The 57,671-nt window shown below is 74.1% G+C and carries 45 protein-coding genes and 3 tRNA genes; 15 read left to right on the top strand and 33 right to left on the bottom strand.

Going from position 1 to position 57,671, the window contains the following annotated elements; translation table 11 throughout:
* Nucleotides 1-7 precede the first annotated feature (7 nt).
* From LPA42_RS27980 to LPA42_RS27965, 4 genes are all read right to left on the bottom strand, one after another.
* A tRNA-Glu gene (locus LPA42_RS27980) sits at nt 8-80 on the bottom strand.
* Between the two features lie 324 nt (nt 81-404).
* A tRNA-Glu gene (locus LPA42_RS27975) sits at nt 405-477 on the bottom strand.
* Between the two features lie 133 nt (nt 478-610).
* A tRNA-Gln gene (locus LPA42_RS27970) sits at nt 611-682 on the bottom strand.
* A gap of 126 nt (nt 683-808) precedes the next feature.
* Nucleotides 809-1,612, bottom strand: a complete 804-nt coding sequence (locus LPA42_RS27965) for a fumarylacetoacetate hydrolase family protein (RefSeq protein WP_077936592.1) — start codon at nt 1,610-1,612, stop codon at nt 809-811.
* A gap of 165 nt (nt 1,613-1,777) precedes the next feature.
* On the opposite strand from LPA42_RS27965, the gene LPA42_RS27960 reads away from it, so the two are divergent.
* The 3 genes from LPA42_RS27960 (at nt 1,778) to LPA42_RS27950 (ending at nt 4,943) form a co-directional block, all read left to right on the top strand.
* The gene (locus tag LPA42_RS27960; RefSeq protein WP_077936591.1) at nt 1,778-3,235 is read left to right on the top strand and encodes a hypothetical protein; all 1,458 of its coding nucleotides are present in this window, start codon (nt 1,778-1,780) and stop codon (nt 3,233-3,235) included.
* 38 nt (nt 3,236-3,273) lie between these two features.
* Nucleotides 3,274-4,140 carry a 3-methyladenine DNA glycosylase gene (locus LPA42_RS27955; protein ID WP_077936590.1) on the top strand — a complete coding sequence of 289 codons (867 nt, stop codon included), beginning with the start codon at nt 3,274-3,276 and terminating at the stop codon, nt 4,138-4,140.
* A gap of 86 nt (nt 4,141-4,226) precedes the next feature.
* The gene (locus tag LPA42_RS27950) at nt 4,227-4,943 is read left to right on the top strand and encodes a hypothetical protein (protein ID WP_091274494.1); all 717 of its coding nucleotides are present in this window, start codon (nt 4,227-4,229) and stop codon (nt 4,941-4,943) included.
* A 210-nt stretch (nt 4,944-5,153) separates the two neighbouring features.
* On the opposite strand, the gene LPA42_RS27945 is transcribed toward LPA42_RS27950, so the two are convergent.
* From LPA42_RS27945 to LPA42_RS27910, 8 genes are all read right to left on the bottom strand, one after another.
* Nucleotides 5,154-6,287, bottom strand: coding sequence for a cellulose binding domain-containing protein (locus LPA42_RS27945; RefSeq protein WP_228986971.1), 1,134 nt, complete (start codon nt 6,285-6,287; stop codon nt 5,154-5,156).
* A 194-nt stretch (nt 6,288-6,481) separates the two neighbouring features.
* Nucleotides 6,482-6,907 (bottom strand): alternative ribosome rescue aminoacyl-tRNA hydrolase ArfB, encoded by a 426-nt coding sequence (gene arfB / locus LPA42_RS27940; RefSeq protein WP_043962281.1) that lies wholly within the window; start codon nt 6,905-6,907, stop codon nt 6,482-6,484.
* A 9-nt stretch (nt 6,908-6,916) separates the two neighbouring features.
* On the bottom strand, nt 6,917-7,222 hold the full coding sequence (locus LPA42_RS27935; protein ID WP_043962280.1) for a hypothetical protein: 306 nt from the start codon (nt 7,220-7,222) through the stop codon (nt 6,917-6,919).
* A gap of 120 nt (nt 7,223-7,342) precedes the next feature.
* Nucleotides 7,343-8,206: a S1C family serine protease gene (locus LPA42_RS27930; RefSeq protein WP_043962279.1), complete on the bottom strand. Its 864-nt coding sequence runs from the start codon at nt 8,204-8,206 to the stop codon at nt 7,343-7,345.
* A 71-nt stretch (nt 8,207-8,277) separates the two neighbouring features.
* The gene (locus LPA42_RS27925) at nt 8,278-9,237 is read right to left on the bottom strand and encodes a VWA domain-containing protein (protein ID WP_077936585.1); all 960 of its coding nucleotides are present in this window, start codon (nt 9,235-9,237) and stop codon (nt 8,278-8,280) included.
* Nucleotides 9,234-10,250 carry a DUF58 domain-containing protein gene (locus LPA42_RS27920; RefSeq protein WP_077936584.1) on the bottom strand — a complete coding sequence of 339 codons (1,017 nt, stop codon included), beginning with the start codon at nt 10,248-10,250 and terminating at the stop codon, nt 9,234-9,236. The genes LPA42_RS27925 and LPA42_RS27920 overlap by 4 nt, the downstream gene beginning before the upstream one ends.
* A gap of 65 nt (nt 10,251-10,315) precedes the next feature.
* A complete protein-coding gene (locus tag LPA42_RS27915) occupies nt 10,316-11,365 on the bottom strand; it encodes a MoxR family ATPase (protein WP_077936583.1) in 1,050 nt (349 codons plus the stop codon).
* Nucleotides 11,366-11,532: 167 nt separating this feature from the next.
* Nucleotides 11,533-12,063, bottom strand: a complete 531-nt coding sequence (locus LPA42_RS27910; protein ID WP_043962274.1) for a hypothetical protein — start codon at nt 12,061-12,063, stop codon at nt 11,533-11,535.
* 441 nt (nt 12,064-12,504) lie between these two features.
* On the opposite strand from LPA42_RS27910, the gene LPA42_RS27905 reads away from it, so the two are divergent.
* The gene (locus LPA42_RS27905; protein ID WP_228986974.1) at nt 12,505-13,410 is read left to right on the top strand and encodes an endonuclease/exonuclease/phosphatase family protein; all 906 of its coding nucleotides are present in this window, start codon (nt 12,505-12,507) and stop codon (nt 13,408-13,410) included.
* Nucleotides 13,411-13,416: 6 nt separating this feature from the next.
* Here the strand turns inward: LPA42_RS27905 and cimA are convergent, their stop codons facing one another.
* Nucleotides 13,417-15,000, bottom strand: a complete 1,584-nt coding sequence (cimA, locus tag LPA42_RS27900; protein WP_077936582.1) for a citramalate synthase — start codon at nt 14,998-15,000, stop codon at nt 13,417-13,419.
* A gap of 372 nt (nt 15,001-15,372) precedes the next feature.
* Here cimA and LPA42_RS27895 point away from each other — a divergent pair, with 372 nt between their 5' ends.
* From LPA42_RS27895 to LPA42_RS27880, 4 genes are all read left to right on the top strand, one after another.
* On the top strand, nt 15,373-15,933 hold the full coding sequence (locus tag LPA42_RS27895) for a peroxiredoxin (RefSeq protein ID WP_077936579.1): 561 nt from the start codon (nt 15,373-15,375) through the stop codon (nt 15,931-15,933).
* Nucleotides 15,934-15,935: 2 nt separating this feature from the next.
* On the top strand, nt 15,936-16,466 hold the full coding sequence (locus LPA42_RS27890) for a carboxymuconolactone decarboxylase family protein (protein WP_077936578.1): 531 nt from the start codon (nt 15,936-15,938) through the stop codon (nt 16,464-16,466).
* Between the two features lie 181 nt (nt 16,467-16,647).
* The gene (locus LPA42_RS27885; RefSeq protein ID WP_077936577.1) at nt 16,648-17,106 is read left to right on the top strand and encodes a hypothetical protein; all 459 of its coding nucleotides are present in this window, start codon (nt 16,648-16,650) and stop codon (nt 17,104-17,106) included.
* Nucleotides 17,107-17,203: 97 nt separating this feature from the next.
* Nucleotides 17,204-17,944, top strand: coding sequence for a tyrosine-protein phosphatase (locus LPA42_RS27880; protein WP_077936581.1), 741 nt, complete (start codon nt 17,204-17,206; stop codon nt 17,942-17,944).
* Nucleotides 17,945-18,087: 143 nt separating this feature from the next.
* Here LPA42_RS27880 and LPA42_RS27875 read toward each other — a convergent pair whose 3' ends face one another.
* Both LPA42_RS27875 and LPA42_RS27870 read right to left on the bottom strand, forming a co-directional pair.
* A complete protein-coding gene (locus tag LPA42_RS27875) occupies nt 18,088-19,182 on the bottom strand; it encodes a branched-chain amino acid aminotransferase (RefSeq protein WP_077936576.1) in 1,095 nt (364 codons plus the stop codon).
* Nucleotides 19,183-19,355: 173 nt separating this feature from the next.
* Nucleotides 19,356-20,387, bottom strand: a complete 1,032-nt coding sequence (locus tag LPA42_RS27870; RefSeq protein ID WP_077936575.1) for a 3-isopropylmalate dehydrogenase — start codon at nt 20,385-20,387, stop codon at nt 19,356-19,358.
* A gap of 226 nt (nt 20,388-20,613) precedes the next feature.
* On the opposite strand from LPA42_RS27870, the gene LPA42_RS27865 reads away from it, so the two are divergent.
* Together LPA42_RS27865 and LPA42_RS27860 are read left to right on the top strand one after the other, a co-directional pair.
* Nucleotides 20,614-21,489, top strand: coding sequence for an FAD:protein FMN transferase (locus LPA42_RS27865; RefSeq protein WP_077936574.1), 876 nt, complete (start codon nt 20,614-20,616; stop codon nt 21,487-21,489).
* 348 nt (nt 21,490-21,837) lie between these two features.
* Nucleotides 21,838-22,194 carry a hypothetical protein gene (locus LPA42_RS27860; protein WP_176734050.1) on the top strand — a complete coding sequence of 119 codons (357 nt, stop codon included), beginning with the start codon at nt 21,838-21,840 and terminating at the stop codon, nt 22,192-22,194.
* 135 nt (nt 22,195-22,329) lie between these two features.
* Here LPA42_RS27860 and serA read toward each other — a convergent pair whose 3' ends face one another.
* From serA to LPA42_RS27835, 5 genes are all read right to left on the bottom strand, one after another.
* Complete coding sequence (gene serA, locus LPA42_RS27855; protein ID WP_043962265.1) at nt 22,330-23,928, bottom strand: phosphoglycerate dehydrogenase; 1,599 nt, start codon at nt 23,926-23,928, stop codon at nt 22,330-22,332.
* Nucleotides 23,929-24,194: 266 nt separating this feature from the next.
* A complete protein-coding gene (ilvC, locus tag LPA42_RS27850; RefSeq protein WP_043962264.1) occupies nt 24,195-25,208 on the bottom strand; it encodes a ketol-acid reductoisomerase in 1,014 nt (337 codons plus the stop codon).
* Between the two features lie 68 nt (nt 25,209-25,276).
* The gene (gene ilvN, locus LPA42_RS27845; RefSeq protein ID WP_043962263.1) at nt 25,277-25,792 is read right to left on the bottom strand and encodes an acetolactate synthase small subunit; all 516 of its coding nucleotides are present in this window, start codon (nt 25,790-25,792) and stop codon (nt 25,277-25,279) included.
* 2 nt (nt 25,793-25,794) lie between these two features.
* Nucleotides 25,795-27,675 (bottom strand): acetolactate synthase large subunit, encoded by a 1,881-nt coding sequence (locus tag LPA42_RS27840; protein ID WP_077936572.1) that lies wholly within the window; start codon nt 27,673-27,675, stop codon nt 25,795-25,797.
* A gap of 193 nt (nt 27,676-27,868) precedes the next feature.
* Nucleotides 27,869-30,316, bottom strand: a complete 2,448-nt coding sequence (locus tag LPA42_RS27835) for a bifunctional diguanylate cyclase/phosphodiesterase (RefSeq protein ID WP_096761594.1) — start codon at nt 30,314-30,316, stop codon at nt 27,869-27,871.
* Nucleotides 30,317-30,427: 111 nt separating this feature from the next.
* Between LPA42_RS27835 and ilvD the strand changes: the two genes are divergently transcribed.
* The gene (ilvD, locus tag LPA42_RS27830; RefSeq protein WP_077936570.1) at nt 30,428-32,275 is read left to right on the top strand and encodes a dihydroxy-acid dehydratase; all 1,848 of its coding nucleotides are present in this window, start codon (nt 30,428-30,430) and stop codon (nt 32,273-32,275) included.
* A 563-nt stretch (nt 32,276-32,838) separates the two neighbouring features.
* Here ilvD and LPA42_RS27825 read toward each other — a convergent pair.
* The 7 genes from LPA42_RS27825 to LPA42_RS27795 all read right to left on the bottom strand — a co-directional run bounded on the left by LPA42_RS27825 (nt 32,839) and on the right by LPA42_RS27795 (nt 42,964).
* Nucleotides 32,839-34,536 (bottom strand): SulP family inorganic anion transporter, encoded by a 1,698-nt coding sequence (locus tag LPA42_RS27825; RefSeq protein WP_077936569.1) that lies wholly within the window; start codon nt 34,534-34,536, stop codon nt 32,839-32,841.
* Nucleotides 34,533-34,928: a helix-turn-helix transcriptional regulator gene (locus tag LPA42_RS27820; RefSeq protein ID WP_077936568.1), complete on the bottom strand. Its 396-nt coding sequence runs from the start codon at nt 34,926-34,928 to the stop codon at nt 34,533-34,535. The genes LPA42_RS27825 and LPA42_RS27820 overlap by 4 nt, the downstream gene beginning before the upstream one ends.
* 90 nt (nt 34,929-35,018) lie before the next feature.
* A complete protein-coding gene (locus tag LPA42_RS27815; RefSeq protein WP_077936567.1) occupies nt 35,019-37,064 on the bottom strand; it encodes an FAD-dependent oxidoreductase in 2,046 nt (681 codons plus the stop codon).
* A gap of 154 nt (nt 37,065-37,218) precedes the next feature.
* Nucleotides 37,219-39,675 carry a glycoside hydrolase family 2 protein gene (locus LPA42_RS27810; RefSeq protein WP_077936566.1) on the bottom strand — a complete coding sequence of 819 codons (2,457 nt, stop codon included), beginning with the start codon at nt 39,673-39,675 and terminating at the stop codon, nt 37,219-37,221.
* Nucleotides 39,672-40,514, bottom strand: coding sequence for a carbohydrate ABC transporter permease (locus LPA42_RS27805; protein ID WP_228986973.1), 843 nt, complete (start codon nt 40,512-40,514; stop codon nt 39,672-39,674). Before LPA42_RS27805 ends, LPA42_RS27810 begins: the two co-directional genes overlap by 4 nt.
* A 65-nt stretch (nt 40,515-40,579) precedes the next feature.
* Nucleotides 40,580-41,587 (bottom strand): carbohydrate ABC transporter permease, encoded by a 1,008-nt coding sequence (locus LPA42_RS27800; RefSeq protein ID WP_043962254.1) that lies wholly within the window; start codon nt 41,585-41,587, stop codon nt 40,580-40,582.
* Between the two features lie 93 nt (nt 41,588-41,680).
* The gene (locus LPA42_RS27795; RefSeq protein WP_077936564.1) at nt 41,681-42,964 is read right to left on the bottom strand and encodes an extracellular solute-binding protein; all 1,284 of its coding nucleotides are present in this window, start codon (nt 42,962-42,964) and stop codon (nt 41,681-41,683) included.
* 304 nt (nt 42,965-43,268) lie between these two features.
* Here LPA42_RS27795 and LPA42_RS27790 point away from each other — a divergent pair, with 304 nt between their 5' ends.
* Complete coding sequence (locus LPA42_RS27790) at nt 43,269-44,288, top strand: LacI family DNA-binding transcriptional regulator (RefSeq protein ID WP_043962251.1); 1,020 nt, start codon at nt 43,269-43,271, stop codon at nt 44,286-44,288.
* Between the two features lie 33 nt (nt 44,289-44,321).
* Here the strand turns inward: LPA42_RS27790 and LPA42_RS27785 are convergent, their stop codons facing one another.
* The gene (locus tag LPA42_RS27785) at nt 44,322-46,433 is read right to left on the bottom strand and encodes a bifunctional diguanylate cyclase/phosphodiesterase (RefSeq protein WP_077936580.1); all 2,112 of its coding nucleotides are present in this window, start codon (nt 46,431-46,433) and stop codon (nt 44,322-44,324) included.
* Nucleotides 46,434-47,262: 829 nt separating this feature from the next.
* Here LPA42_RS27785 and LPA42_RS27780 point away from each other — a divergent pair.
* Nucleotides 47,263-47,637 (top strand): PH domain-containing protein, encoded by a 375-nt coding sequence (locus LPA42_RS27780; RefSeq protein ID WP_077936563.1) that lies wholly within the window; start codon nt 47,263-47,265, stop codon nt 47,635-47,637.
* A gap of 23 nt (nt 47,638-47,660) precedes the next feature.
* Here the strand turns inward: LPA42_RS27780 and LPA42_RS27775 are convergent, their stop codons facing one another.
* A complete protein-coding gene (locus LPA42_RS27775; RefSeq protein ID WP_077936562.1) occupies nt 47,661-48,587 on the bottom strand; it encodes a 2-hydroxyacid dehydrogenase in 927 nt (308 codons plus the stop codon).
* A gap of 54 nt (nt 48,588-48,641) precedes the next feature.
* Between LPA42_RS27775 and LPA42_RS27770 the strand changes: the two genes are divergently transcribed.
* The gene (locus LPA42_RS27770) at nt 48,642-49,823 is read left to right on the top strand and encodes a sorbosone dehydrogenase family protein (protein ID WP_228986972.1); all 1,182 of its coding nucleotides are present in this window, start codon (nt 48,642-48,644) and stop codon (nt 49,821-49,823) included.
* Nucleotides 49,824-49,894: 71 nt separating this feature from the next.
* Complete coding sequence (locus LPA42_RS27765) at nt 49,895-51,421, top strand: metallophosphoesterase (RefSeq protein WP_077936560.1); 1,527 nt, start codon at nt 49,895-49,897, stop codon at nt 51,419-51,421.
* A 556-nt stretch (nt 51,422-51,977) separates the two neighbouring features.
* On the opposite strand, the gene LPA42_RS27760 is transcribed toward LPA42_RS27765, so the two are convergent.
* The 4 genes from LPA42_RS27760 to gatC all read right to left on the bottom strand — a co-directional run.
* Nucleotides 51,978-54,335 (bottom strand): pyruvate dehydrogenase, encoded by a 2,358-nt coding sequence (locus LPA42_RS27760; protein ID WP_077936559.1) that lies wholly within the window; start codon nt 54,333-54,335, stop codon nt 51,978-51,980.
* Nucleotides 54,336-54,455: 120 nt separating this feature from the next.
* Nucleotides 54,456-55,952: an Asp-tRNA(Asn)/Glu-tRNA(Gln) amidotransferase subunit GatB gene (gene gatB / locus LPA42_RS27755; RefSeq protein ID WP_077936557.1), complete on the bottom strand. Its 1,497-nt coding sequence runs from the start codon at nt 55,950-55,952 to the stop codon at nt 54,456-54,458.
* A gap of 13 nt (nt 55,953-55,965) precedes the next feature.
* Entirely contained in the window at nt 55,966-57,441 is a 1,476-nt protein-coding gene (gatA, locus tag LPA42_RS27750; RefSeq protein WP_077936556.1) for an Asp-tRNA(Asn)/Glu-tRNA(Gln) amidotransferase subunit GatA, read from the bottom strand.
* The coding region (gene gatC / locus LPA42_RS27745) for an Asp-tRNA(Asn)/Glu-tRNA(Gln) amidotransferase subunit GatC (RefSeq protein ID WP_228986970.1) at nt 57,438-57,671 on the bottom strand (234 nt) is incomplete at its 5' end. The genes gatA and gatC, both read right to left, overlap by 4 nt.

Raw genomic sequence — 57,671 nt, 5'->3', positions numbered from 1 at the left:
CTGGGTGTAGCCCCGACGGGATTCGAACCCGCGCTACCGCCTTGAGAGGGCGGCGTCCTGGGCCGCTAGACGACGGGGCCAGAACTTTCCTGCTTCACCGCCCTGCCGGACGGTGCCGCTGTATTCTAGCGACGGACCCCAGGGGTGAGCGCACAGGGGTGCGCGTCGCGCCACGGCATCCCGGGCCGGCACGCGACAGGCCGCCCGCACGAGAACGGGCCGCACGAGAACGGGCGGCCGGCGCGAGACAGGCGGGCCCGCACGAGGCAGAACGCCGGAACCAAACCGGCCCGGCACCGAAGCAGGCTCGGCACGAAGCAGGCCGGCACCGGGCCGACCGCCGGCACGAGGCCTGGGACGCAAATCAGCCCGCCTCACCACAGTGAGACGGGCTGGATAACCTGTAGCCCCGACGGGATTCGAACCCGCGCTACCGCCTTGAGAGGGCGGCGTCCTGGGCCGCTAGACGACGGGGCCAGAACCTGTCTTGCTCCACCACCCTGCCGGGCGGTGCCGCTGAAAACTACCAGAGATCATTCTGGCCCGCTTGCGCGGGCCGGAGCGCTCTCCGACTTGATCCAGCGACCGACACTCTCACGAACGCCGGTTGCTGGGGTACCAGGACTCGAACCTAGACTAACTGAACCAGAATCAGTCGGGCTGCCAATTACCCCATACCCCATTGGCACCTCGCGGTGCCGTTCGGCGCCTTGCGGCACCGGAGAGAAACTTTACCCTCCCGCCCCCCACAGGCCAAATCGGGGGCCCGAAACCGCATCTGGCCTGCGGCTTCGGGCTTCCCGACGACTCAGGTCACCGGGACGACCGGGTTGCTCAGCTCCCCGATCCCCTCGATACGCACGGTGACCGTATCCCCCTCCGTGAGCGGGCTAACCCCGGCCGGCGTGCCGGTGAGGACCACGTCCCCGGGGAGCAGCGTCATCACGTGCGAGACGTACGACACCAGGGCCGGCACGTCGAAGACCATGTCCCGGGTGCGGCCGAGCTGGCGTACCTCCATCTCGTCCGGGTTGCGGCCGACCTCGCAGCGGACCTCCAGGTCGGTCACGTCGAGCCCCGTGGTGATCCACGGGCCGATGGGGCAGAACGAGTCGAAGCCCTTGGCCCGGGTCCACTGCCCGTCGGAGCGCTGGAGGTCCCGCGCGGTGACGTCGTTGGCGCAGGTGTAGCCGAAGATGGCCCGCTCGGCGGCGGCCCGGTCGGCCCGGCGGGCCCCCGGCGCGCCGATCACCACGGCCAGCTCGGCCTCGTGCTCGACCTGCTTGGAGAAGATCGGCAGCCGGATGGCGTCCCGTGGCCCGATCACGGAGGTGGACGGCTTGAGAAACAGCAGCGGCTCCTTGGGCACGTCGTTGCCCAGCTCGGCGGCGTGCTCGGCGTAGTTACGGCCGACGCAGACCACCTTGCTGGGCAGGATCGGGGAGAGCAGCCGGACGTCGGAGAGCGCCCACCGGGCGCCGCTGAACTGGATCTGGCCGAACGGGTGACCCTCGATCTCGGCGACGGTCAGGCCCTCCGGGCCCGCCCCCGGTTCGCCCTCGACGACCCCGAACGACATTCCCTTGGCATGAGCGAAACGAGCGATACGCACCAGGCCAATCTAGCCCGCCCGCCCCGGGCGGCACCGGCACCGGGCGCTCGGCGGCGCGCGGCGGGCCAGCGTACGCCGGATGCCGCCGCCGCGGGCCGGGTTCGCCGCTTCGTACCCGCACGGCGGGGAGCCGCACCTAGCGTCGGCTACCGGAGGTTCGTTCGTATGCCTGCATCGAGACGACACCACAGGGCCCTCGCAGTGTTCGTGCACTGCCTGGGCATTCTCGCCGCCGTGCCGGCGCTGCCCACGGTGGCCCCGAAGCCCGTCACGCCCGCGGCCACCGCACCCGGAGCCGCACCGCCACAGGGGGCGCTGCGGGCGGCGGCGGCCACGATGGCGCCGACGCCGACGGACACCGCGACCCCGACGGGCACCGCGACGCCCGCGGCCCCCGCGCCGCCGCCACTGGTCTCCCCGTCCGTGGTCGTGCCGACGCGGGGCGGACCGTCCGCCGTGACGGTGGCGGTCACGCCGGCCGGCACGCCGGCCCCGGGCTACCAGGTCCAGGTGCGCAACGCCAGCAGCATGCCCGTGGCCACCACCGTGCGCCAGGAGCTGCCGCCCGGCACGTCGGCGACCTGGGTCACGCCCGGGGGGCGGACCAGCCGCTCGGCCACCACCACGGAGGTGACCTGGCAGCTGCGGCTCCCGCCGCGCAGCACCACGACCCTGCACACGGCGCTCACCACCGCCGCGCCGGGCCGCGCCCTGTCCGCACCGGCCTGCGCCTTCGCCGCCGGCGGCGACCGGCCGTACGACTGCGCGACCGCGACCTGGGACCGCTCACCGGTCCCGGTGGCCCAGGCCACGGACGCGCCGGCCTGGCGGCGGCCCGCGGCGCTGCTCGCCGCGCTGGCCGGGGTGTTCCTGCTCACGGCCGGCGGGCTCTGGTGGTGGCAGCGGCACCGCCGCGCCCGGGCCACGGCCGCGTCGACCGGCGGGCGCACCGGATCCGGCGGTGCGGGGAACCGGCCCGCCGGTGCGGGGACCGTCTACGCCGGCACCGGCGCGGGGTCCTCCGGCACGGCCCCGGCGGCGGCACCCGGCCAGGGCGGACAGCCCCGTCCGGTCGCGCCGGTCGCCGTGGCCCGCCGCCGCAGGCCCCCGGTGTGGCTGCTGGTGGGGGCGGCCGCCGCGGTCCTGGCCGGCGTGGTGCTCGCCGCGACGCTGACGGCCACCCGACGGGTCGCCGCGATCGACACCACCAAGCAGCCGAGCACCGGCGCGTGGGTGGGCACCAGCACCACCGGCGTGATCGGCATGCCGCTGCGGGAGCAGGCGCTGGAGTTCACCGTCTACCGGATCGCCTGCCCGTCGGCGTCGTCGGCCGCCGGGCGGCAGTGCCAGGCCACGGTCGGGGTGCGCAACCTCACCCCCGAGCAGCAGACCTGGCACGGCGAGATGCAGCGGGCGTACCTGCCGGGGGGCACCTGGGTCAGCACCGACGAGGCCGCCACCCGACTGGCCAACCAGGGGCGGGACGTCTTCGGCCAGCCCCTGGCCGCGGGCAGCCGGCTGGTGCTGCCGCTGGTGTTCACGGTCGACGGCACGGACCGGCCCAGGCAGCTGGAGCTGCGCAGCGGGGTGTTCTCCGCCGGGGTCCGGGTCGACGTGCCCTGACGCGGGGTCGGCGGGGGCGGCGGCCGTACGCTGGTCGGGTGACCGCCGCCCTCGCTCCCGCCGCGCCGCTCGACCTGGCCGACTGGCAGGCGCGGCGGCGGGCCCACGAGGAGCGGGTCGACGCGTGGCTGGCCCCGCACCTGGCCCGCCGCCGCGCCGGGCACAAGCACCCCGTGGAGGACTTCCTCTTCACCTACTACTCGCACCGTCCGGCACAGCTGCGCCGTTGGCACCCGGGCGCGGGGGTCGTGCTGCGCGGCGCGGACCCGGCCGAGTTCGGCCGGGACTACCGCGCCACGTCCGCCGGGCTCGCCCTCGACACCGATGCGGTACGCGCCCGGCGGGCCGAATCGCTCGGCTGGATCCGTGCCCTGCTCGCGGCGACGGCGGGCCGGCCGGCGCACCTGGGCTGCTTCGGGATGCACGAGTGGGCGATGGTCTACCGGCAGACCCAGGAGGAGATACGCCACAACGCGTGGCCGCTGCGGCTCAGCCCGGCCCGCACCGCCGAGGTCGTGCAGGAGCGGGGCGTGCGGTGCAGCCACTTCGACGCGTACCGGTTCTTCACCGCGCCGGCCCGGCCGCTGAACGTGCTCACCCCGACGCGGGAGCGGCAGCACGAGCTGGAGCAGCCGGGCTGCCTGCACGCCAACATGGACCTGTACAAGTGGGCGTACAAGCTGTCGCCGCTGGTGCCGAGCGAGCTGGTGGCGGACGCGTTCGCGCTGGCCCGCGAGATCCGCACCCTGGACATGCGGGCCAGCCCCTACGATCTCGCCGCGCTCGGCTACCCGCCGGTGCGGGTGGAGACGCCGGAGGGACGGGCCGAGTACGCCGCCGCCCAGCGGGGCTTCGCCGAGCGGGCCGCCGGCCTGCGGGCCCGCCTGCTCGCCGCGCTGGCCTGACACCCCCGTTTCGCACCTTTCATCACCTTTTGCACTCGTCGTTCGTTGGCTCCCTGTACGCGCGAGGCCGAGGAAACGGGAGCACCATGACCAGACGATCACTCGCCGGGCGGGCGCGGGGCCTGATCCTGCGCACCGCGCCCGGCATTCCGCGCTCCCGCCGCGAGGCGCGGACGTCGCTGGAGGCCCTGGCCACCCTGCGCGGGCAGGGCTGGCACCGGTCCGTGGGCGCGGCACCCGTCGACGGCGAAGGCCGGCCGCTGCCCTGGCTCAGCTACTCCGCCGTGCGGTGGCTGGACGAGGTGCTGCACCCCGGCGTGCGGGTGTTCGAGTACGGCTCGGGGTCGTCGACGTCCTGGTTCGCCTGGCCCGGCCGGGTCGGCGAGATCGTCTCCGTCGAGCACGACGCGGCCTGGTTCGCCCAGCTCCCCCAGCCGGCCAACGGGGAGATCCGGCACGTGCCCTGCGCCGACGGCTGGTGGGACGGTTCGGCGGACTCCCCGTACGTGACGGCGATCGCCGACGGGGCCCCCTGGGACGTGGTGGTGATCGACGGCGCCTCCCGCACCGTCTGCGCCCGGGTCGCGCCGAAGTACCTGGCCCCGTCCGGCCTGGTGGTCCTCGACGACACGGACCTCGCGACGACCGATCCGGCGGCGGCGGAGCTGGCCGCCCACGGCCTCGGCCGGCTCGACCTGTGGGGCTTCAAGCCCGGCGTCCAGCGGATGACCTGCACCTCGGTCTTCAGCTGGGACTTCAACCACTGGCTGCTGCCGGGGCCGGCGCACCACCACACCCGCTGACGGCGGGCCGGCGGCGCCGCGCGCCGACCTCCACCGACCGCCCCATCCACACCCCACCCCCACCCACCACTTCTCCGCCCTTTGCTCTGCACCCACGGGCGCAGCGGTCACCGACGGTGACTGTTGCGGATCAGGGTGCAGAGCAAAGGGACGGGAACGAAGGGTGGCGGCGGCGGGGCGGTCAGCCCGAGCGCGCGGCCCGGCCGGGGATCAGGACGTGGCGCAGCTCGTCTGCGGCACCGGGTTGCTGGAGCCGGCGCTGGCGAGGAACCCGAAGGTCGCCTCGGCACCGGGGGCGAGGCCGCCGTTCCAGCCCACGTTCCGCGCGGTGACCGCGGTTCCGCTCTGCGTCACGTCGGCGTTCCACGCCTGGTTGATCCGCTGGCCGTCGGCGTAGCCGAACCGGACCGTCCAGCCGCCCAGCGCGGCGGTGCCCGTGTTGCGCACGGTCACCTCGCCCTGGAAGCCGCCCTGCCACTGCCCGACGATCCGGTAGACGGCCGTGCACCCGCCGCCGGGGTTCGAGGTCGGGGTGACCGTCGGCGTGACGGGCGGGGTGGGCGTCGGCGTGGCCGTGGGGGTCGCGCTGGGGGTGGCCGTGGGAGTCGCCGTGGGGGTGGTGCCGGTCAGCGCGGCGACCACCGCCGGGTACCAGCGGTCCGACATCTTCTGGTCACCGGCGGCGTTCGGGTGCACCCCGTCGTAGGTGTCGGCGGCGGTGCTGAAGCCCGTCCACTGGTCGACGACCACGATCGGCGACTGCGCGGTGGTCTTGCCCGCCGCCCAGCCGTCGATCGCGCTGTTGAGCGCCACCACCCGCTGCCCGCACTCGGCGCAGCTCGCGGGGGCCATCGGGATGATCTTCGCGACGATCACGCGCATCGCCGGGTTGCTGGCCCGCATCTGGTCGACCAGCTTGGAGTACGCGGCCAGGATGGTCGCCGGGGCGATGTTGCTCCACACGTCGTTGGTGCCGAAGTGCATGAGCACGACGTCCGGGTCGGTGGCGGAGAGCCAGCCGGGCAGCAGGTTCTGGTTGGCGACGTTCGTCACCAGGTATCCGCCGTGGCCCTCGTTGTCGCCGTCGTACGGCTGGCCGCAGCCCTGCGGGCCGAGGGTGCCGACGAAGTCGACGTTCGTGTGGCCGGTGGACTGGAGGCGGTTCCAGAGGATGGAGCGCCAGCAGCCGGGCGAGCCGGTGATGGAGTCGCCGAGGGGCATGACGCGCACCGGGTCGGCGGCGGCCGGCAGGGCGGGCGGCGCGGCGACGAGCCCGAGCAGCAGCGTCAGCGGCACGGCCGCCAGGGCGGCGAGGAAGGCGGAGTGGAAGGGCTTTCGGGGCATGGCGGAGGAACTCCTGTCACGTGGCGTCGTACGCGGTCGGTGACGGCCCTGTTGCTCCCGGATCCATTCCAGCAGACCCCGGCGTCGCGCTCAACCGCCTCCCACGTTCCGCCCCGAGCCGGCGCGGCACGGACGGCGCCAGCGCGGCACGGACGGCGCAGCGCGCGGCACGGACGGCGCAGCGCGCGGCGCGGTCAGTCGCCGTCGACCCGGCGGTCGCGCTTGCGCTGCGCCTGGCGCTTCTTGTCGGCGAGGCGGCGTTCCTTCGCGCCCCGCGACGGGCGGGTCGGGCGGCGCGGCGGGGGCGGCGGGGCGACCGCCTCGCGCAGCAGGGCCGCCATTCGCTCCCGGGCCGCCTCCCGGTTGGCGAGTTGGGCCCGGTGCTCGCTGGCGGCGATGGTGAGCACCCCGTCGACGAGCCGGCCGGCCAGGCGGTCGAGGGCCCGGGCGCGCAACGGCTCGGGCAGGCTCGGCGAGCCGGCGACGTCGAAGCTCAACTCCACCCGCGAGTCGGTGGTGTTGACGCCCTGCCCGCCCGGCCCCGACGAGCGGGAGAAGCGTTCCCGAAGCTCGGCGGCCGGCACGACCAGCCGGTCGGTCACCCGCAGTCCGTCGTCCACGTGAGCAGGCTAGCGCCCCGCCCGGGCACCGTGCGTGGCCGTGGGGGTCGCCGAGGGGCCCGGCGCCGGTCCCGCGCGGTCGTCGCCGGAGCCGGCGGCGTACGCGACCGCCCCGACGAGCAGCAGCGCGATCACGCCGACCTTCGTGGTGACGGCCCGGATCAGCCCGAAGGCGGCGCGGCGCGCGCCCGGGACGGTGTTGCGCGCGGTGCGGTAGTCGGCCCATCCGCGGCGGGCCCGCGCGTACGCCGACCCGACGCCGCATCCGACGAGGAGGCCCACCACCAGCAGGGCCGCGATGACTTCTCGCTCCATCCTCGCGAGTATCCATACTCAGCGTGATATTTCCATGGGCCGATGATCCCACGCCCAATATCTGCCAATTCTCCCCTCCGCGCCGCCCGGGAGCGGCCCGGGAGCGCGGACCGGCCCAGGTCAGCCGCCCTTTCCGATGATCGCGTCAGCGCTCTGCTGCACCTGCTCGATCGGGATGGCGAAGCCGATGCCGATCGAGCCGCTGCCGTCGATGGTGGCGATGGCGGTGTTCACCCCGACCACCTCACCTCGGGCGTTGACCAGCGGGCCGCCGGAGTTGCCCGGATTGATGGACGCGTCGGTCTGCACGGCGCGGTGCCGGTTCGTGCCGAGGCGCACCTGACGGTCGAGCGCGCTGACGATACCCGCGGTGACGGTCCCGGCCAGCCCGAGCGGGGACCCGACCGCGAGCACCGGCTCGCCGACCCGGGTGGCGCCCGGCTTGGCCAGCGGCAGCGGGGCCAGGCCGGCGTCCGGCGGCACCCGCAGCACGGCCAGGTCGCTGCCGGGCTCCCGGCCGACGACCTCGGCGGCGAACCGCCGGCCGTCCGGCAGTTCCACCGTCACCGCCCCGCCGCCCCCCTTGGCGAGGATGTGGTCGTTGGTGATCAGGTGCTGCTGGTCGTCGATGGCGAACCCGGACCCGGTCGCCGAGCTTCCGGCGGCCCCGCCCACCAGCACCGACACCACCCCCGGCACGGTGCGCTCGGCCGCGGTCACCAGCTCCGCCGGCACCGGCGCGGCCGACGCCGCCTCCGGGCCCGGCACGTCGGGTGAGTCGGCGACCCAGGCGCCGGCCGCCGCACCGGACAGGGTGGACAGCGCCACCACCCCGGCGGCGGCCAGCAGCCGGCCCTGCCAGCTGCGCCGCCGGTCGGCCCCGCCCCCACCGGGTACGTCCCGACGGCCACGCCCGTCGGGGTCGAGCTCGGGCGAGACGAACCACGGCCCGCGCGGCTCGCCCAGTCCGGTCTGTACTGCCATCCGCTGCTCCTCACGTCCACGTCTGTCGGGGAGGTCCGGCCGGCTCGGGCCGGCCGGTGGGGCCGCCGCGTTCAGGGCAGCCGGGAGAACCACCGCATCGATCCCGCCGCAGCGCCCATGGCCAGCACCAGGCCCAGCCCGATGAACCGGGCGGAGACGTCCTGCCGCTGGGTGCGGTAGCCGACGGAGGTGCCGATGTCGTCGTACACGGCCCGCAGCTCCTCGCGGCTGGTCGCCTCGTGGAAGCCGCCGCCGGTGGAGTCGGCGACCGCCTTGAGGGTCTGCCCGTCCACCGGCACCTGGATGGGCCGCCCGCCCCGGTCGACGAACCCGGACGGGGTGCCGAACGAGATGGTGTGCACCGGCACCTTCGCGTCGACGGCCTCGGCGGCGGCCTCCATCGGGTCCATGCCGGAGGTGTTCGCGCCGTCGGAGAGCAGGATGATCCGGGCCGGCGGCAGGTCCTTCGCGGCCTGGCTGTCCAGTGCCCGCACCGCGCCGAGGGAGGTGTTGATCGCCTCCCCGATGGCGGTGCCCTGCACGCCGGTGCTGCCCTCGGCGAGGCGTTCGATGCCGTCGTGCAGGGCCTCCCGGTCCGTGCCGGGCGGCACCAGCACGGCGGCGCTGCCGGCGAACGCGACCAGCCCGACGTTGAACTCTTCGGGCAGGCCGTCGACGAAGCGCCGGGCCGCTTCCTTGGCGGCGCTGAGCCGGTCCGGTTCCACGTCGGAGGCGAGCATCGAGGTCGACACGTCGACCGCCACCATGACGGTGGCCCGTTCCCGGGGCACCCGCACCTCGGCGCTGGGCCGGGCGAAGCCCACCACCAGCAACGCCAGCATGGCCAGGAACAGGCCGGCCGGCACGTGCCGCCGCCACGCGGGGCGGTGCGGGGCCACCCGGTCGAGCAGCCGCAGGTTGGTGAAGCGGACCGCGTACCGGCTGTGGCGGCGCTGGGCGAGCAGGTAGCCGACGGCGAGCGCGGCGACCCCGAGCAGCAGCCAGAGCCGCAGGGGCGACTGCCAGGTCACGCGGCACCTCCCGACAGCGCGCCGGGGCGGGCCGTCCGGCCGGTGCCGCTGGCCGCCGGGGCCAGGGCGAGCCGGCGCTGGGCGTGCACGTGCCGGACGATGTCGGCGCACCAGTCGCGGTCGGTGCGCAGCGGCAGGTGGGCCGCCCCGCACCGGCGCAGCACCTGGCGGATCTGGTCGCGCTGGGCGAGGGCCGCCTCGGCGTACCGCTCGCGCAGCCGGCGGTCGCCGGTGCAGACCTCCCGCCGGCGGCCGGTCTCCGGGTCGACCAGGGTGATCAGGCCGACGTCCGGCAGTTCCAGCTCGCGCGGGTCGGTCACCTCCACGGCGAGCACCTGGTGCCGGACGGCGAGCCGGCGCAGCGCCGCCTCCCAGGGCGGCGGGTCGGCCGGGTCGTCCGGTAGCCCGTCGAGGAGGTCGGAGACCACCACGACGAGGCCGCGCCGGGTGGCGGCCCGGCCCACGGCGACGAGCCCGTCGGCGAGGCCGGGCGCGGCGGGCGGGCCGGCGGCCGGGTCGGTCCCGGCGGCGCGCGGCGCGGCCAGCAGGGCCCGCAGCAGACCGAGCAGGTGGGTACGCCCGCCCCGGGCGGGGAACCGGCGCAGCCCGTGCGCGCCGAGCAGTTGCGCGCCGAGCCGGTTGCCGGAGCCCGCCGTGAGGAAGCCGACCGCCGCCACGGCGGCCACCGCCAGCTCGCGCTTGTCCAGCTCGGCGGTGCCGAACTCCATGCTGGGGCTGGCGTCGACCAGCAGCCAGGTGGTCAGCTCCCGGTCGGCGTCCACCTCGCGGACGTGCGGGACGGTGGTGCGGGCGGTGACCGCCCAGTCCATCCGGCGCACCTCGTCCTCGCCGGGCCGGTACTCGCGGCTGCCGGCGACCTCGCTGCCGGGCCCGGGCAGCAGGCCCCGGTGCTCGCCGTGCAGCAGCCCGTCGAGGCGGCGGGTGACGGTCAGCTCCAGCCGGCGCAGCCGCCGGTCCGGCGCGAGGTCGGCCAGGGTCGGGTCCGGCGGCACCGTTCCCGCTCCCCCGGCGGCCCGTGTTCCCCGGGCGGAGCCGGCGGGCGGGGCGGCCGGGCCCTTCACGCCGCCGCCAGGTCGGTGGCGTATCCGGTGTGGTGGGCGGCGATCCGGGGCGGGGGCACGGCGGCGACCAGCCGGTGGACCACCGCCTCGGCGGCGACCCCGTCGGCGACCGCGTCGAAGGAGAGCACCAGCCGGTGGGCCAGGACGTCGACCGCCAGTTCCCGGACGTCCTCGGGCAGCACGTGGTCGCGGCCCCGCAGCAGCGCCTGGGCGCGGGCGGCGGCGACCAGGCCGAGGGTGGCCCGGGGGCTCGCCCCGTACGCCAGCAGCGGCGCGATCTCGGGCAGCCCGAACCGGCCCGGGTCCCGGGTGGCCAGGATCAGCCGGACGACGTACTCGGCGATGGCGTGGTGGACGAACACGTCGCCGGCCCGCCGCTGGAGCGCGCGCAGCCGCTCGGGGTCGAGGACCCTGCGCGGGGTGGGCCGGTCGGTGCTCATCCGGTAGAGGATGGCCAGTTCGTCGGCGTCCCCGGGGTAGTCGACGACGATCTTCATGAGGAACCGGTCCCGCTGCGCCTCGGGGAGCTGGTAGACCCCCTCCGACTCGATCGGGTTCTGGGTGGCCAGCACCAGGAACGGCGTGGGGACCGGAAAGGCGCGCCCACCGATGGAGACCTGCCGCTCGGCCATCGCCTCCAGCAGCGCGGACTGCACCTTCGCCGGGGCCCGGTTGATCTCGTCGGCGAGCACGAGGTTGGCCATGATCGGGCCGAGTTCGACGTCGAAGCTCTCCTTCGACGCCCGGTAGATGCGGGTGCCGACGATGTCGGAGGGGACCAGGTCCGGGGTGAACTGGATCCGGGAGAAGGTCCCGCCGACCACGGTCGCGAGGGTCTGCGCGGCGAGGGTCTTCGCCACGCCGGGGACCCCCTCCAGGAGGCAGTGGCCGCCGGCGACCAGGGCGGTGAGCAGGCGCTCGACGAGCCGATCCTGCCCGACGATCACGCGTTTGACCTCGAAGAGGGTCTGTTCCAGCTCGACGCCGCTCGGATCGGGATCGACCGCGGTGGGCAGGCTGGCCAGGGTGTCCGAGATGTCCGTCACGGTGCTTGCTTCCCGGGCCGGCACCCGGGCAAACGTCGGAATTCGAGCACCTTACCGGGCCGAACCGGGACGAGGACCGTCATCCGCCACCGAAGGCCGCAGGGGGCGCGGACGGCGCGAGGGTGCCGGCCCCGTCGCCGGGACCGGCACCCTCGCCTGCGTACGGGTCAGGGAGTGAACACGGCCAGGTGGAACGGCCGGTCGGCCGGAGCGCCGGTGGAGTCGTACGTCTGCACGAAGACCCCGTTCGGCGTGGCCAGCCGCGGCGCGACCGAGATCTCACCGGCCGGCGGGATGCAGCACGAGTCCGTGGTGCCGATCGTGGCCACGAAGGCAGCGCTGGTCAGGCTGCGGTTGAAGATGACCTGGTACTGGCCGGGGCCGTACTTGGTCGCGGAGACGGCGTCCCGCGAGCGGAGCAGGGTGCCGGCGCTGCTGACGACGGCGAAGGACGTGGAGCCGTTGACGTAGGACGGGCTCACCCCCTTCTTCATCGCCGCCTTGGCCGCCGCCGCCTCGGCCACCGTCGGCTGCGGCTGTCCGGACGGCGCGGCGGCGCGTTCGCCCGGCTGCCCGGACTGGGCCGCGGGCCTGGCCGCCGTGGTGGTCTGGGCGGCGGCGATCCCGCCGCCGGCCAGCGTCAGCACCAGCGCGCCGAACGTGACCGCGACCGCCCTACGGGAAATGATTCTTGCCATGACAGGTCCCCCTTGTTGACCGTGTCGACACGACCGACTCGCGAAACAACGAGCCGGTTTTATCCGAGCCTGCCAACACCGCAAAATTGTCGCCTGAGCGACCGCCGCCAAGCCGGCTGGAGAAGCACCCACACCCGCCTTGAGCAGCCAATATTGCCGTGCACATCGAGGCTGGAACCAGGTGGAAAGTAGCACCGCCAAAAGCGCGTGGTCAATGGCAGAGGGCGGCGTTTCAGACTGTTTCAGCCCGCCCTTCGAATTGCGAAACATGAACGCTCGACAATTCATGATGGGGGCTGCCCGGCGCGGGTGGCGTCGCCGGTCGGGCACTGCCGCTACGGTGTCGACGTGCTCACCTACGCCGACACCCGCGCCCGCCCGGCCGGTCGCGCCGCCCGGATCAGGACCTGGCTGTGCTGGCTCGCGGTGGCCCCCGGGCTGATGTGGGCGGCGGTACGCCTGCCCGGCCTCGAACGGGGGCCGGCGGTGCAGGCGGTCGCCTTCACCCCGTACGTCGCAGCCTGGACGCCCGTGCCGCTGCTGCTCGCGCTCGCCCTGCGGCGCCGCTGGCCGGCGGCGGTCGCGGCCCTGGTCGCGGTGGCGCTGATCGCCGTGGTCGCGCCCCGGGCCGTGCCGTCGGCGCAGCCGCGGGCCGGCGGGCCGACGCTGCGGGTGCTCACCGCCAACCTGTTGGCCGGTGCCGCCGACGCCGGCACCGTGGTCGGCCTGGTGCGCGACCTGCGGGTCGACGTGCTGGCCGTGCAGGAGTTCACCCCGGGCGCGGCGGCCGAGCTGGACCGGCTCGGCCTGGCCGGGCTGCTGCCGCACCGGCAGCTCAACCCGCAGGTCGGCACCGTCGGCTCGGGGCTCTACGCCCGCTTCCCCATCGCCGGGGGCGGCATCCGGCAGCACCGCGGCGGCTGGGGCTTCACCCAGGCGTACGGGACGCTCACCCCGCCGGGCGGGCCGCCGGTGCGGGTCGAGTCGGCCCACCCGGCGGCCCCGTACGCGCTGGACCAGGTCGGGTTCTGGCGCACCGACCTGGCGGCACAGCCGCCGGCCACCCCCGACGCGGGGCTGTCGATCCTCGCCGGGGACTTCAACGCCACCCTCGACCACGCCCCGCTGCGCGACCTGCTCGCCACCGGGTACGTCGACGCGGCCGACGCCACCGGCGCCGGGCTCGTCGGCACCTGGGGCCCGTACGACGGCGACCCGATCCCCCCGGTGACGATCGACCACGTGCTGGTGGACCGGCGGATAGCCGTCCGGTCCGTGTCGGTGCGCGCGGTGCCGGGCAGCGACCACCGCGCGGTCCTCGCCGAGCTGCGCCTGCCCGCCGCCTGAGCCGCCCTACACGTGGGCGCGGTCCAGGCCGTAGGTGAGGGCGTCGACGAGGGCGTGCCAGGACGCCTCCACGACGTTGGGGTGCACGCCGACGGTGGTCCAGTCGCGGCCCGCCCCGTCGGCGGTCTCCACCAGCACCCGGGTCACCGCGCCGGTGCCGTGGCTGCCCTCCAGGATGCGCACCTTGTAGTCGGCCAGCTCGAAGTCGCGCAGCTCCGGGTAGTGCCGGGACAGGCCGACCCGCAGCGCCTCGTCGAGCGCGTTGACCGGCCCGTTGCCCTCGGCCGTGGCGATCAGCCGCTCGCCGCGTACCCGGATCTTGACGGTAGCCTCGGAGACCACCGAGCCGTCCTCCCGGTGCTCGACCAGCACCCGGTAGGACTCCAGGGCGAACGGCCGGACCGGGGCGGCGTCGGGCAGCTCGGAGCGGACCAGCAGCTCGAACGAGGCGTCGGCGGCCTCGAAGGACCAGCCGCCGGCCTCCAGCTCCTTGACCCGCCGGGTCACCCGGGACAGGGTCTCCGGATGGCCGGCCAGGTCCAGGCCCAGCTCGCGGCTCTTCAGCTCGACGCTGGCCCGGCCGGCCATCTCGGTGATCAGGATCCGCATGTCGTTGCCCACCACGGTCGGGTCGACGTGGTTGTAGAGCAGCGGATCCACCTTGATCGCGCTCGCGTGCAGCCCCGCCTTGTGGGCGAAGGCGGCGGCCCCGGCGTACGCCTGGTGGGTGTCGGGGGCGATGTTGGCGATCTCGGCGATGGCGTGGGAGACCCGCACCATCTGCTCCAGGCAGCCCTCCGGTAGGACCGGCAGCCCGAGCTTGAGCTGGAGGTTGGCGGCGACGGCGAAGATGTCGGCGTTGCCGGGACGCTCGCCGTAGCCGTTGGCGGTGCCCTGCACGTGGCGCACGCCGGCCTCGACGGCGGCGATGGTGTTGGCCACCGCGCAGGCGGTGTCGTTCTGGGCGTGCATGCCCAGGCGGGCCGGGTCGACGCCGGTGCGGGCGGTCAGGTCGGCGATGGCGGCGCTGACGCGGGAGGGCAGCATGCCGCCGTTGGTGTCGCAGAGCACCATCACCTCGGCGCCGGCGGCCAGCGCGGTCTGCACGACCTCCGCGCCGTACGCGGGGTCGTGCCGGTAGCCGTCGAAGAAGTGCTCGCCGTCGACGAAGACCCGACGCCCCTCGGCGACGAGGTGGCGCACCGTGTCCCGGATCATCGCCAGGTTCTCCTGCGCGGTGGTGCGCAGCGCCCGCTCGACGTGCCGCAGGTCGGCCTTGGCGACCAGCGCGACGGCCGGGGTCTGCGCGTCCAGCAGCGCCCGCACCTGCGGGTCGTCGGCGACGGCGACGCCGGCCTTGCGGGTGGCCCCGAACGCCACGAGCAGGGCGTGTTTCAGGTCGAGTTCGGTGCGGGCCCGGCGGAAGAACTCGGTGTCCTTGGGCACCGCGCCCGGCCAGCCGCCCTCGATGAAGCCCACGCCGAACTCGTCGAGCAGTCGGGCCACGGCGAGCTTGTCGACCACCGAGTAGGTGAGCCCCTCGCGCTGGGCACCGTCGCGCAGCGTCGTGTCGTACAGCTGGAACGTCATGGGGAGTCCTTTCGGGCGCGGGCGGGACGGGTGGGGGTGGCGGAGGGGGACCAACAAAAAGACCCCCCGCGGATGCGGGAGGTCTGCGCGCTCGGCGAGTCGGTTGCCGGGCGCGCTAGTTGCCAATAATGACGACGGTGCTGGTCACGGTCGCCACTCTGCCACCCCCACCCGGGTTTCGGGAGGAACAATCCACATGTCGGGACGGTCACGGAGGGTGGCCATACCGCAGGTCGGGTCGCCCACGGGACGGAACGCGCCGCTGGTGATCGACTTCACAAGTCATCCGGCCGCTACCGAGCCGAAACACCACTGCGGCAGTATCTGGAACCGATCAAGTTACCGGCCCCGTGCCGCTGTCAAGGAGGACCCGTGCTCACTGTCGGTGACCGCTTCCCCGAGTACGAACTGACCGCCTGCGTCTCGCTGGACGCCGACCGGGCGTTCGAGTCGATCAACCACAAGTCGTACGAGGGCAAGTGGCGGGTGGTCTTCTTCTGGCCGAAGGACTTCACGTTCATCTGCCCGACGGAGATCGCCGAGTTCGGTCGGCTCAACGGCGAGTTCGCCGACCGGGACGCCCAGGTGCTCGGCGTGTCGGTGGACAACGAGTTCGTCCACTACGCCTGGCGCAAGGACCACCCCGACCTGCGTGAGCTGCCGTTCCCGATGCTCAGCGACATCAAGCGCGAGCTGACCGACGCCTGCGGCGTGCTCGGCGCCGACGGCGTGGCCCAGCGGGCCACCTTCATCGTCGACCCGGACAACGAGATCCAGTTCGCCATGGTGACCGCCGGCTCCGTCGGCCGCAACGTCTCCGAGGTGCTGCGCGTGCTCGACGCCCTGCAGACCGACGAGCTGTGCCCGTGCAACTGGAACAAGGGCGGCGACACCCTCGACGCCACCAGGCTGCTCGCCGGCGCCGGGGCCTGACGATGGGCCTCGACGCGATCAAGGCGGCCCTGCCCGAGTACGCCAAGGACATCAAGCTCAACCTGGGCTCCACCGTCGGCGCCACCACCCTCAAGCCGGAGCAGGCGTGGGGCACGGCGCTGGCCTGTGCCGTCGCCGCCCGCAACCCGGTCGTGCTGCGGGAGATCGCCGCCGAGGCGGCCACCCACCTCACCCCCGAGGCGGTCGAGGCGGCGAAGGGCGCCGCGACGATCATGGCGATGAACAACGTCTACTACCGGGCCAAGCACCTCATCGGCGACGAGAACTACGCGTCGATGCCGGCCCGGCTGCGGATGCAGATCATCGCGCGGCCGGGCGTGGAGAAGGGCGACTTCGAGCTGTGGTGCCTCGCCGTCTCGGCGATCACCGGCTGCGGCGTCTGCCTGGAGTCGCACGAGAAGACCCTGCGCGCCGCCGGGTTCACCCGGGAGCAGGTGCACGAGGGGCTGCGCATCGCCGCCGTCGTGCACGCCGCCGCCGTGGCCCTCGACGCGCAGGCCGCGCTCGCCTGAGCCGTACGCCCGGACACCCGCCGGCGCCGCACCCCCGCGGCCCGGCGGGTGTCCGCGTGCAGGCGGCCCGGCGAGGGGCCGGCGTGTAGGCGGCCCGGGGCCCGGGTAGGTGGTCGTTCGGAGACGATCCCTCCGAGACGACCCCTCCGAGACGACCACGACGGTCGGGGCAGGAGCACCCATGGACAGGCTCGACCCGCACGCCGCCACCGGCACGCCCGACCCGATGCGGCACGGCGACCAGGGCGCGATCGCCGGCGGCGCCCCCGCCGGGGCGTTCGACCCGTGGAGCTACCGCGACCGGCCCTCGGTCGCCGACGCCGACCTCGTCGGCTACCACGTCGAGGCCACCGACGGCGGCGTCGGCAAGATCGACAGCGCGAGCCACGAGGTCGGCGGCAGCTACCTGGTGGTCGACACCGGCCCCTGGATCTTCGGCAGGAAGGTCATGCTGCCCGCCGGCACGGTCAACCACGTCGACCACGACGCCCGCACCGTGTACGTCGACCGGGAGCGCGACCAGATCAAGGCCGCCCCCGAGTACGACGAGGACAGCCACAGCGACCCGGCGTTCCGCGACCGGCTCGGCGGCTACTACGACGAGAGCTACGGCAACCTGCCCCCGGGCACCGCGCGCTGAGCCCCCGTCCGCCGCAGCGGCCGGCGCTCACGGTGACGGCCGCCGTTCGCCGTAACGGCCGGTGGGGTTCCGGCCCACCGACCGTTACGGTGTCAGCGTGGACGCGACCGAGGACAAGCGCAGGATCCCCTTCACCGCCCTGTTCAACTTCCGCGACGTCGGCGGCTACCCGACCGGCGACGGGCGTGCGGTCCGCTGGGGGCGGCTCTACCGCTCCGACTCCCCGCACCGCATCGACGGCCCCGACCGGGAGGCGTTCGCCGCCCTCGGCGTGCGCACCGTGATCGACCTGCGCCGCCCGACCGAGGTGGCCCGGGACGGCAGGGTCCCGGAGCTGCCCGGGCTCGCCTACCGGCACATCCATCCCGAGCACGTCGACTGGGCGGAGGCGCAGTACGAGCCCGGTTCGAGCCTCGCCCGCTTCCTCGCCGACCGGTACGCCGCCCTCGCCGGCACCGGCGCGGCCGGGCTCGCCGAGGCGGTCGGGCTGATCGCCGACAGCGCCGCCGAGCCGGTCGTCGTGCACTGCGTGGCCGGCAAGGACCGCACCGGGATCGTCTGCGCGCTGACCCTGTCGGCGCTGGGTGTGAGCGACGCCGACATCGCGGCCGACTACGCGCTGAGCACCGAGGCGTCGCAGCGGTTCAGCGCCTGGGTGGCCGCCACCATGCCGGACGCCCGGGAACTGCCGGCGCCCTACCTGGCCTCGCCCGCCGAGGCGATGACGTTGTTCCTGGCGGAGTTGCGGGAGGGGCACGGCTCGGCGGAGGGCTACCTGCGGCACGCCGGCGTCACCGACGCCCAGCTCGCCGCGCTCCGCGACCACCTGCTGGAGTGAGCGCGCCCCGCCAGCTCACCAGCCCGGCCTACCCGGCCCGCCAGCTCACTCGCCCGCCTCGCCCGCCCCGTCGGGCTGCCCGGCGGAGTTAAGAAGGGGCCCCTCCTCTACAGAATGCGTTAAGAAGGGGCCCTTCCTTGCACCTACAGGCGGGTCACCCAGCCGTGCGGGTCGGCGGCCCGGCCGCGCTGGATGTCGACCAGCCGCTGCTGCAACGCCGTGGTCACCGGGCCCTGCCCGCCGTCGGCGACGGCGAACTCGCCGTCGGGGTACTTGACCCGGCCGATTGGCGTGATCACCGCCGCCGTGCCGCAGGCGAACGCCTCGCGCAGCCGGCCACTGGCCGCGTCGGCCTCCCAGTCGGCGAAGCTGACCGGCCGCTCCTCGACCCGGTGGCCGGCCTCGGCGGCCAGGGTGAGCAGGGCGTCCCGGGTGATGCCGGGCAGGATGGTGCCGGTCAGCGGCGGGGTGACGAGGGTGTCGTCGTCGTAGACGAAGAAGACGTTCATCCCGCCCAGCTCGTCGACGTAGCGGCGCTCCACCGCGTCGAGGAAGACGACCTGGTCGCAGCCGGCCTCGATCGCCTCGGCCTGGGCGGCGAGCGAGGCGGCGTAGTTGCCGCCGCACTTGGCCGCGCCGGTGCCGCCGGGGGCGGCGCGGGTGTAGTCCGGCGAGACCCAGACCGTGACCGGCTTGACCCCGCCCGAGAAGTACGACCCGGCCGGGGAGGCGATCACCACGTAGAGGTATTCGTTGGACGGCCGGACGCCGAGGAAGACCTCGCTGGCGATCATGAACGGGCGCAGGTAGAGGCTGGCCCCGTCGCCCTCCGGGATCCAGTCCCGGTCGATGTCGACGAGCCGGCGCAGCGAGTCGACGAACAGCTCCGGGGGCAGCTCCGGCATCGCCATCCGGCGGGCCGAGTCGACGAACCGGGCGGCGTTGGCCTCCGGCCGGAACATGGTGATCGACCCGTCGGCGAGCCGGTAGGCCTTCAGCCCCTCGAAGATCTCCTGCGCGTAGTGCAGCACGGCGGAGGCCGGGTCCATCGGGATCGGCCCGCGCGCCTCGACCCGGGCGTCGTACCAGCCCTTGCCCTCGGCGTACCGGATCGTGACCATGTGGTCGGTGAAGACCCGGCCGAACCCCGGGGCCGCGAGCAGGGCCGCCCGTTCGACGGCGGATACCGGCGTGGGATTCGGACGGATCTCGAAGTCGAGCATGTCACCACCGCTCATCGCGCGTGCCTCCCTGGGGAACGACGGCGCGCGGGACCGCACGCCGGAGGAAAGTGCTGCCAGAAACCTACCCCGAACGCTCGTTCAGCGGGTAGCGCCAACCGACGGGCGGTGGCTTCTGACAGGGGTGCCGGCGGTGCCGGCCGCCGGGTGCGCGACGGCTACCCGGTCGTTCAGGCCACCGCGTAGCCGGCGAGCCGGTCGCCTACCTCGGCGGTGCGCAACGGTACGCCCGCGCCCCGGTTGGCCAGCTCCGTGCCGACGGCGGCGGTGACCCGGGCGGCGGCCTCGGCGTGCCCGAGCTGGTCGAGCAGCAGGGCGGCGGAGAGCACGGCGGCGACCGGGTCGGCGACGCCCTGGCCGGCGATGTCCGGCGCGGAGCCGTGCACCGGCTCGAACATCGACGGGTACGCCCCGGACGGGTTGATGCAGCCGCTGGCGGCCAGCCCGATGCCGCCGGTGACGGCGGCGGCGATGTCGGTGAGGATGTCGCCGAAGAGGTTGTCGGTGACCACCACGTCGTAGCGCTGGGGCTGGGTGACCAGGAACATCGCGGCGGCGTCGACGTGCTGGTATTCCGTGGCGACGTCGGGGTGCTCGGCGGCCACGGCCTCGAAGGCGCGGGCCCACAGCGACCCGGCGTGGGTCAGCACGTTGGTCTTGTGCACCAGGGTCACCTTGCGCCGCTCGCGGCGCGACGCCCGGGCGAACGCGTCGCGGATGACCCGCTCCACGCCGTGCCGGGTGTTCAGGCTCTCCTCGGTGGCCACCTCGGCCGGGGTGTCCCGGTGCAGGGAGCCGCCCGCCCCGGCGTAGAGCCCCTCGGTGCCCTCGCGGACCACGACCAGGTCGACCTCGCCGGGCTTGACGTTGGCCAGCGGGCCGGCCACGCCGGGCCACAGCCGCGAGGGGCGCAGGTTGACGTACTGGTCGAAGGCGAAGCGGAGCTTGAGCAGCAGGCCCCGCTCCAGCACGCCCGGCGGGACGGTCGGGTCGCCGACGGCCCCGAGCAGGATCGCGTCGTGCCCGGCCAGCTCGGTCAGCACCGATTCCGGCAGCACCTCGCCGGTGCGGTGGTAGCGGGCCGCGCCGAGGTCGTAGGCGGTGGTCTCCACCCCGGGGAGCACGGCGTCGACGACCTTGAGGGCCTGCGCGACCACCTCGGGTCCGATTCCGTCACCGGCCACCACCGCGATGCGTGCCACGTCCTCAGCTCCCTCGCCTCGTCGTCTTCGCCCAACGGTACGGCCCCGTCCCGCCTCCCGGTACGAGCCTTCCACAATTCGGGAAAGCGGGATGCACAGCAGGCTCCCAGGTGGGATTCATGGTGCGGTCAACTTCCCTGCATAGAGTCGGTGGCGAACGGGTCACGGGGGCCCGGACGGGTGGTCGCCGCGGTGCTGCGGCGCCGTCAGCGAAGGAGCGGCAGCGATGCGCATCGACGAGCAACCCCGGCAGCGCTGGGTCGACCAGCAGCCGCGCACCCGCTGGGTCGACCAGTCCGCCTTCGCCAGCCGCCGCCCCGACCTGCGGCTGGGCACCCGCAGCCACCGCCTCGACGCCGCCGGCGGCGCCGCCGTCGACCGGATCGCCGTGCAGCACACCGTCCGGACCGGCACCGCCGAATACTCGCTGCTGCTCAACGCCCCGAGCTGGCTGGGCCGGCGCGGGGTCGGCGCGGCGCTGGCCGACGCCGTCGCCGAACTGCGCGCCGTCGACCTCACCTACGGCCCGACCCGCCCCGACAGCCTGGTCTCCCGGCTGCGCCGGGGAGAGATCAGCCCCGAGTCGTACGCGCCGCTGGCCGACCTGGTCGACCGGTGCGCCGCGATGCGGGCGGCCACCGACGGCTGGTTCGACGCGTGGGCGGTGCCCGGCGGCTTCGACCCGGGCGGCCTGCTCGGCGGCTGGGCGGTGGAGCGGGCCGCGGCCCGGCTGCGCGCCGCCGGCATCCACGACTACGCCGTGCTCACCGGCGCCGACCTCGTCGTGCGCGGCCACGCCCCGCACGGCGGCCCGTGGCGGGTGGCGGTGCACCACCCGACCGACCCCCGGCGCGCCCCGCTGGCGCTGGAGATGACGGCCGGTGCGGTGGGGACCTCCGGGGTGACCGGCCGGCGGGGCCACGTGGTCGACCCGCACACCGGGGAGCCGGCCGACCAGCTCGACGCGGCCACGGTGATCGGCCCGGACCTGGCGGTGGCCGACGCCTACGCCACCGCGCTCTACGCCGCCGGCCCCGCGGGGCTGGCCTGGTTCCGCAACGGATCGGACTACCGGGCGCTGTTCGCCCACCGCCGACGCTGAGCGCACGCCATCCGCACCGGCCGGCCTTCGCATCCCGGCCGCCGGGTGGTCGGCGATCGGCCCCCACGGTCTCGGCAACGACCGTGGGGGCCGATCAGCGACGAGTGCGCGTGGCTCGCGCAATCGAGGGGTGCGGGACCGGCCGGGCCCGAGGTCAGACCACGCCACCCGAAGACGGGCCGACGACCGAACTCAGCCAGTGACCGCACGAGTACGCTAGCGAATCGACGCAACTCGACGCAAGAGTCTCCACAGCGGACCGTCTCCGGGGGACGGTCGGAAGATTCGCGGTTGACCTGCGGTGGGGTCGCGGTGACTTCCCGGCCACAAGATGGCACGCTGTCCGCCGTGAGTTTCGATCTGAGCGTGTGGGCCCTCCCGGACGGGGCCACGCCCGCGGACGTGCGGGCAGCGGTGCAACGGTGCCGGCAGGGGCAGCACGGCGAACGTTACCCGGACCCGCGGGTCGTCGCCTTCTACCGGGCGATCACGGCCAGGTATCCCGACCGGCCAGCCGGCCCGGGTACCCCGTGGGAGGTCGCGCCGCTGCACGCGGCGAACGACCACATCGAGATGAACCTCAACCCCGCCTGCGAGGACCAGGTGCTGCTCGACATCGAGCGGCTGGCCGGCGAGTACGACCTGATGCTCTTCGACTACCAGGACGGTTCGGTCTATCCGCCGCCCGCGCGCACCCGGCGCTGAACCGGCCCGTCCGCTGAACCGACCCGACACGATCTGATCCGACGCGGTACGACACGACGCGGGGCCCGGCCGATTCGGCCGGGCCCCGCGGTCGTCCCAGGTGGACCGTGCGCGACGGTCCACGATGGACGGATGCTACTCGTCGCGCAGGTCGGCGGCGCTGGCCGAGGTCGCGCCGATCGAGTCGGCCGCCGAGGTGAGCAGGTCGGCGCCGAGGGCCTGGTCGACCGTGAGGGTCATCAGGGTCTCGCCGCCGGCCTCCCGGCGGGCCACCTGCATCGCGGCGATGTTGATGCCGGCCTCGCCGAGCAGCGTGCCGACGGTGCCGACCACGCCCGGACGGTCCACGTAGCGCAGGAAGAGCAGGATGCCCTCCGCGCCGATCTCCACGTCGAAGCCGTCCACCTCGGTCAGCTTCAGCACGTCGCGGGCGCCCGCCGCGGCGACCGTGCCGGAGACGCTGACGGTGCGGCCGTCGGGCAGCGCGCCGCGGACCGTCACCAGGGTCGGGTGGTCGGTCGTCTCGGCCTGGCTGGCCAGGTTGACCTCGACGCCCCGCTCGGCGGCCAGGTGCGGCGCGTTGACGTAGGTGACCTGCTCCTCGACCACCGAGCTGAACAGCCCCTTGGTCGCGGCGAGCTTGAGCACCGACACGTCGTGGGCGACGGCCGCGCCGCGCACCTCGACGGTGACGCTGGCGGCCACCCCGCCGGCCACGGCGGTGAACGCGCGGCCCAGCTTCTCGGCCAACGGCAGCAGCGGGCGGATGTCCTCGGCGACGACGCCGCCGGCCTGGACGTTGACCGCGTCCGGCACGAACTCGCCCTGCAGGGCCAGCTTCACGCTCTTGGCCACGGCGAGGCCGGCCTTGTCCTGCGCCTCGGCGGTGGACGCGCCCAGGTGCGGGGTGGCCACCACGTTGTCGAAGGCGAACAGCGGCGAGGAGGTGCACGGCTCCTTGGCGTACACGTCGACGCCCGCGCCGCCGACGCGGCCCTCGGCGATCGCGTCGGCCAGGGCCTGCTCGTCGACCAGCCCGCCCCGGGCGGCGTTGACGATCCGCACGCCCGGCTTGACGATCGCCAGCTCCTTCTCGCCGATCAGGCCCACGGTCTCCGGGGTCTTCGGCAGGTGGATCGAGATGAAGTCGCTCTCCCGCAGCAGCTCCTCCAGCCCGACCAGGCGCACGCCGAGCTGGGCGGCGCGGGCCGGCTGGATGTAGGGGTCGTACGCGATCAGCCGGGTGCCGAAGGCGGCCATCCGGGACGCGAAGAGCACCCCGATGCGGCCGAGGCCGACGACGCCGACGGTCTTGCCCTGCACCTCGACGCCGGTGTACTTGGACCGCTTCCACTCGCCGGCCTTGAGCGCGGCGCTGGCGCTGGCGGTGTTGCGGGCCACGGCGAGCAGCAGCGCGACGGCCTGCTCGGCGGCGGAGACGATGTTGGAGGTGGGGGCGTTGACGACCATGACGCCCCGCGCGGTGGCGGCCGGCACCTCGACGTTGTCCAGGCCCACACCGGCCCGGGCGACCACCTTCAGCCGCGGGGCGGCGGCGATCGCCTCGGCGTCGATCTGCGTGGCGCTGCGCACGATCACCGCGTCGGCCTCGGAGAGCGCGGAGAGCAGGGCCGGGCGGTCGGTGCCGTCGACGTGACGGACGTCGAAGTCGTGGGCGAGCACCTCGATGGCGGCGGGGGCGAGTTCTTCGGCGATCAGTACGACAGGATTCATCGGTCCTCGTAGAGGTCGTATGGCGGTCGGCCGGGGCGACGGGGCGCCGCGCTGCGCCCTGCGCTGGTTCGTGCCATGGCCGTCAGGTGCCGGCTACGCACCTACCCGCGATCGTAGGGCGCGGGCCGCCCGGCGTGCCCCGGACGCTGGGGTGAGTGCCCTCACAAACCCGACATGTCAAGGGTGTTAAGGCTGGGTGAAATGACACGGCGACCCGCCCGACGCCGGGGAGAGCGTCGGGCGGGTCGCCGCGGTGCGGGCAGTGCTCAGGCGGTCTCGGTGATCGGCCGGTCGACCCAGCTCATCATGGACCGCAGCTTCTGGCCGGTCGCCTCGATCGGGTGCGCCGCGCCCTCGGCCCGCCACTTGGCGAAGTTGGGGCGGCCGTTGTCGTCCTCGGCGATCCACTCGCGGGCGAACTCGCCCGACTGCACCTCGGACAGGATCTTGCGCATCTCCTCCTTGACCCGGGCGTCGACGACGCGCGGGCCCCGGGACAGGTCGCCGTACTCGGCGGTGTCGGAGACGCTGTAGCGCATCCGGGCGATGCCGCCCTCGTACATCAGGTCGACGATCAGCTTCAGCTCGTGCAGGCACTCGAAGTAGGCGATCTCCGGGGCGTAGCCCGCCTCGGTGAGCACCTCGAAGCCGGTCTGCACCAGCGCCGCCGCGCCGCCGCAGAGGACCGCCTGCTCGCCGAACAGGTCGGTCTCCGTCTCCTCCTTGAAGGTGGTCTTGATCGCGCCCGCCCGGGTGCCGCCGATGCCCTTGGCGTACGCCAGGGCCAGGGCGAACGCGGTGCCGCTGGCGTCCTGCTCGACGGCGACGAGGCAGGGCACGCCCTTGCCGTCGACGTACTGGCGGCGGACCAGGTGACCCGGGCCCTTCGGGGCGACCATCGCCACGTCCACGTCGGCCGGGGGCTTGATCAGGTCGTACCGGATGTTGAAGCCGTGGCCGAAGAAGAGCGCCTTGCCCGGGGCCAGGTTCGGGGCGATCGCCTCGGTGTAGAGGCCGCGCTGCGCGGTGTCCGGGGCCAGGATCATGATCACGTCGGCCTCGGCCGCGGCCTCCGCCGGGGTGAGCACCCGCAGGCCCTGCTCCTCGGCCTTGGGCCGGCTCTTCGAGCCCGCCGGCAGGCCGATCACCACGTCGACGCCGGAGTCGCGCAGCGACAGCGCGTGGGCGTGGCCCTGGCTGCCGTACCCGATCACCGCGACCTTCTTGGCCTGGATCAGGCCGAGGTCGGCATCGTCGTCGTAGTACACCTCAACGCTCATTGACTTCCCTTTCGTACGGCGGCCCGGGTATGGCCCGTCGTGGCTTGTGCGGTCGGTGGTGCGGGGAATCAGGCGGCCCGCAGGGCCGGGCCCGCGGTGATCGAGCGCGAGCCGCGCCCGATCGCCACCGTCCCGGACTGGACCATCTCCTTGATTCCGTACGGTTCGAGGTCGCGCAGCAGCGCGTCCAGCTTGTCGGGGGTGCCGGTGGCCTCGATCGTCAGCGTGTCGGGCGCGACGTCGACGACCCGGGCGCGGAACAGGTTGACCGTCTCCAGCACCTGGCTGCGTGCCGCGCGGTCGGCGCGGACCTTGACCAGCAGCAGCTCCCGGGCGACCGAGACCTGCGGGTCCAGCTCGACGATCTTGAGCACGTTGACCAGCTTGTTGAGCTGCTTGGTGACCTGCTCCAGCGGGGACGACTCGGCGTTGACCACGATGGTGATCCGCGAGACGTCCGGGTTCTCGGTCTCGCCGACGGCGAGGCTGTCGATGTTGAAGCCGCGCCGGGAGAACAGCCCGGAGACCCGGGCCAGGACGCCCGGCTTGTTCTCCACCAGCACGGAAAGCGTGTGCATCGTCATGGTTAGATGTCGTCCTCGTCGAAGGCCGGGCGGACGCCGCGGGCGAACATGATCTCGTCGTTGCTGGTGCCGGCGGCCACCATCGGCCACACCATCGCGTCCTTGCCGACCACGAAGTCGATCACGACGGGGGCGTCGTTGATCGCCATCGCGGCCTCGATGGTCTTGTCGACGTCGGCGGCGTTCTCGCAGCGCAGGCCGACGCAGCCGAGGGCCTCGCCGAGCTTGACGAAGTCGGGGATGCGGTGCTTGTGGGTGCCCAGCTCGGTGTTGGAGTAGCGCTCGTTGTAGAACAGCGTCTGCCACTGCCGGACCATGCCGAGGTTGCCGTTGTTGATCACGGCGATCTTGACCGGGATGCCCTCCAGCGCGCAGGTGGCCAGCTCCTGGTTGGTCATCTGGAAGCAGCCGTCGCCGTCGATCGCCCAGACCACCGTGTCCGGCCGCCCGACCTTGGCCCCCATCGCGGCCGGGACCGCGTAGCCCATCGTGCCGAGGCCACCGGAGTTGAGCCAGGTGCCCGGCTTCTCGTACGAGATGAACTGCGACGCCCACATCTGGTGCTGCCCGACGCCGGCCACGTAGACCGCGTCCGGGCCGGCGATCTTGCCGAGCCGCTCGATCACGTACTGCGGGGAGAGGGTGCCGTCGGCCGGCTCCTCGTAGCCCAGCGGGTAGCGCTCGCGCAGGTCGTCGAGCTGGGTCCACCAGTCGCCCAGGTCGGCCGGTCGCCCGGCGGCCCGCTCGGTGGTGACCGCCGCGATCAGCTCCTCGATCACGTGCTTGGCGTCGCCGACGATCGGCACGTCCGCGTGCCGGTTCTTGCCGATCTCGGCCGGGTCGATGTCGGCGTGCACGATCGTCGCGTCCGGGGCGAAGGAGTCCAGCTTGCCGGTCACCCGGTCGTCGAACCGGGCCCCCAGCGCCACGATCAGGTCGGCCTTCTGCAGGCCGTAGACGGCCGCCACGGTGCCGTGCATGCCGGGCATGCCCAGGTGCTGCCGGTGCGAGTCGGGGAACGCCCCGAGCGCCATCAGCGTGGTGACCACCGGGATGCCGGTCAGCTCCGCCAGCCGGCGCAGCCCCTCGGTGGCCCCGGCCTTGAGCACGCCGCCGCCGACGTACAGCACCGGCCGGCGGGCGCTGGTCATCAGCCGGGCCGCCTCGCGGATCTGCTTGCCGTGCGGGTGCAGGGTCGGCCGGTAGCCGGGCAGGTCCAGCGTCGGGGGCCAGGAGAAGGTGGTCTGCGCCTGCAGGACGTCCTTGGGGATGTCGACCAGCACCGGGCCGGGGCGGCCCGTCGAGGCCAGGTGGAACGCCTCGGCGAGCACCCGCGGGATCTCCTCGGCCGTCTGGACCAGGAAGTTGTGCTTGGTGATCGGCAGGGTGATGCCCTGGATGTCCGCCTCCTGGAAGGCGTCCGTGCCGATCGACGGCCGCGCGACCTGGCCGGTGATCGCCACCATCGGCACCGAGTCCATGTACGCGTCGGCGATCGGGGTGACCAGGTTCGTCGCGCCCGGGCCGGAGGTGGCCATGCAGACGCCGACCCGGCCGGTGGCCTGGGCGTAACCGGTGGCGGCGTGGCCGGCGCCCTGCTCGTGCCGGACCAGGATGTGCCGCACCGTGGAGTCGTAGAGCGGGTCGTACGCCGGCAGGATCGCCCCGCCCGGGATGCCGAACACGACGTCGACGCCGAGCGCCTCAAGGGACCGCACGAGGGAACCGGCCCCGGAGAGCTGGACCGGCTCGGGCTGCCGTACGGCCGGGGCGGCCGGGACGGCGGCGGCGCGGCCGGTCGCCGCGGCGTCGGTCGCGGGCTCGGCACCGGCGCGGGCCCGGCGGGCGGAGTGGGCGAGTGTCTCTGGCGTGGGTCTCGTCATTGCGGTTCAGGCCTTCGGCTGGAGTGGCTGGTGCTCTGCAAGCGTGCGACGCGGGCGGGTGCCCGCACCGATGCGATGGGTCCGATGGCAATAAAAACGGCCCTCGTGCAGACATGCACGGGGCCAGCGCACTCTCGACGACGGAGAGTGCGCTCAGGTAAGTACTCGCGGAGACCGGTTCGACGACATGCGGTCAAGCCTGCCGCATCTCACGCGATGAGTCAACTGATCCCACATTTTGGTTAACGGACGTCGGCGCGTCCTGCCCCGACGCGCCACCCGCACCCCCCGCGAGCTGCGCGGACCCGTCCCAGTCGGCCCGCGGGGCGGACCCGTCCCAGTCGGCGCGCTGCGCGGGCAGGCGCGCCGGCCGCACCGGGGCCGGCGGGGCCGCCGGTGCCGACACCGGGGCCGGGGACCGGCGGGCCCCGGGCGACGTCGCGGCCTCCAGCATCGCCTCCAGGTGCTCGGCCGGCACCCCCCAACCGAAGAGCGCGCCCTGGCCGAACCGGCAGCCGGCGGCGACCACGGCGGCCAGCTCGGTGGGATTGGTCACCCCCTCGGCGATCACCTCCAGCCCGAGCTGGTGCCCCAGGCGCATCACGATGTCCACCATCGGGGCGAAGGGCGGCCCGTCCGCGCCGGCCGGACGGACCGGCTCGTGCTCGGCCACCAGCCCGTGATCGATCTTGAGGATGTCGATCGGCAGCCGGCGGAGCTGGCCGAGTGACGAATATCCCGCGCCGAAGTCGTCGAGGGCGATCCGGACGCCGGTGCGCCGCAGCGCGGTCAGCCGCCGGATCAGCTCGTCGAGGTCGGTGGCGACGGCGTGCTCGGTGACCTCCAGCACCAGCCGCTGCGGTGGCACGTGGTGGGCGCGCAGCGCGTCGGCGACCTGGACCACGTACTCCGGGGCGTGCAGCTCCCGGGGCGAGACGTTCACCGACACCCAGACGTCGTGCCCGTCGGCCAGCCAACGGGAGAGCTGGTAGCACGCCTGGTGCAGCACCCACGCGCCGAGCTTGGCGATCATCCCGCACTCCTCGGCCAGCGGGATGAACTCGTCCGGGCGCACGTGGCCCAGCTCCGGGTGGTGCCAGCGCAGCAGCGCCTCCGCCCCCACCGGGCGCACCGACGGCAGCGACGCCACCGGCTGGAAGACCAGCCGCAGCTCGTCGCGCTCGATCGCCCCACGCAGCTCGTGCTCCAGCGTCGTGCGGCGGCGCAGCAACTTGTCGTACGCGCCGTCGTAGTGCTCGATCCGGTTCTTGCCGCGTTGCTTGGCATAGCGCAGGGCCAGGTCGGCGTGGCGCAGCAGCAGCTCCGTGTCCGGCTCGTCGGGCAGCCCGGCCACCCCGATGCTCACCGACAGGAAGACCGGCCCGCCCGGCTGGTCGTACGGGTCGCCGAGCACCCCCAGCAGCCGCTCGGCGATCCGCCCCGCCTCGACCGGGCGGCCCGGCACGAGCACCGCGAACTCGTCCCCGCCGAGCCGGGCGGCCAGGTCGTCGGGGCGCAGGTTGCCGCGCAGCCGCCGGCCGACCTCCGCCAGCACCTCGTCGCCCACGTCGTGCCCGCGCATGTCGTTGACGTTCTTGAAGCCGTCCAGGTCCAGCCCGAGCAGCACGCACGGGTCGCCGGAGCCGGTGGCCTGGTGCAGGGCGCGCAGCAGCCCCCGCCGGTTGGCCAGGCCGGTCAGCGGGTCGGTGTGCGCCAGCTCGCGGAAGTGCGCCTCCCGCTCGGCCAGCCGGCCCGCGTAGCGGCGCACGTCGTGCAGGGCCAGGTATTGCCGGGCCACCAGGGCGAAGCCCTCCAGGCTGCCGGCGACGATGCCCAGCGCGTCGAACCGGCCGCCCTGGATCAGGTGGTACATCGCGGAGGCGGCCATCGCGCCCATCGGGACGAAGGCGTACGCGCCGTCGGAGCCGATCAGGTCGACGTCGAGCTGCCCCGGCGGGTCGGCCCGGCGCACGACCAGCGCGGCGGTCAACAGCCCCGCCGCCAGCAGCGCGGCGCCGGCCAGCACCATGCCCGGCACGGCCTGGCAGAGCCCGCCGGCGATGCCGAGCCCGCCGGAGGTCACCGCCGTGATCCCGGTGCCGAGCAGGGCCAACCGGCGGCGGGGCCGGGCGGCGCGCAGGAGCACGATCAGGGTGAGCCCGGCGGTGAGCGCGACGCTGACGGTGGCCAGCAGGATCGGCGCGCAGGCCATCGGGGTGGCGGCGCCGAGCAGCCGGGTCGGCTCGGAGAAGAGCACCCAGCCCACGAACCAGAGCGCGGTGGCCATCGTCACGCTGTCGAGGATGAGGCGGGCCGTCGCCGCGCGGGTCGCCCCCGCGCCGGGCAGCCGCAGCAGGCCCGCGCCGAAGGCGAGCGCGCTCGCCGCGACCCCGGCGGAGACCAGCGTGGCCCAGCCGGTGCGCTGCCCCTGCCGGTGGGCCAGGTGTTCGCCGGTCAGCGCCACGGCCAGCCCGACCGCGAGGCCGGCCACCGCGAAGCCCCCCGCCACGGCGACCAGCCCGGCGGCCCGCCCGCACTGGCGGCCACCCCGCCGGGCGGAGGCGACCAACAGGGCGGTCGCGCCGGCGGCGACAAGGCCGCTCAGCACCACGACGGCGATCATGCCCGGGGGGAAGTGCACGCTCCCAACTGTGCCGGATGCCCGCCGCCCATGGGGGGCCGGGTGTGCATCTGTTGGGACACGGGGCCGCGCCCCGGCGGTTGCCCCTCCGGCGGTGCAAGACTGGTACCCATGCCTGAGCTGCGGTCGAGGACCTCCACCCACGGTCGGACGATGGCCGGCGCCCGGGCCCTCTGGCGGGCCACCGGGATGACCGACGACGACTTCGGCAAGCCGATCGTCGCCATCGCCAACAGTTTCACCCAGTTCGTCCCCGGCCACGTACACCTCAAGGACCTCGGCGGCCTCGTCGCCGACGCGGTCGCGGAGGCCGGCGGGGTCGGCCGCGAGTTCAACACCATCGCCGTGGACGACGGCATCGCCATGGGCCACGGCGGCATGCTCTACTCGCTGCCCAGCCGCGAGCTGATCGCCGACGCCGTCGAATACATGGTCAACGCGCACTGCGCCGACGCCCTGGTCTGCATCTCCAACTGCGACAAGATCACGCCGGGCATGCTGCTGGCCGCGCTGCGGCTCGACATCCCCACCGTCTTCGTCTCCGGCGGCCCCATGGAGGCCGGCAAGACGGTGGCCATCGAAGGGATCGTCCACTCCAAGATCGACCTGATCGACGCGATGATCGCCTCGTCCAACGAGGCGGTCACCGACGACCAGCTCGGCGAGATCGAGCGGTCCGCCTGCCCGACGTGCGGCTCCTGCTCCGGCATGTTCACCGCCAACTCGATGAACTGCCTCACCGAGGCCATCGGCCTGGCCCTGCCCGGCAACGGCTCGACGCTGGCCACCCACGCCGCCCGCCGGTCGCTGTTCGTCGAGGCCGGGCGCACCGTCGTGGAGATCGCCAAGCGGTGGTACGACGGCGACGACGCCTCCGTGCTGCCCCGGCAGATCGCCAGCCGGGCCGCGTTCGAGAACGCCGTCGCCCTCGACGTCGCCATGGGCGGGTCCACCAACACGATCCTGCACCTGCTCGCCGCCGCGAGAGAGGCCGAGCTGGACTTCTCCGTCGCCGACATCGACGCCGTCTCCCGCCGGGTGCCCTGCCTGGCCAAGGTCGCGCCGAACTCCCCGAACTACCACATGGAGGACGTGCACCGCGCCGGCGGCATCCCCGCCATCCTCGGCGAGCTGGACCGCGCCGGGCTGCTGCACCGCGACGTGCACGCCGTGCACTCCCCCACCCTCGCCCAGTGGCTCGCCGACTGGGACGTGCGCGGCGGCTCCGCCACCCCGGAGGCGATCGAGCTGTTCCACGCCGCCCCCGGCGGGGTGCGCACCACCGAGCCGTTCTCCACCACCAACCGCTGGTCGACGCTGGACACCGACGCGGCCAGCGGCTGCGTGCGGGACCGCGAGCACGCGTACAGCGCCGACGGCGGGCTGGCCATCCTGCACGGCAACCTCGCCCCGGACGGGTGCGTGGTGAAGACCGCCGGCGTGCCCGAGGAGTGCCTGACCTTCCGCGGCCCGGCCAAGGTCTACGAGTCGCAGGACGACGCCGTCACGGCGATCCTGGCCAAGGAGATCGTCGCCGGCGACGTGGTGGTGATCCGCTACGAGGGCCCGAAGGGCGGCCCCGGCATGCAGGAGATGCTCTACCCGACCTCGTTCCTCAAGGGGCGGGGGCTGGGCCGCTCCTGCGCGCTGCTCACCGACGGCCGGTTCTCCGGCGGCACCTCCGGGCTGTCCATCGGGCACGTCTCCCCCGAGGCGGCCTCCGGCGGCCTCATCGCCCTGGTCGAGCCCGGCGACGAGATCGTCATCGACATCCCGGGCCGGTCCATCGAGCTGAACGTGCCCGACGACGTGCTGGAGGCGCGGCGCATCGCGCAGGAGAAGCGCCCCAAGCCGTACACGCCGGCCGACCGGCAGCGCCCGGTGTCGGCGGCGCTGCGCGCGTACGCGTCGATGGCCACGTCGGCCAGCGACGGCGCCTACCGCCGCGTGCCTGAGTAGAAGGAAGGGCCCCTTGTTAACGCCTGGCGTATAGAAGGGGCCCCTTCTCACCACCCGGCGTTCCCCGCCCGGGCAGGCCCGGGTGCCTGCAGCACGTCGGCCGTGGCCGATCGTGGACAGTTCCCGCACGCGGCGAACGGCAACTGTCCACGATCCACACTTGTGGAAGCGACCGTCCGGCCGCTGGCCGGCCTCGACGACGACGGTCGCGGCGGCATTGCCGCTCATCACGGCGTTGCGCATGCTCGGGCTCCGCGCCCAACTCGATTCGCCGAGCGCCCTGGAGCGCGCCCGACGGATCGTGACGGCAGGGGCTGATTCAGGACTCTGCTCGTGCGGCGGAGGGTTCGCCGCGCGCCTGGGTGACAGGTGGCGAGGTCGTTGGCGGTGGCCACGCTCGCGGCGGTGACCACGGTGGCGGCGACCGGCGTGGGCCTGGCGTGGCAGTGCAGTTCGTCGGCCACCCGAGGGCTGATCAACATCATGTCGGGGAAATGGGGGTGTCCTGGGCGCGGGATACCGCCACCTCCCCGACATGACGCGCCGCTCAGGCGGCGCGGCGCTCAGGCGGTGGGCGCGCCCCGGAGCAGGCCGCGCGCGTACGCGATGGCCGCCGGGGTGTCCGGGAAGACCAGCCCGTCGCGGCGCAGCTCGTCGGCCACCCCCAGCGCGTCGAGCACCTGGTCGTGTCCCGGCGTCATGCCGGAGAGCAGCACCACGATGCCCCGGCCGCGCAGCCGCCGGATGGCGTCGCCCAGCACGTGTGCCCCGGTGGCGTCCAGCGCCGACACCCGGGACATCCGCAGGATGACCACCCGCACGTCGGCGACGTCGGAGAGCTGGAGCAGGAAGGTGTGCGCGGCGGCGAAGAAGAGCGGCCCGTCCAGCCGGTACGCCACGATGTGCTCGTCGAGCAGCGCGTGTTCCTCGGCGCTGTGCTCGCCCCGGTCGAGGGGCACCTGTTCCAGCCTGGCGCTGCGGGCCACCGCGCGCAGGGCGATGACGATCGCGACGGCGATGCCGACGGCCACGGCGGTCACCAGGTCCCAGATCACGGTGACGGCGAAGGTGAGCACGAGCACCAGCGCGTCGCCCCGGGTGGCGCGCGCCAGCGCCAGGAGCGAGGCGGCCTCGACCATCCGTACGGTGGTGGCGAGCAGCACCCCGGCGAGCGCCGCGAGGGGGATGCGGCCGACGAGCGGCGCGGCGGCGAGCACGATCGCGGCGAGCGCGACGGCGTGGGTCAGCGCGGCCAGCTTCGACGACGCACCGGCGCGCACGTTCACGGCGGTGCGGGCGATGGCGGCGGTGGCGGGGATGCCGCCGAACAGCGGGGAGGCGAGGTTGGCCAGCCCCTGCCCGAACAGCTCCTTGTCGGGGTCGTGCCGTTCGCCGACGGTCATCCCGTCGGCGACGGTGGCCGACAGCAGGCTCTCCAGCGCGGCGAGGGCGGCGACGGCGAGCGCGGAGGGCAGCAGCACGCCGACCGCACCGGGGTCGAGGAAGCCCAGCGACGGCGCGGGCAGCCCCTGCGGCAGGGCGCCGATGCGGACCAGGTCGACCGGCACGGCCTCCGCGAGGATCGTCGCGGCGGCGACCCCGAGGAGGGAGAACGGCACGCCGGGCCGCCAGCGGCCGCCGAGCAGCATCAGCGCCGCGACGCCGAGGGCCACCGCGAGGGCCGCCGGCCGGGGGTGTACGACGAACCGGGCGACCGCGTCGGCGGCCACCGCCCACACCCGGTCGCCGTGCGCGTCGGTGACGCCCAGCGCGGCGGGCACCTGTTGCAGGGCGATGACCACGGCGATGCCGGCGGTGAAGCCCTCGATGACGGGGGTGGGCAGGTAGCGGACGTACCGGCCGAGGCGGGCCAGCGCGAGGGCGATCAGCACGAGGCCGGCCATCGCGCCGACCATCAGCACCCCGGCCGGGCCGAACTGCTGCACCACGGGCACCAGCACCACGGTCATCGCGCCGGTAGGGCCGGAGACCTGGAGGTTGGAGCCGCCGAAGACGGCGGCCACGGCACCGGCGACGACGGCGGTGACCAGCCCCGCCTGCGCGCCGAGCCCGGAGGTGACGCCGAAGGCGAGGGCCAGCGGCAGGGCGACGATCGCGACGGTGAGGCCGGCGAGCAGGTCGCGGCGGGGCGAGCGGCGTACGGCGTGCCAGTCGGCGCGGCCGGGCAGCAGGCCGAGGACGCGGTCGCGGACGGCGGCGGTCGCGGCAGTGGCGGCTGTCGCGGCTGTGGCGGCGCTCACCGGCCCGCACCGGGCCGCGAGCCGGTCTCCCCGCTGGCGGCCGGAGCCGGGCCGGCAGCCGGCACGGAGTCGGCGCGCAGCTCGTCGAGGAGGGCGTCGCGGTCGGTGAGGACCGCGCCGAGGATGCGCCGCCCGGCGGCCAGCAGGTCGGCCACGTCGGGGGTGCTGAGGGAGTACATGACCAGGGGGCCGTCGCGGTGGGAGGCGACCATGCCGGCGCGGCGCAGCACGGCGAGCTGCTGGGAGAGGTTGGACGCCTCGACGTCGATGACGGCGAGCAGGTCGCGGACGGGCTTCGGCCCGTCCTGGAGCAGTTCGAGCACGCGGATGCGCACGGGGTGCCCGAGGGTGCGGAACAGCTCGGCCTTGGCCTGGTACAGCGGCACGGACACCTGGGGACTCCCGGCTCGACGACCCATACATGAAGACTTTACCACTTGCAGAAGTCTTCAAGTCGTGAGCCGGGACACCCCGCGCCCCGGTCAGGCCGCCGGGACGAACCGGGCCGCGTCGGCCACCACGTACCCGTCGGTGCCCTCCGTGCGGATCAGCACGCTGCCCGCCGAGCCCGCCGCGAACTCGTACGCCCCGAGCGACACCCACTGCCCGCCCGAGCCGCGCTGGTCCACCGTGCGGGTGGTCACGCCCCCGGCGTGCGCCACGTCCACCGGGACGTTGCTCGCCCGGTTCGGATCGGCCGTCCAGCGCAGGTGGACCGTCCACGTGCCGGCGGCCGGCAGCGCCGGGGTGAACCGCAGCCGGTTGACGCCCTTGCCGGTGTTGCCGTCGTGCTCGTAGTCGGTGCCGTAGTAGCCGCCGACCTGGGTGCTGCCCACCCAGACCCCGGCCCGGGTCACCCCGGCCGAACGGTTGTCGACCACGATCTCGCCCTCGGTGGCGGACGGCCAGGTGAGGATCTGCCCGTCGGCGCGCAGCCGGGCCTGGAGGGCGCCGACGTCGACCCGCTGCGCCGGCACGCCCGCGTCCAGGGCCAGCTTCGCCGCCGTCGCGGCGGACTGGGCGAGGATCATGAACACCGGCTCCATCCGGATCGAGCCGTACGCGATGTGGCTGGCCGCCAGGCAGACCGGGACGAACAGGTTGGCGCACTGCCCCTGCGCGGGCACGATCGACCGGTAGCTGACCGGGTACGGCCCCGGCACCCCCACCTGCACGTCGCCCTCGTTCTTCACCACCCCGTTCACCACCACCCGCTGGCAGTTGTGCGAGTCCATCGTGTAGCTGGCCAGGCCGACCGAGTCGGCGACCCGCACCGCGCCCCGGCAGTCCCGCTCCGTCATCACGTAGTCGGCGAGCATCCGCCGCGCCTCGCGGACGTACAACTGGGGTGGCCAGCCGCCGGTGGCGGTGAACTCGTCGGCGGCCAGGCCCCAGGCGGCGGTGTCGGCCCGGACCGACGCCGGCAGCCGGGGGTCGTTGGCCAGGAACCACAGCAGACCCTGCTGGTACGCCCGGTGCTCGGCCACCATCGTCTGCCGCTGCGCCCAGGTGGCCGTCGGATACCCGTGGCTGGCCCCGATGAAGTCGGTGGAGAACGCCCCGGTGTTGTTGGAGTCGGTCTTGCCGCCGCCGACGCTCTGGGTGGTGAAGAACGGGCCGGTGTAGCCGGCCTGCACGTAGCGCAGCAGCAGCTCGTAGTCGGCCGGGTCGTAGCCGGCCGGCTTCGGGAACGGGATCCGGTCGGCGGCCCGGGTGAGGCACATCCGGAAGTTGTACGCCTGGATCCGGTCGTCGCCGGTGCCGTTGGGCGCGACGGGGGCGGCGGAGATGCCGGGGAGCAGGCCGCTCGCGGCGTTGCCCGGCACCACGTACGGGTCGACGGGCAGGGTGAACTGGTGCGCCCCGCGCAGCTGCACCCCGTTGATCGTCTCGCCGTACACCGAGTTGGCCTCCCGGCCGACCGTGTACGACACCCCGGCCGCCGCCATGAGGTCGCCCTCGTAGGTGGCGTCGACGAACATCCCGCCCGCGAAGAGCCGCCCGTCGTCGGTGGCCAGGCCGGTGAGCCGGTCGCCGGCGCGGGTCACGGAGGCGAGCCGGGCGTCGAGGTAGACCGGGATCGCGTGCTCGGCGAGCAGGTCGGCGAAGACGGCGGCGGCGACGTGCGGCTCGAAGACCAGCCGCATCGGCGAGGTGGGGGTGACGGCCGTGCCGGCGTACTTCGCGTGGACCCGGCGGTAGAACTCCCCGGCGAGGCCGCCGATGGCGGCGCTGGTGCCGCTGTCGGTGTAGCCGAGGCCGCCGGTGGTCAGCCCGCCGACGTGGCCGCCCGGCTCCACGATCAGCGCGGTGCGCCCCAGCCGGCGCATCTGCACGGCGGCCATGATCCCCGCCGAGGTCGCGCCGTAGACGACCAGGTCGGCGGTGACCGTGGCGGCGGCGAGGGCGGGCAGGCCGGGGCCGGCGGCGGCCTGGACTGGCAGGCCGAGACCGGTGGCGGGGGCGGCGACGAGGAGGGTGACGCCGCCGAGGCGCAGCAGGTGGCGACGGTCGAACGAGAGCGGCATCGCGCAGGCCCTTCGGGGAAAGGGAAAGGCGCGCGCCGCCGCACCTCGGGAACGCATCGACTCTCGTGCATGCACTCGGCCGCTGTCAAGCGCCTGCGGGGTGTTTGGAGGGGCCCCTTCCTATACAGAAAGCGTTAACAAGGGGCCCCTCCTTTCAATTCACCGTGCGCAGGACGGGGCGGGTGGTGAGGGCGGCCGCGGGCAGCGGGCGCGGGGCCCGCACCGTGAACGTCGCCGACTCCCCCGGCAGCAGCGTCACCAGGGCCTCGTCGACCTCGGCGGCCGGGTCGAGGCGGTCCGGGAACAGGGTCAGGTCGCGCAGGAACGTGCGGGCGGTGACGCGTACCCGCTGCCCGCCGTCGACCTCCTCGACCGTGGCGTCGTATTCCGCCACGGGCCAGTCGGCGTCGCGGTCCTCGGCGAAGAACCAGAACGCCCGCCCGGCGTCGCCGTCGGCCTCGGCGACCAGCAGCTCCCGCCGGGCCTGCTCCGGCCGGGCCAGGTCCGCCGGCAGCGCCAGCTCCACCGTCGCGTACGCGGGCACGTCGAGGTCGTACGCCGACTTCGCCCTCGGCTCGCCGTCCGCCGTGACCCGGGTGACGGTGGCGGGGGCCCGCCACGGCTGCCCGGTCTCGTTGACGGCCACCAGCGCCAGCCCGCCGTCGCGGGGCTGGACGGTGAGCAGCCGGTCGGCGTACGCGCGGCGCAGCGCGTGCCACAGGGGTTTGCGCCGGCCGTCGCCGTCGACGGCCGCCCAGGAGGTGACGGGCCAGCAGTCGTTGAGCTGCCACACGATGGTGCCCATGCACACCGGCCGGTGCGAGCGGAAGTGCTCCACCCCGAGCTGGATGGCGCGGGCCTGGTTGAGCTGCGTGAAGTAGTGCCACTCGGCGAAGTCGGCCGGCGGGGGCAGGTGCGCATCCAGGCCCCGCTGGAGCTTCGCGTCGCCGTCGATGGCCTTCTGGTGGTGGGCCATCCCGGGCGAGTCGGGGGCGAGCGGGTCGTCGGAGATGGCCCGGCGCAGCGTCGCGTACGCCGGGGGCGCCTGGTAGCCGAACTCGGCGACGAACCGGGGCACGTACTCGCGGTACTTCGTGTAGTCGTCGGTGTTCCACACGTCCCAGATGTGCATGCTGCCGCGCGCCGGGTCGTTGGGGTGGACGTCCTCGCTGCCCGACCAGGGGCTGCCCGGCCAGTACGGGCGGGTCGGGTCCAGCTCGGCGACGATCGCCGGCAGCAGCTCCAGGTAGTAGCCCCGGCCCCAGGTGCGCCCGGCGAGGCGCTCCTGCCAGCCCCAGTCGTGCCAGGCCCAGATGTTCTCGTTGTTGCCCGTCCACAGCACCAGCGACGGGTGGGCGGCCAGCCGGGTGACCTGTTCGCGCGCCTCGGCCTCCACCTCGGAGCGGAACGGCTCCTCCTCCGGGTACGCGGCGCAGGCGAACAGGAAGTCCTGCTGCACCAGCAGCCCGAGGGAGTCGGCCAGCTCGTAGAAGTCCTCCGACTCGTACCGGCCGCCGCCCCAGACGCGCAGCAGGTTGATGTTCGCCTCGACGGCCTGGTCGAAGCGGTGCGCCAGCCGCGCCCGGGTGACCCGGTCGGGGAACGCGTCGTCGGGGATCCAGTTGACCCCCCGGGCGAACACCGGCACGTCGTTGACGACCAGGGTGAACGCGGAGCCGTGCGCGTCGGGCGCGGTGTCCAGGCGCACGGTGCGGAAGCCGATCCGGCGGGACCAGGCGTCCAGCTCCCGGCCGTCGGCGGCGTGCAGGGTCACGTCGAGGGGGTGCAGCGGCTGGTCCCCGTACCCCCGGGGCCACCACAGCGCGGGGTCGCGGACCTCGACGGTCAGCGCGGCCGTGCGCTCCCCGGCCGCGACGACGGCCTCGGCGGCGGACCCGGCCACCGTCGCGCGGACGGTGACCGGCTCGTCGTCGGCGGCCTGCCCGGCGGTGGCGGCGCGCTCGACCTCGACGACCACCTCGACCCGGCCGACGCCGTCGGCGACGGTGACCAGCGGCCGGACCGTCGCGAGCCGGGCCGTGGACCAGGCGTGCAGGCCGATGTCCTGCCAGATGCCGGCGGTGACGACCGTCGGCCCCCAGTCCCAACCGAAGTTGCAGGCCGTCTTGCGGATGAAGTTGAAGGGCTCGGGGTACGCGTTGGGCCGGTCGCCGAGCCGGTCCCGGTGCGCCTCGGCGTAGCGGTACGGCGAGTCGAACCGGACGGTCAGCGTGTTGGCCCCCGGCCGCAGCGCGTCCGCCACGGCGAACCGGTAGCCCCGGTGCATGTTCTCGGCGCGGCCGACCTCGACGCCGTTGACGGCGAGCGTGGCGACCGTGTCGAGGCCGGCGCAGACCAGGTCGACCCGGTCGGCGTCGCCGGCCGGCGCGTCGAACGTGGTCTCGTAGACCCAGTCGGTGCGCCCGATCCACGCCAGCGCCGTCTCGTTGTCGTCGAGGTACGGGTCGGGGATCAGGCCGGCGGCGAGCAGGTCGGTGTGCACGCAGCCGGGCACGGTCGCCGGGACCGACCGGCCGGCCACCTGCGGCGGCACCTGGCCGCCGGCGACGGCCCGCAGCAGCCAACCCTCGTGCAACGATTGCCGGATCACGACTTCACCGCGCCTTCCATGATTCCGCGGACGATCTGACGCCCGCCGACGAACAGCATGACCACCAGGGGGATCGTGGCGACGAACGCGCCGGCCAGCACCCGCCGGTAGATCACGTAGTTGCCGCTGGCCAGGTCGGAGATGGCCACCATCGAGGTGGGAAAGTCGGTGCCGCTGAGCGTGATCAGCGGCCACTGGAAGTCGTTCCAGGTGGCCACGAACGTGAGCAGGCCGAGCACCGCGAGGGCGGGCCGGATCGCCGGCAGCACCATGCTCCAGTAGATCCGCATGGTGGTCGCGCCGTCCACCCGCGCCGACTCGACCAGCTCGTCGGGGACGGAGTTGACGATGAACTGCCGCATGTAGAACACGCCGAACGCGGTGACCAGGCCGGGCGCGATGACGGCGAGCAGGGTGCCGTTCCAGCCGAGCTTGCCCATCACGATGTAGAGCGCCACGATGCCGAGCTGGTTGGGCACGGTGAGGGTGAGCACCACGAACAGCATCAGCCAGCCGCTGCCCTTGAAGCGCAGCTTGGCGAACGCGAACCCGGCCAGCGAGCAGAAGAACAGCACCGAGGCGGTGACCACGGTGGAGACGATGAAGCTGTTGATCAGGCCGGCGGCGAAGAAGACGTCCTGGAGGGAGAAGACCTCCTCCAGGTTGACCAGGAACTGGTTGCCGGGCACGACCGCCGGGGGGATCTTCGCGAGGGCCTCGTCGTCGCTGGTGGCGATGACGAACATCCAGTACAGCGGGAAGACCGAGAACAGGATCGTCACGGCCAGCAGCAGGTACGTCCCGAGGCCCGCCGGGGTGTCCTGCGGGGCGCGGCCCATCAGCCGGGCCCGGCGGCCCCGGGGCGCGGGGGCCTGCTCCACGGGCCGCGGCGCGGTGTCGACACTCATTTGCGCCCTCCGGACAGGCGGCTCGTCAGCCAGGTGTTGATGCCGGCGACGACGAGGATGATCAGGAACAGGGCCCAGGACATCGCGGCGGCGTAGCCGAGGTTGAGGTCCTTCCAGCCCACCTTGTAGATGAGCTGGGCGATGGTCTGCCACTCGCCGTTCGGGCCGCCGGTGGCCGCCTGCGCGTTGAGGTCGAACAGCATCGGCTCGGTGAACAGCTGGAGGCCGCCGATGGTGGAGAGCACGACGGTGAACACGACGACCGGCTGGATCATCGGCACGGTGATCCGCCAGAGCTGCTTCCACGGGCCCGCGCCGTCGATGGCCGCCGCCTCGTAGACGTCGCGCGGGATGGACTGCATCGCCGCGAGGTAGAGCAGCGCGTTGTAGCCGATCCACTTCCAGTTGACCATGGTGGCGACGGCGATCCAGGAGTGCAGCTTGTCGGCCCGCCAGTCGATCGGGGCGTCGCCCCCGCCGAACGGGCCGAGCAGCCAGTTGGCCATGCCGAAGTCGCGGGAGAAGAAGACGCTGAACACCATCGTGGAGGCGACGATCGGCGTGACGTACGGCAGCAGGATGCCGACCCGCCACCAGGTCTGGGCGCGCAGCCTGCGGTTGAGCAGCGAGGCGATCACCAGGGCGAGCAGCAGCTGCGGCAGCGAGGAGAGCAGGAAGATGCCGAACGTGTTGTAGAGGGCGTTCCAGAAGTCCTCGTCGCCGGCGAGCCGGGCGAAGTTGTCGAACCCGGCCCAGTACGGCAGCGTCGGGTCGTCCAGCTCGTAGTTGCGCAGCGACACCACGCCGTTGAACAGCAGCGGGAACAGGCCGAAGACGGCGAACAGCAGGAAGAACGGCGCGATCATCAGGTACGGCATGTAGCGCATGTCGAAGCGGTACAGCCGGTTGCGCCAGGTGAGCCGCCGCTCGTCGGCCCCGGATCCGCCGGTGCCGCGCTCGGGCGCGGAGCGGGGGGACGGTGGCGCGGCGCGGGTGGTGGACATGGGGGACGCTCCAGGGCCGGTCGGACTGTGCGGGGGTGTCGGGGAGGGCGTTGCCCGGCCCCCCGCGCCGGGGGCGACGCGGAGGCCGGGGCGTCAGGACTTGCTGGCCTTCTCGGCCTCCTTGACCGCCTCGGCCCAGGCGGCGTCCGGCTTCAGCGTCCCGTTCTCCACCCGCCGGATGACGTTCTCCACGTTCACCCGCGTCGGGCCGTTCTTCTTGCCCTGGTACTGCGGGGTGAGGCCCTGCGCCATCTTCGGGAAGATCTGCCCGACCGGGGCGTCGTTGAAGAACGGGTTCTTGAACTCGGCGATCGCCGGGTCGGCGTAGAGGGCCGGCTGCGACGGCAGGTTGCCGACCTTCTTGAAGATCTCGATCTGCTGCTCCGGCTGCACCAGCCACTCCAGCAGCTTGTACGCCTCGTCGACGTTCTTGCTCTGCTTGGGGATGGTCAGGAACGAGCCGCCCCAGTTGCCGCCGCCGCCGGGCACGGCCGCGATGTCCCACTTGCCCTCGGTGCCGGGGGCGGTCTCCTTGATGTGCCCGAGCATCCACGCCGGGCAGGCGAGGACGGCGAACGCGCCGCTGGTGAAGCCCTTGTCCCAGTCGGCCTGGAAGCTGACGAGCTTGGCGGAGATGTCGGCCTGGAGCGCCTTGACGGTGTAGTCGAAGGCGACCTTCGGGCCGCCGTCCATCTGGAGCTGCTCCTGCTCGGTGTAGAAGCCGACCTGCTGCTGGCCGAGGATCGGGTTGAACAGGTTCGTGCCCGAGTCGATGAACTTCTTCTTGGTCTTGCCGGTGTACTGCTGGCCGACCTCGATGAACTTGTCCCAGGTGGGCCACAGCGCGGAGACCTGGTCGCGGTCGGTGGGCAGCCCGGCGGCGGCGAACAGGTCGGTGCGGTAGCACATGGCCAGGCCGCCGACGTCGGTGCCGAGGCCGATCTGGGTCTTGCCGTCGGCGGAGAGCGTCTGCTTCCACTTCCACGGCAGGTACTTGCTCTCGAGCGACCCGGCGCCCTTGTCGAGCAGGTTGACGAACTTGTCGGACTGGCCGCGGAACTGCACGGCGTAGCCCTCGTCGATGGCGGCGATGTCCGCCGCGCCCGAGCCGGCGACCAGCTTCTTCTGCAGGTCCTCGTGCTGGGCGTTGTACTCGCCCGAGTTGAGCTGGATCTTGACGTTGGGGTGCTCGGCCTCGTACTTGGTCTTGAGGTCCTGGAGCCCGAAGTCGCCCCAGAAATTGATCTTCAGGGTGACCGTGCCGCCACCCGCGTCGTCACCGCCGGTGGTGCTCCTGCCGCTGCACGCGGCCACCATGGTCAGGCCGACCGCCCCCACGGCGACCGCGCGGGCCCAGTGGCTCCAGGACCGTCTCATGTCTTCCTCCGAGCAAGATGGAAACGCTCCCGACATCGAGAGACGTTGACTGAACCGGATAAGTGACGCCACCGTACGGGCCGACCCCACCAGTGTCAACGGCCGGTTAACTGAGTGCCTGTTCCGTAACCTTTCGGTGTCCTGCGCAGGCTTAACCGCGCAAGCGCAGCCCCGGGGCCGCGCCACGCACGGGGCCCGGCCCCGACCGCCGGCCCCACCCGGTTGCAGTAGCGTGAGGGCCGCCGGCCACCCCGGCACCGTGCACCCGCCCCGGGGCGGGCCGAGCAAGTGGAGGAACACGCCGGTGAAGCGGCCGACCATCGCCGACGTCGCGCGGCGGGCCGGGGTCTCCAAGGGCGCGGTCTCGTACGCGCTGAACGGGCAGCCCGGCGTCTCCGAGGCGACCCGCCAGCGCATCCTGGCCATCGCCGCGGAGATCGGGTTCAGCCCGAGCAGCGCCGCCCGGGCGCTCTCCGGCGCCAGCGCCAACGCCGTGGGCCTCGCCCTGTGCCGCCCGGCCCGGATACTCGGCATCGAGCCGTTCTTCATGGAGCTGATCAGCGGCGTCGAGGCCGAGCTGTCCGCCCGCTCGTACGCGCTGACCCTCCAGGTGGTCGCCGACCCCGACGCCGAGATCGCGGTCTACCGCCGCTGGTGGGCCGAGCGCCGCGTCGACGGGGTCTTCGTCTGCGACCTGCGCACCGACGACCGGCGGGTGCCGGCGCTGGAGGAGCTGCAACTGCCGGCCGTGGTGATCGGCGGCCCCGGGCACACCGGCGGGCTGGCCCACGTCTGGTCCGACGACGCCACGGCGCTGGTCGAGACCGTGGAATACCTGGTCGCCCTGGGGCACCGCCGCATCGCCCGGGTCGGCGGCCTGCCCTCGCTGCTGCACACCGAGGTCCGCAGCGACGCCTTCACCGAGGTGTGCGCCCGGCTCGGGCTCGACGAGTCGGTCACGGTCTGGTCGGACTACACCGGCGAGGAGGGGGCCCGGGCCACCCGGCGGCTGCTCAGCTCCCCGCACCGCCCCACCGCCGTCATCTACGACAACGACGTGATGGCGGTGGCGGGCCTGTCCGTGGCCCAGGAGATGGGCCTGACGGTCCCCGGCGACCTGTCCATCGTCGCCTGGGACGACTCGCCCCTGTGCCAGCTCGTGCACCCGCCGCTGACGGCGCTGGGCCGGGACATCCCCGCGTACGGCGCGCACGCCGCCCGGCAGCTGCTCCAGGTGATCGCGGGCGAGCCGGTCAGCGGCGTGCAGGGCGAGACGGCGCACCTCACCCCCCGGGGCAGCACGGCACCACCCCGGGCACGGTGAGCCGGGCCAGGGTCGACTGAACCGGTTAAGCGGTCACCGGGACGCCGAAGGGAACTCCTCGAAGTACGCCTCCACCCGCTCGGCGGTCGCCGGGCGGGCCAGCGCGTGGCCCTGCCCGTACCGGCAGCCGGCCCGCGCCGCCGCGTCCACCTGCGCCGGGGTCTCCAGCTCCGCCGCGACGACCTCCAGGCCGAGGCGTTGGCCGAGGCCGACCACCACGTCGGTCAGCGGCGGCCGCACCGGCCCGCCCGCACCGGCCGCGTCGGGTCGGTGCGCGGACGACGCCGCCGGGGCCAGCTTCAACAGGTCGACCGGGAGCCGGCGGAGCTGGGCCAGCGAGGCGTGCTCGGCCCGGAACCCGTCCAGGGCCGTGCGGACGCCGAGCGACCGCAGCCCGGCGAGCCGGGCCACCACCGCCGGCAGCTCCGGGCCGACGCGGGGCTCGGCCACCTCGACCACCAGCCGGTCCGCCGGCACCCCGTGTGTGGCCAGCACCGCCGCCGTGCGGGGCAGGAAGTCCGGCGCGGTCAGCTCCCCCGGGGTGACGTTCACCGACATCCACAGCCGCCGGTCGCCGGCCGACCAGTCGGCGAGCTGACGGCACGCCCGGTCCAGCACCCAGCGGCCCACCTCGCCGATCAGGTCCAGGTCCTCGGCGACCGGCAGCAGCTCGGCCGGCAGCACCGTGCCCAGCACCGGGCTGCGCCAGCGCAGCAGCGCCTCCGTGCCCACCGGCAGCCGGTCGGCCAGCCCCAGCACCGGCTGGTAGACCAGGTCCAGCTCGCCCCGGGCCACCGCGCCGGGCAGCTCCCGCTCCAGGTCGAGCCGGCGCACCAGCTGCTCCTCCAGGTACGCGTCGTACCACTCGATGCGGTCCCGCCCGAGCTGGGCGGCCCGGCGGCGGGCCAGGTCCGCCTGGCGCAGCACGTCGTCGGGCCCCACGCCGCCGACCTCGGCCAGGCCGACGTTCGCCTGCAACCGGACCTCCTCGTCGCCCGCCATCCGGTACGGCTCCGCCAGCGCCGCCAGCAGCCGGGTGCCCAGCCCGTACGCGAGCACGGGGCCCACGTCGGTGAGCACCGCGAACTCGTCGCCCACCAGCCGGGCCACCAGGTCCTCCGGGCCGGCCACCGCCCGCAGCCGGCGGGCCACCTCGACCACGACCGTGTCGCCGAACGCGTGCCCGCGACCGTCGTTGACCGCGCCCAGGCCGTGCAGGTCGACCACCAGCAGCGCCCCCGACCCGCCCCGGCGGGCGCGCAGCTCGCGCAGCAGCTCCCGCCGGTTGGCCAGCCCGGTGAGCTGGTCGGTCGCGGCCAACTGGTGCACCGCGCGTTCCAACCGGCGACGCTCGCCGACGTCGCGCACGTGCAGCACGAGCGCGCGGACCTCGGGCACGCCGCGCTGGTCGCTCACCGTCGACTCGGTCTCCCGCCACGCCCCGCGCCCGTCGCGCATCCGCGCCGGCAGCAGCGTCGGACGGTCGCCGGCGAGCACCCCGTCGAGCAGCCGCGCGATCCGCCCCGCGTCGTCCGGGTGCAGCAGGTCGGCGAAGTGCCGGCCGAGCACGTCGGCGTCGGTGAGGGCGAAGAGCCGGGCCGCCGCCGGGGACTGCCAACGCACCCGCAGCGCGTCGTCCAGCAGCAGGATCAGGTCGTTGCCGCCGGAGACCAGCGCGCGGAAGTGCGCCTCCTGGGCGGCGAGCCGGCCGGCGTACCGACGGTTGTCGGCTGCGGAGATCAGCTCCCGGACGACCAGCGGGGGGATCACCGAGAGGCCGAGCAGGACCATGCCGGTGCTGAACGGGCCGTACGCGGCCAGGTGCCCGGCGGCGGCCAGGGTGGCGATGCCCGCGGGCGCGCTGACCCGGGGCCAGACCGGCGGCGGGCCCCCCGCCCGCCTCGGGTCGCCGGCGGCCACCCGCCGGACCCCGGCCGCGGTGAGCAGCACGCCGGCCACCAGCGGCGGCACGGTCGCCAAGGCCGCGCGGTCCGGCGCGCCGTAGGCCAGCAGCACGATCAGCGCGAGCAGGCCGAACTGGGCGGCCCCGGTGCCCAGGAGGCAGACCGCCGCGCCCGGGCGGCGTCGCCAGTCGGCCAGGGCCGCCACGCCGACCGCCGCGAAGCCGAACCCGCCGGACGCCACCGCGATCCGGGCGGCGAGCGGGGCCTGCTCCGTCGGCAGCAGCACCCAGGCGGCGAAGTGCAGGCTCAGGCCCAGGCTGACGATGTCCGTCGCGTGGCGCACCCGGGCGCGCGCCGCCAGCCGGGTGCGGCCGGGCAGCAGGAGCAACCCGACGGTGTGCAGCACGGCGGCGAGGCCGAGCCCCGCCGCGCCGACGGCGACGCGCAGTCCGGCGGCGACCAGCGGCAGCACCGCGACGGTCAGCCCGACGGAGAGCACCGCCGCGTGGAGCAGCCCGGCGGCGGGCCGCACCCGCGGGCCACGCCACGGGCCGGGTCGCGCGACGTCGTCTCCGGCGGGGTCACCGCCCCGGGCCGGGACGACCAGCCGGGACAGCCGGGCCCCGGCGAGGGCGCTGCCGGCGGCCCCGGCGAGCGCCACCACGGCCAGCGGCGGGACCGCGCCGGCCAGCCCGGCGAGGACGAGCAGCGCCACCGCCGCCAGCACCAGCAGGTCGGCGGGGCGCAGGCGGGGAACACCTGAGGGGTACGCGACGGGCACGGCGGTCGCCTTCGTGAGGGGGCACGGGCGGATGCGGTACGGCGGTGCGTCCCGGCACGGCGGTTGCGGTCGCCGGGCCGGGATGAGGGGCGGTGCCGCCCGGTGGACGGGCCCGCCAGCGGCATGGCATGGCGCGGCGGGTGAACGCGCCCAACACGGGAGAACGATTCATCGTCACCGCCGGACGCGGACGCGGCGGACCGGGTGGGCGTGATTCGGGTCACTGCCCCCCGCCGGCCATCCGCCGCCCGGCCGGCGGGTCACACCGGCCGGGTGGGATCATCTCCGGGTGCGTACCGAGACCGTCCGCTTCCGCCACAACCAGGCGATCCTGGTCGCGGCGGTGATCGCCTTCATCGGGGCCCTGCCGCTGGCCAGCGCCGGGTGGTATTTCGTGCCCGTGCTGCTCGTCCCGCTGGCGATCGGGGTCTGGGCCTGGCGGGCCGGCACCGAGGCCGACGCCCGGGAGCTGCGCCTGCGGGCGCTGGCCGGGCAGCGCCGGGTCGCCTGGGACCGGGTCGTCGAGCTGGGCGCCGACGCCCGGGGCCGGGCGGTAGCCCGGCTCGACGACGGCGAGCTGCTCGTGCTGCCCGGGGTGCGCGGCAGCGAACTGCCCCGGCTCGTCGCGGCCACCGGCCAGAACCTGCCCGGCCCGGCCGCCTGACCCCACCGCCGTGGGCCGGCCGGTCAGTAGCCGTCCGACACCGCGTTCACCAGCGGCTCCCCCGCGGCGAAGCGCCGGACCTGCTCGGCCACCAGCCGGTACGCCCGGGGCAGCAGCCCGCGCACCGAGCCGGCGACGTGCGGGGTCAGCAGCACGTTCGGCAGCTCCCACAGGGGGTGATCGGCGGGCAGCGGCTCCGGGTCGGTGACGTCCAGCGCGGCCCGCAGCCGCCCGGTCGCCAGCTCGGCGACCAGCGCGTCGGTGCGGGCCACCGGGCCGCGCGCGGCGTTGACCAGCAGCGCGCCGTCGGGCATCGCGGCGAGGAACTTCTCGTCGACCAGGCCGCGCGTCGCGTCGGTCAGCGGCACCAGCACCACCACCACGTCGGCCTCGGGCAGCAGCGCCGGCAGCTCGTCGACCCCGTGCACCCCCTCGGCGGGACGCGGCGTGCGGGCGACCAGGGTGAACGTCACCTCGAACGGGGCGAGCCGGGCCCGCACCGCCGCGCCGATCGAGCCCGCCCCGACGATGAGCACCCGCTTGCCGGCCAGCTCGTCGGTCGGGCAGAGCCGGTCGTAGGCCCACTCGCGGCGGGACTGGGCGAGGGCGAAGGCGGGGAAGCCGCGCACCTGGGACAGGATCGCGGCGACCACCCACTCGGCCGTGCCGACGTCGTGCACGCCGCGCGCGTCGCAGAGGGTCACCCCGGGCGGCACCCGGCCCGCCCAGGCGTCCGCGCCGGCCGAGAGGAGCTGCACCACCCGCAGGTCGGGCAACCTCCCGAGCAGGGCGGTGGCGTCCACGCCGGAGAGGAACGGCGGCACCCAGAACCGGACGCCGGCCACCTCGGAGGGCAGCCGCGACGGGTGCTCGGCCACCTCGACGGTGACCCCGGGCGGCACCTCGCCGAGGAGGGCGCGGCCGGCGGGATGCGGAATCCATACCTTCACGGACGCCGACGATAGCCGGTGCGGGCCCCGTGACGGCACCGCCGGGCGGCTAGGCTGGGCCGGGTGAGCACCGGAGCCCCGTACCCCCGCAAGAGCCCGCTGCGGGCGGCCGTCGCGGCGTCCTGCGCGGCGCTGCTGCTGGCCGCCGCCGGGTGCAGCTTCGGCGAGCCGGAGCCGGACCCGGCCGGCGAGCCGCCCAACCTGCCCACCCCGTCGGCCTCCGCGCCCGCCGGGGCCGGCCCGCAGGTGGTCACCACGGTGCTGGCCAAGGGGCTGCGGGTGCCGTGGGGCATGGCGTTCCTGCCCGACGGCGGCGCGCTGGTCACCGAGCGGGACAGCGGCCGGATCCTCCAGGTCGGCCCCGGTTCCTTGCGCGGCGGGCTGACGGTCACGGCGGTGCGGACGGTGCCCGGCGTGGTGCCCGGCGGCGAGGGCGGGCTCATGGGGATCGCGGTCTCCCCCGACTACGCGACCGACCAGACGATCTTCGTCTACCACACCGCCGCGAACGACAACCGGATCGTCAAGCTGGACCTGGACGGTTCGCCCACCCCGATCCTGACCGGCATCCCCAAGGCCGGCATCCACAACGGCGGCGGACTCGCCTTCGGCCCGGACGGCTTCCTCTACGCGAGCACCGGCGACGCCGGCGACCGGGAGGCCGCGCAGGACCAGAAGAACCTGGGCGGCAAGATCCTGCGGATCACCACCGCCGGCAAGCCGGCCCCGGGCAACCCGTTCGCCGGCTCGCCGGTCTGGTCCCTGGGCCACCGCAACGTGCAGGGCCTGGCCTGGGACGCCGGCAAGCGGATGTACGCCGTCGAGTTCGGCCAGAACACCTGGGACGAGATCAACCAGATCACCAAGGGCGGCAACTACGGCTGGCCCCAGGTCGAGGGCCAGGCCGACGACCGGCGGTACGCCGACCCGCTGGTGCAGTGGCGCACCACCGACGCCTCCTGCTCGGGCCTCGCGGCGACCGACCGGCTGCTGGTCACCGCCTGCCTGCGCGGGCAGCGGCTGTGGCTGGTCGAGCTGACCGACACCGGCACGGTGCTCGGCCAGCCCCGGGAGCTGCTCACCCGCCGGTACGGCCGGCTGCGCGGCGCGGTCGCCGCCCCCGACGGGTCGGTCTGGGTCACCACCTCCAACCACGACGGGCGGGGCCAGCCGGCCCCCGAGGACGACCGGATCCTGCGGCTGGTCTTCACCGACGGCGGCGCGGGCCGCAGCTGACCCGCCGCCGCCAGCAGGGCCGGAATCCCGGGTTTGCCAAGATCCTTCACTGGGCAGGTCAGAATCTCAGCATGGACGGGCAGGAGAACGAAGAGCGCAGCGCCGGCGAAGCCGCGCCCCGCACGGCCGGGCGCGGCCGGGTCCGGCGGCTGGGGGTGGTCCTCGCCGTCCTGGTGATCTCCCTGGCCGGGGCGGTCATCGGCACCCTCGCCGGCGGGCGGGTGCACACCGACATCGGGCCGTTCCGCGCGGAGCTGAGCCTCACCCCGTCGCTGGAGGGCGGCACCACCGTCGACATCCCGCCGCTGGGCGCGCTCCAGCTCGACAGCCACGACGGGCCCACCCACCTCACCGTCGGCCTCGGGGCCCTCGACCAGCGGCGCACCGAGGCGCTGATCGACGACCCGGCGAGCATCAGCCGGGCCAGCCAGTCCGCCGTCACCGACGTCCGCAACGGGGTGCTGCGCCTCGGGCTACGCACCGTCGGCGCGGCCGTGCTGGTCACCCTCATCCTCGCCGGGCTGGTGTTCCGCGACACCCGGCGCACCGCCTGGGCGGGCGGGCTGTCGCTGCTGGTCACCGCCGGCAGCCTCGGCCTCGCCGCGTCCACCATCCGCCCGCAGGCGATCGAGGAGCCCCGGTACGAGGGGCTGCTGGTCAACGCCCCCGCGATCGTCGGTGACGCCCGTCGGATCGCCAACGACTACACGAAGTACGCCGAGCAGCTCCAGCGCCTCGTCGGCAACGTCAGCCAGCTCTACACCACCGTCTCCGCCCTGCCGGTGTACGAGCCGGCCCCTGGCACCACCCGGGTCCTGCACGTCTCCGACATGCACCTCAACCCGACCGGGTGGCAGCTCATCCGCACGGTCGTGGAGCAGTTCGGCATCGACGTGGTGATCGACACCGGCGACATCACCGACTGGGGCAGCGAGCCGGAGGCGTCGTTCGTCGGCTCGATCGGGCTGCTCAAGAAGCCGTACGTCTACATCCGGGGCAACCACGACTCGGGCAAGACGGCCGCGGCGGTGGCCCAGCAGCCCAACGCGATCGTGCTGAACAACTCGACCACCACCGTCGCCGGGCTGACCATCGCCGGCATCGGCGACCCCCGGTTCACCCCCGACAAGGAGACCTCCCCGGCCGGCAGCGGCCTCACCAGCGAGGTGGCCGACCAGGTGATCGGGGCCGGTGAACAGCTCGCCACCACGGTCCGCAACTCGCCCAAGCCGGTGAACATCGCGCTGGTGCACGACCCGGCGTCGGCAGGGCCGCTGTCGGGCACCTGTCCCCTGGTGCTCGCCGGGCACACCCACGCCCGGCAGGTCTCCAAGCTGCCGCAGGCGCCGGGCCAGATGCCGACGCAGCTGATGGTGGAGGGGTCCACCGGCGGCGCGGGGCTGCGCGGCCTGGAGGGCGAGAAGCCCACCCCGCTGTCGATGACGGTGCTCTACTTCGACAAGGAGAAACTGCTCCAGGCGTACGACGACATCACCGTCGGCGGCACCGGCCAGGCGCAGGTCAACCTGGAACGGCACGTGGTGCAGAACCCGAAGGCCGGCGACCAGGTGCCGGTCACCCCGACCCCGACCCGCTGACCCGGCCGCCCCGCCCACCCCGCTCGCCCCCACTCACCCCCGCCGCTCCGCTGCCCTCGCCGCCCGAGCGCCCGCGCGGGCCGTCGGTACGGGGCAGCACGGGCCCGGCCGGTACGGGGCAGCGGGCCCCCGACCTGCGGGCCGCGGACCTGCCGCAGGCATACCGCGGACCTGCTGCGGACCTACGAAGCCATGGCCAACCGTGACGGTGTGTTACTAAACAGCGCCTGTCAACCCACCCCGTCGCCCCCTTTGCTCTGCACCCATCGACGCAACAGTCACCCTCGGCAATCACCCCACCAGAGGTCGATCGGGGAGCGTCAACCGTTTCCGCAGATCAGCGGCAGTGTTGCGTCGATGGGTGCAGAGCAAAGGGAGGGCAAGGTGAGGTGAGGCCGACGGAGAAGGTCACGGAAAGCTACAGAGCGGCACTGACCACGGAGCGCAACGAACCGCAGCCCGTTAGGGGTAGGACCGGCGCGGCCGGCGGGACCGGCGCGGGGCAGCGGGCGGCAGCGGGCGCGGCGACGGAAGCCAGCGGAGGGCGGGGCGGGGGTCAGCGCAGCGAGAGGGCGGCCAGGGCCGCGTTGACGATGCTCCCGGGCAGCAGGTCGTGCAGCTCGTACAGCTCGCGGACGCTGCCCGACTGGCCGAACTCGTCCACGCCGAGCGGCACCGCCGGGGCCCCGACGGCCGAGCCGAGCCAGGCCATCGCGTGCGACGCGGCGTCGTGCACCGTCACCACCGGCACCCGGTCGACGAACGCCGACCGCAGCGCCCCCGGCACGCTCGGCACGGTGGCCGTCCGCACCCCTTGGCGCAGGGTGCGCTGCCACGCCCGGTAGAGGCGGTCCAGGCTGGTCACGTCCACCACGTGCGCGGCCACGCCCTCCTCGGCCAGTTCGGCGGCGGCGGCGAGCACCTCCGGCAGCACCGCGCCGGAGGCGGCGAGCTGCACCACCGGCGCGTCGGCCAGCTCCGGGTGCGCCGCGTGCGCGTCGACCAGCCGGTACGCCCCGGCGACCGCCTGCCGGCGCAGCACCGCGTCGCCGAGCCGTGCCCTGGCCGCCTCGAAGGGCGCCTGGTCGATCGGGCGGGTGCTGAGCCGGAAGTAGTACGCCCCGTCCTCGACCGGCGCGGCCGTGCTGGCCGGCGTGCCCCCGGCGGCGATCTGCCCGAGGGCGTCGCAGAGCAGCCAGTCGAGGGTGGCCGCGTACGCGGGCTCGACGAACGTCACCCCGGGCAGCTCCAGCCCCACCGACGCGGTGATCGTGGACTGGTGCGCGCCGCCCTCGGGAGCCAGGGTGATGCCCGACGGGGTGCCGGCGACCACGAACCGGGAACCCGAGTAGGTGCCGTAGAGGAACGCGTCGAGGCCGCGCAGCACGAACGGGTCGTAGACGGTGCCGACCGGCAGCAGCGGCTGCCCCGACAGGTCCCACGACAGGCCGAGCTGGCCGAGTAGCAGGAACAGGTTCATCTCCGAGATGCCCAGCTCGATGTGCTGCCCAGCGGGGCTCTCGGTCCAGCGCAGCATCCGGTCCTCCGTCCAGGACCGCTGCTCGGTCGGGGCGAACACCCCCGTCTTGTTGATGAACCCGGCGAGGTTCGTCGAAGTGGCCACGTCGGGCGCGGTGGTCACCAGGTAGGGGGCGACGCCCTCGTCGCGGGCCAGCTCCACCAGCACCCGACCGAAGACCTCCTGGGTGGAGACGGGCCGGTTCGCGCGTACCCTCGTGGTTTCCGGAACGGCGACCGGCAGCGCCCGCCCGGCCGGCGGTCGGGACAGCGCCTCCCGGCGCGCGCCGGCCCGGATGCCGGCCGGCGACGCCGGGTCGAGGCGGTCCCACTCGGTGGCGGGGGTCAGGCCGTGGGCCGCGCGCAGCTCGTCGACCTGCGCGGTGGTGAGCAGCGCCGAATGGTTGCGGGGATTGCCGGCGATGGGCAACCCCCAACCCTTCACGGTGTACGCGAAGACGACGCTGGGCCGGTCGGTGACCGCGTCGCACTGGGCGTACGCGTCGAGCATCGCCTGCAGGTCGTGCCCGCCCAGGTCGGTGACCAGCGGGGCCAGTTCGTCGTCGGTGACGTCGGCGATCAGCTCGGCGATGCCGGCCGGCGCGCCGTCGCAGAACCGCTCCCGCAGCGCCGGCCCGGCCAGCCCGAACAGCGACTGGTACTGCTCGTTGGGCATCGCGTCGATCCAGTCGCGCAGCGCCTCCCCGCCCGGCCGCGCGTACGCCTGCGCGAGCCGGCGGCCGTACTTGACCTCGACGACGTGCCAGCCGGCGGCCTCGAACTGGCCGCGCCACTGGTTGATCCGCACCCCGGGCACGACCCGGTCGAGGGACTGCCGGTTGAAGTCGACCAGCCACATCACGTTGCCCAGGCCCGTGGTGGCGGGGTCGGCGACGGCCTCCCAGATGTTGCCCTCGTCCAGCTCGGCGTCGCCGATCAGCGCCACGAACCGGGAGCGGGGGCGCGCGCCGAAGTGCGCGTCGACGTACCGGCGGGTGACGGCGGCGAACAGCGGCGCGGCGGCGCCGAGGCCGACGGAGCCGGTGGAGAAGTCGACGCCGTCGGGGTCCTTCGTGCGCGACGGGTACGACTGGAGGCCACCCCGGGCGCGCAGCCGCGTCAGGTACGACCGGTCGAGGTTGCCGAGCAGGTATTGAATCGCGTGGAACACCGGCGAGGCGTGCGGCTTCACCGCGACCCGGTCGGCGGCGTCGAGGTGCGCGAACCACAGCGCGGTCATGGCCGTGACCAGCGACGCGCTGGACGCCTGGTGCCCGCCGACCTTCACCCCGTCGCCGGTGTCCCGGTCGTGGTTGGCCGCGTCGACGATGCGGGTGGCGAGCCAGAGCACCCGGCGCTGGATCTCGTCGAGGACGTCGAGGTCGTGCTGGTTCACGGGGTGCTCCATCCGGGCGTCGCCGTTGACGCCTCGCGAGGGGGTGGGGGTGGGGGTGCGGGTGTTAGGAGGGGGCCCTTCCTATACAGAAAGCGTTAACAAGGGCCCCCTCCTTGCGTCTCAGGCGCCGAGGCGGGAGAGGATCAGCTCGCGGACCGTCTTCGCGTCGGCCTGGCCGCGGGTGGTCTTCATGACCGCGCCGACCAGCGCGCCCGCCGCCGCGACCTTGCCGCTGCGGATCTTCTCGGCGATGTCCGGGTTGGCGGCGATCGCCTCGTCCACGGCGGCGGTGAGCGCGCCGGTGTCGGAGACGACCTCCAGGCCCCGGGCGGTCATGATCTCCGTAGGCGAGCCCTCGCCGGCCACCACGCCCTCCAGGACGCTGCGGGCCAGCTTGTCGTTGAGCTTGCCCGCGTCGACGAGGCCCTGCAGCTCGGCGACCTGCACCGGGGTGGCCCCGACGTCGGCCAGCTCCACGCCCGTCTCGTTGGCCCGGCGGGACAGCTCGCCCAGCCACCACTTGCGGGCGGCGGCGGGGGTGGCCCCGGCGGCGACGGTCGCCTCGATCAGCTCGACCGCACCCGCGTTGAGCACCGACTGCATGTCGGCGTCGGACAGGCCCCACTGCTCCTGGAGGCGGCGGCGGTGCAGCCGGGGCAGCTCCGGCAGGGCCGCCTTCAGCTCGGCCACCCAGGCGGCGTCCGGGGCGAGCGGCACCAGGTCCGGCTCCGGGAAGTAGCGGTAGTCCGTCGCGGTCTCCTTCGACCGGCCCGGGGTGGTGTCGCCGGTGTCCTCGTGGAAGTGCCGCGTCTCCTGGGTGATCCGGCCGCCCGCGTCGAGCACCGACGCCTGCCGCAGCATCTCCGACCGGACGGCCCGCTCCACCGAGCGCAGCGAGTTGACGTTCTTGGTCTCGGTGCGGGTGCCCCACTCCTGGCCGGGCAGGTTGAGGGAGGTGTTGACGTCGCAGCGCAGCGACCCCTCCTCCATCCGCACGTCGGAGACGCCCAGCGAACGGATCACGTCACGCAGCTCGGTGACGTACGCGCGGGCCACCTCGGGGGCCAGCGCCCCGGTCCCGGGGACCGGCTTGGTGACGATCTCCACCAGCGGGATGCCGGCCCGGTTGTAGTCGACCAGCGACTCCGTCGCGCCGTGGATGCGGCCGGTGGCCCCGCCCACGTGCAGGGTCTTGCCGGTGTCCTCCTCCAGGTGCACCCGCTCGATGCCGATGCGCACCAGCTCGCCGCCCACCTCGACGTCGAGGTAGCCGTCGACGCAGAGCGGCTCGTCGTACTGGCTGATCTGGAAGTTCTTCGGCATGTCCGGGTAGAAGTAGTTCTTCCGGGCGAACCGGCACCACGAGGCGATCGAGCAGTTGAGCGCCAGGCCGATCCGGATCGTCGCCTCGATCGCCGCCTTGTTGGCCACCGGCAGCGACCCGGGCAGGCCCAGGCAGACGGGGCAGACCCGGGTGTTGGGCTCGCCGCCGAAGTCCGTCGGGCAGCCGCAGAACATCTTGGTGTTCGTGCCCAGCTCGACGTGGGTCTCCAGGCCGATCACCGGCTCGTAGCGGGCGACGACGTCGTCGTACGCGGGCAAGGTCGTGGTGCTCATCGGTGCTCCTGCCTCACAGTGCCGGTGGGGTGAACGTGCCGACCGCGGACTCCAGCGCGGCGGCGACCCGGTACATCCGGTCGTCGGCCATCGTGGGGGCCATGACCTGCAGGCCGACCGGCAGCCCGTCGGAGAGGCCGCACGGCACCGAGATGCCCGGCCCGCCGTACAGGTTGGTCGGGATGGTGTACAGGTCGGCCAGGTACATCTGGTACGGGTCGGAGGTGCGCGCGCCGATCGGGAACGCCACGAACGGGGTGGTCGGCGAGATCAGCGCGTCGACCCGCTCGAACGCGGCGGTGAAGTCGCGGGTGATCAGGGTGCGGACCTTCTGCGCCTGCCCGTAGTAGGCGTCGTAGTAGCCCGAGGAGAGCGCGTACGTGCCGAGCATGATCCGGCGCTTGACCTCGGGGCCGAAGCCGGCGTCCCGGGTCAGCGACATGACCTCTTCCAGGGACCGGTTGCCGTCGTCGCCCTCGCGCAGCCCGAACCGGACGCCGTCGAAGCGGGCCAGGTTCGAGGAGCACTCGCTCGGGGCGATCAGGTAGTACGCCGGCAGCGCGTACTTGAAGTGGGGGCAGGACACCTCGACGATCTCCGCGCCGAGCTTGGCCAGGGCGTCGACGGAGTCGCGGAACGCCGCCGCGACGCCCGGCTCCGCGCCCTCGCCGGAGAACTCGGTGACCACGCCCAGCTTCACGCCGGTCAGGTCGCCGGTCGCGCCGAGCCGGGCGGCGGCGACCACGTCGGGCACCGGCTGCGGGATGGAGGTGGAGTCGCGCGGGTCGTGGCCGCCGATGGCCGCGTGCAGCAGCGCCGCGTCAAGCACCGTACGCGCGCACGGGCCGGGGGTGTCCAGCGAGGAGGAGAACGCCACCAGGCCGTAGCGGGAGGTGCCGCCGTAGGTGGGCTTCGCGCCGACGGTGCCGGTGACCGCGCCCGGCTGGCGGATCGAGCCGCCGGTGTCCGAGCCGATGGCCAGGGGCGCCTCGTACGCGGCGAGCGCGGCGGCGCTGCCGCCACCGGAGCCGCCGGGGATGCGGTCGGTGTCCCACGGGTTGCGGGTCGGCCCGTACGCCGAGTATTCCGTGGAGGAGCCCATCGCGAACTCGTCCATGTTGGTCTTGCCGAGCATCACCGTGCCGGCGGCGCGCAGCCGCTGCACGATCGTCGCGTCGTACGGCGGGCGCCAGCCTTCCAGGATCTTCGACCCGACGGTGGTCGGCACGCCCTTGGTGGTGAGCACGTCCTTGACGGCGACCGGCACGCCCGCGAGGGGGCCGAGTTCCTCACCGGCGGCCCGGCGCTCGTCGACGGCGCGGGCGGCGGCGAGCGCGCCGTCGGCGTCGACGTGCAGGAAGGCGTTCACCCGGTCGTCGACGGCGGCGATGCGGTCCAGGTGGGCCTGGGTCACCTCGACGGCCGAGGTCTGGCCGCCGGCGACGAGGCCGGCGATCTCGACGGCGGTCAGCTTGGTCAGGTCGGTCATGACGCCACATCCTCGTCCAGGATCCGCGGGACGCGGAACCGCTGCTCCTCGGCGTCGGGCGCGCCCGACAGGGCCTCGGCCGGGGTCAGGCCGGGCACCACCACGTCCTCGCGCAGCACGTTGGTCAACGGCACGGAGTGGGACGTCGGCGGGATGTCCGCCGCGGCGACCTCGCCGACCTGGGCGACCGCCTGGAGGATCGTGTCGAGCTGGCCGGCGAAGGTGTCCAG

Source organism: Micromonospora sp. DH13 (genome assembly GCF_020873825.1).
GTDB lineage: Bacteria > Actinomycetota > Actinomycetes > Mycobacteriales > Micromonosporaceae > Micromonospora > Micromonospora haikouensis.
The sequence above is the reverse complement of the archived record's forward strand: the minus strand, read 5'-3'. Positions and strand labels throughout refer to the sequence as shown.

What these genes read in the sequence shown, in the direction of transcription:
- LPA42_RS27960 (WP_077936591.1), top strand. Translation starts at nt 1,778, where the DNA reads ATGCCTGCATCGAGACGACACCACAGGGCCCTCGCAGTGTTCGTGCAC.
- LPA42_RS27950 (WP_091274494.1), top strand. Translation starts at nt 4,227, where the DNA reads ATGACCAGACGATCACTCGCCGGGCGGGCGCGGGGCCTGATCCTGCGC.
- LPA42_RS27945 (WP_228986971.1), bottom strand. Translation starts at nt 6,287, where the DNA reads ATGCCCCGAAAGCCCTTCCACTCCGCCTTCCTCGCCGCCCTGGCGGCC.
- LPA42_RS27935 (WP_043962280.1), bottom strand. Translation starts at nt 7,222, where the DNA reads ATGGAGCGAGAAGTCATCGCGGCCCTGCTGGTGGTGGGCCTCCTCGTC.
- LPA42_RS27930 (WP_043962279.1), bottom strand. Translation starts at nt 8,206, where the DNA reads ATGGCAGTACAGACCGGACTGGGCGAGCCGCGCGGGCCGTGGTTCGTC.
- LPA42_RS27910 (WP_043962274.1), bottom strand. Translation starts at nt 12,063, where the DNA reads ATGGCAAGAATCATTTCCCGTAGGGCGGTCGCGGTCACGTTCGGCGCG.
- LPA42_RS27905 (WP_228986974.1), top strand. Translation starts at nt 12,505, where the DNA reads ATGTGGGCGGCGGTACGCCTGCCCGGCCTCGAACGGGGGCCGGCGGTG.
- cimA (WP_077936582.1), bottom strand. Translation starts at nt 15,000, where the DNA reads ATGACGTTCCAGCTGTACGACACGACGCTGCGCGACGGTGCCCAGCGC.
- LPA42_RS27890 (WP_077936578.1), top strand. Translation starts at nt 15,936, where the DNA reads ATGGGCCTCGACGCGATCAAGGCGGCCCTGCCCGAGTACGCCAAGGAC.
- LPA42_RS27885 (WP_077936577.1), top strand. Translation starts at nt 16,648, where the DNA reads ATGGACAGGCTCGACCCGCACGCCGCCACCGGCACGCCCGACCCGATG.
- LPA42_RS27875 (WP_077936576.1), bottom strand. Translation starts at nt 19,182, where the DNA reads ATGAGCGGTGGTGACATGCTCGACTTCGAGATCCGTCCGAATCCCACG.
- LPA42_RS27865 (WP_077936574.1), top strand. Translation starts at nt 20,614, where the DNA reads ATGCGCATCGACGAGCAACCCCGGCAGCGCTGGGTCGACCAGCAGCCG.
- serA (WP_043962265.1), bottom strand. Translation starts at nt 23,928, where the DNA reads ATGAATCCTGTCGTACTGATCGCCGAAGAACTCGCCCCCGCCGCCATC.
- ilvC (WP_043962264.1), bottom strand. Translation starts at nt 25,208, where the DNA reads ATGAGCGTTGAGGTGTACTACGACGACGATGCCGACCTCGGCCTGATC.
- ilvN (WP_043962263.1), bottom strand. Translation starts at nt 25,792, where the DNA reads ATGACGATGCACACGCTTTCCGTGCTGGTGGAGAACAAGCCGGGCGTC.
- LPA42_RS27840 (WP_077936572.1), bottom strand. Translation starts at nt 27,675, where the DNA reads ATGACGAGACCCACGCCAGAGACACTCGCCCACTCCGCCCGCCGGGCC.
- ilvD (WP_077936570.1), top strand. Translation starts at nt 30,428, where the DNA reads ATGCCTGAGCTGCGGTCGAGGACCTCCACCCACGGTCGGACGATGGCC.
- LPA42_RS27815 (WP_077936567.1), bottom strand. Translation starts at nt 37,064, where the DNA reads ATGCCGCTCTCGTTCGACCGTCGCCACCTGCTGCGCCTCGGCGGCGTC.
- LPA42_RS27805 (WP_228986973.1), bottom strand. Translation starts at nt 40,514, where the DNA reads ATGGGCCGCGCCCCGCAGGACACCCCGGCGGGCCTCGGGACGTACCTG.
- LPA42_RS27800 (WP_043962254.1), bottom strand. Translation starts at nt 41,587, where the DNA reads ATGTCCACCACCCGCGCCGCGCCACCGTCCCCCCGCTCCGCGCCCGAG.
- LPA42_RS27795 (WP_077936564.1), bottom strand. Translation starts at nt 42,964, where the DNA reads ATGAGACGGTCCTGGAGCCACTGGGCCCGCGCGGTCGCCGTGGGGGCG.
- LPA42_RS27765 (WP_077936560.1), top strand. Translation starts at nt 49,895, where the DNA reads ATGGACGGGCAGGAGAACGAAGAGCGCAGCGCCGGCGAAGCCGCGCCC.
- gatB (WP_077936557.1), bottom strand. Translation starts at nt 55,952, where the DNA reads ATGAGCACCACGACCTTGCCCGCGTACGACGACGTCGTCGCCCGCTAC.
- gatA (WP_077936556.1), bottom strand. Translation starts at nt 57,441, where the DNA reads ATGACCGACCTGACCAAGCTGACCGCCGTCGAGATCGCCGGCCTCGTC.